Genomic DNA, 56,387 nt, shown 5'->3' on the forward strand with positions numbered 1-56,387 from the left:
TGCCGAACTCAGAAGTGAAACGCCGTAGCGCCGATGGTAGTGTGGGGTCTCCCCATGCGAGAGTAGGGAACTGCCAGGCATCAATTAAAGAACCCCTCAGCACCGCTGAGGGGTTTTTGCTTTTATAGGTAAAAAAGCCTTGAGCGAAAGCATGGGGCTTTTTTTGTGTCTATGCCTTACTGATACGCGTTCTCCTCGTGAGTACGCCTCCAGACATTGCTCTAAAAGACACGGTCCAGAGAAAAGGGGCAGATGTCCGTCATAAACGACAAGACACCGCTGCGCCACTTCTCATTACCGCTCAGCGTTTGCTTTCGCGCTGCATAACGCCTGCATGTAAGTAATCGTCTCCCTGCAGCTATGCAGAAAGCGGATAAGCATTTCAAACGCACTGCGGGCTCAAAATAGCTTCCCCGCCACATTTCAATCTCCGCTCGCGAATATACGTCTCTTGATCCCACCAGGAGCTACGGCATATCCTGCTTTATAAAAATAAAGCCCGTAAAGCCTGTCACCAGCCTGTCGTCATACTGTCGGGTAGCTGTCAGGTCCGTGTCGTGGCGCTTTTCGCCTGCAAAGCGACATACTGTCTGCCACATTTCTCCTACAGAAGGTCACAGTTATGCACACGGAAAACCGCATCCGCGCGCTTCGCCTCGCTCGAGCCTGGTCGCAGGAACAACTGGCAGAGCTCTCCGCAGTCAGCGTGCGCACTATTCAACGTATCGAAAAAGGCGAGCCACCCTCGCTCGAAACCTTAAGCGCGCTGGCCGCTGTTTTTGAAACGCGTGTTGAGGAATTGACGGGGGCGCCGCTTCAGGCTGCAGGCCCACTGGATGACGCGGTATTAATTGCCCGCAGGCGTCTGTATGAAGAGGGTCGCTTTTATCGCAGTCTTACCACCGCGCTTGTGGTTTGTTTCGGGCTTTTCCTGCTCAACCGCTTTACTGCGCCGGAAAGCCACTGGTCATTATGGGTGGTTCTTATCTGGGGCGGGTTACTGGTCGTGAAAGGGCTGCGGTTGTTTTTGCTGCGCGGGTGGATCGAGCAATGGCAGCAGCAGCGGCTGCAAAAGTTACTGCGTAAATAGCCGAAAAGGGGCTCCTCAGTCTGCCTGAGGAGCCGACGCGTTACGATTTTTTGCCCGGCAGGACAGTATTCATCACCTGGTGAGCGGTATCTGCAATGACTTTACCCGCCGATTTATCGCCTTTCGCCATAGAAGACATAAACCCTTTCGCCTGGGCGAAACTGATATGCGGCGGCAGCGGCGCCACTTCCGGGTCGGTTTTCACTTCAAGTACGACAGGGCGATCCGCCGCCAGCGCCTCTTGCCAGGCAGCCTGAAGGGCTTCCGGCGAGTCGACGTAAATCCCTTTCAGGCCGATCGATTCCGCAAATTGCGCATAGGGCACGTCCGGCACATCCTGCGTCGCGGCAAACCGCGGGTTGCCTTCCATGATGCGCTGCTCCCATGTCACCTGATTCAGATCCTGGTTATTGAATACGCAGACGATCAACCGCGGATCGGACCAGCGCTGCCAGTATTTCTGGATAGTAATCAGCTCCGCGAGATTATTCATCTGCATGGCTCCGTCACCCACCAGCGCCACCACCGGTTTTTCCGGGAAGGCGAATTTCGCGGCAATGGCATAAGGTACGGCGGCGCCCATACAGGCAAGACCGCCCGAGAGCGACGCCCGCTGGCCCTGTTTGACCCTGTAGTCCCGCGCAAACCAGTTAGCGCACGAGCCGGAATCAGATGTCACAATCGCGTTATCCGGCAGCAGCGGCGACATCTCCCATACCACGCGCTGCGGGTTAACCGGGGTCGCTTTCGCCATCGCGCGCTCTTCGATTTTTTCCCACCACGCTTTGACGGAAACGGCGATTTTCTCCTGCCAGCTGCGATCTTCTTTACGCTTCAGCAGCGGAAGCAGCGCCTGCAATGTGCTCACGGCATCGCCGTGCAGATTCACTTCTGTCGGGTAACGCAGGCCGAGCATAGAGGCGTCCAGATCTATCTGCACCGCCCGCGCCTGGCCTTCTTTCGGCAGGAATTCCGTCCACGGGAAGCCGGTGCCAATCATTAACAGCGTATCGCAGTCCTGCATCAGATCCCATGACGGCTCGGTGCCAAGCAGGCCGATACAGCCCGTCACAAACGGCGCGTCATCCGGCAGAACATCTTTGCCGAGCAGCGCTTTCGCCACGCCCGCGCCGAGCAGGTTCGCTGCCTGTACCACTTCTACTGCCGCTTCGCGCGCGCCTGCGCCTATCAGGATCGCCACTTTTTTGCCGTCGTTGAGAATATCCGCCGCGCGCTGAAGATCGTACTGATGAGGGATCACGTGCGGGCGTTGATAACCCGGCCCGGAATGCGTAAAGCCGTGGGCGTGCTGCGGCTCCTGCCAGGGTTCATCCTGAAGATCTTTTGGCAGGATCAGCACCGTTACGCCATTATTCGCTTTCGCGATCCGCACGCCGCGATCCACCAGATGACGCAACTGCGCGGGCGTTGCCGCCTCCTGAACGAAACTTGCCACATCGCTGAATACGCGATCGAGATTCAGCTCCTGCTGATAGGTCGCGCCCCGGGCGGTCGTTTCCGCCTGGCCTGCGATAGCGATAACCGGCATATGGTCCATCTGCGCGTCATACAGGCCGGTCAACAGATGCGTGGCGCCCGGCCCGCCGGTCGAGAGGCAAACCCCTGGCTCGCCCGTAAATTTCGCATGGGCGCAGGCCATAAACGCCGCCATCTCTTCGTGGCGCACCTGAATAAACTCAATGCCGTCGCCGGCTTTGTCGGCGCGCTGCAACGCGCCCAGCACGCCGTTAATGCCGTCGCCGGGGTAGCCGTAAATCCGGGTTACGCCCCACGCTTTCAGTCGTTCTACAAAAAAGTCGCTCGTTTTTTTGGTCATTATCATGCCTCGCGTCAGGTGAGTGCGCGCATAGATCCTGAGCTGCGCTCGAAAAGCTAACCTGTTGAAGGGTAGTCCACTTCATGGCGGTAAGCGAAAAGCGGGAGTTCTCTGAAGCCTGCTATGGTTATACGAACCGTATTAAAGGAGGCATGTTTGTGGCCATTAAACCTTTTGATTACCAGCAGGACTTCGACAGCATCGACTTTCGCGCGCACCCGGAACGGTATCAGGTGGGGCGGGGCGAGCAGGGCGTATTGCTGGTTGAGCCTTACAAAAGCGAAATCCTCCCGTACTGGCGTTATAAAGATGAAGAGAGCGCCAAAGCCTCGGCAGAGAAAATCTATCAGTTGTTCGAAGAGTATCGTGAAAAGGACGATTTTGTCGGTATGGATATGGCGCGCAAGTTCATTCAGATGGGATACACCCGGGCGCGTCGCTACGCCAATTACAAAGGCGGCAAAAAATATGACGCCGACCGTAACCTCAATCCGCGCGGTAATGACCCCACCAAAGCGGCGGCGGCAACGGTGTTTAAAGGGTGGTGGGATCGCATCCGGGCGGATGAAGACTATCTGCGACGTAAAAAAGCGCATCAGGAAAAGTGGGGCTAACGCCGCGTAAAATTCCCGCTCCCTCACGGAAATTTAGTTAACATATAATTAACATCATATTTTTATAGCCTGCGTATTGCCCCGACGTAAAAAGTCGCGAGGTTGAAAAGGAGAGAAAAATGACTGAAGTTACGGCCCGGACAGACAAACCGTCACTGACTTCCAGCGATACCCGCCGGCGCGTCTGGGCCATTGTCGGCGCCTCGTCAGGCAACCTGGTGGAATGGTTCGATTTCTATGTCTACTCTTTTTGCTCCCTCTATTTTGCGCATATCTTTTTCCCCTCCGACAACAGCACAACGCAGCTTCTGCAAACGGCAGGCATTTTCGCTGCGGGCTTTTTGATGCGCCCCATTGGCGGCTGGCTCTTTGGTTACATCGCCGATAAACACGGGCGTAAAACCTCGATGCTCATTTCCGTTTGTATGATGTGTTTCGGCTCGCTGGTGATTGCCTGCCTGCCGGGTTATGCGGTGATCGGCACCTGGGCGCCGCTGCTGCTGTTACTGGCGCGTCTGTTTCAGGGGCTGTCGGTCGGCGGAGAATATGGCACCAGCGCCACTTACATGAGCGAAGTGGCCATCGAAGGGCGCAAAGGCTTTTACGCCTCTTTCCAGTACGTCACGCTAATCGGCGGGCAATTAATGGCGCTGTTGGTGGTCGTGGTGCTGCAACAGATTTTGTCAGACGACGCTCTGCGCGCCTGGGGCTGGCGCATTCCCTTTGCGCTGGGCGCGGTGCTGGCGGTAGTGGCGCTGTGGCTGCGCCGCTCGCTGGATGAAACCTCGCAGCAGGAGACGCGCGCGCTCAAAGAAGCGGGCTCGCTGAAAGGGCTCTGGCGCAACCGTCGGGCATTCGTCATGGTGCTCGGGTTTACCGCCGCCGGTTCGCTGAGCTTCTATACGTTTACAACCTATATGCAGAAATATCTCGTCAATACGGCGGGAATGCATGCGAACACGGCGAGTATGGTGATGACCGCCGCGCTTTTTGCCTTCATGCTGCTGCAGCCTTTCTTTGGAGCGCTTTCTGACAAAATTGGCCGCCGCAATTCGATGCTCTGCTTCAGCGCGCTCGCCACGCTCTGTACCGTGCCGATCCTCATGGCACTGCAAAATGTCAGTTCGCCGCTCGCGGCATTCGGACTGGTGATGCTGGCGCTGCTGATTGTCAGCTTCTATACCTCGATAAGCGGCATTGTGAAGGCGGAGATGTTCCCGGCGCAGGTGCGCGCGCTGGGCGTCGGTCTCTCTTACGCGGTCGCCAATGCGCTCTTTGGCGGCTCGGCGGAGTATGTGGCGCTGTCGCTCAAATCGCTGGGCTCAGAAACAGCGTTTTTCTGGTACGTCTCGGCGATGGGCGCCGTCGCGTTTCTGGTCTCGCTAAAACTTCACCGCAAAGGAAAAGGCATGCGGCTTTAATGCTCCGCCATCTGCCAGACCGCGTAACCGGCGCTGGCGCCCGCCACGTCCCATGCCAGATCTTTCCAGCTCCAGCCGCTCCCCGCCGGGCGGCTGTCCCACAGCTCTTTCGTCGCACCGAGCGACACCGAGAACATCAGCCCGAAGGCGGCGGAACGATCGGAAGAGTGCCCCTGGCGCTGCGCATATTCGTTGCCAGCAGCGGAAAGCAGCGCCGAGCCTAAAAAGTGCTGAGCTTTGTCCTGACCTGCCCAGCTGTCCTGCGCCATATGGCTACAGCCGGTCAGGGCGACGACGAGAGGAAGCAGCAGGGCGCGCATAGCGTTCTCCATAAAAAAGCCCTGCGTGGCAGGGCTTCGTTAAGCGACAAGCGTCAGAGAATACGGCTGATCAACCGATCAATACGGATGCGGCGCAGGCGGCGGATAAGCTTGCGCACTTTCACCGGGTAATCGGCGATGCTTTGCAGGTCGCGATAGTGTTTCACCACCGTGGTATGGGTGCGGATCTCAGCAAGTTCGCGCTGGCGCACAGAGGCCAGTTGCTTTTTCGGATCGTGGATAAGGATCGCGTTTTCCAGATCGAGACGCCACGCGCGCGGGTTAAGGTTGTTGCCGGTCAGCAGCATCCATTCACTATCCACCCACATGCCTTTGAGGTGATAGCTGTTATCGCCATCTTTCCACAGGCGCACCACCAGTTGATCGGTGTTGACGTAATATTGCAGGCGGCTTAAGAAACGACGCAGGTTGATCTCGTAGAGATAAGGTAGCGCGCCGATAATCTTAAACGGCTGATCTTCCGGAATGTAAAAGTCGTTCGCCGTTTTATCGCCGACGATGATTTCCACTTTTTTGCCGTCGCGCAGAAGCGCGATGATATTACGCACCAGCACGGCGGGCAGGTTAAAGTACGGCGTACAGATGACCAGTTGCTCTTCGGCGCAGGGCATCAGATGGAAAATCGCTTTATTCAGCGGGCTCGATTTACCCAGCCCCACCAGCGGCGTGACGGCCAGCTGATCGTTATCGGCATCGCCCTGGAAGTGATACGCGGCATCGCGCAGCACATGGCGGAACTGGCGAATGTCGTTTTTGATTTCCGGGCTTTTTGGACGATTCGGATCGTCAAGACGATTCACCGCGTGGCCGTTCATTAACTGCGTGCGCACCCAGTCATACATCACATCGGCAAGTTTCGCGTTGCGGATGCAGTGGTAGCGGTCATAGCGATATTTATCGTGCTGGTGCAGATAAACATCGTTCAGGCTGGCGCCGCTGTAAAGCACGCAATCATCAATGATAAAGCCTTTGAAATGCAGCACGCCCAGCGCTTCACGGGTATTCACCGGCACGCCGTACACCGGTACATTGACGCCCGGATTCTCCTGCGCCATGCGGCAATACCAGTCGGCATTGGTGTTTGAAGCTTCGGCGCCGATGCGCCCGCGCTGCGCGCGGTGCCAGTCGACCAGGACGCTCACGTCAAGTTCAGGACGCTGGCGTTTGGCTTCATAAAGCGCCGACAACACGCCTTTACCACCATCGTCCTGCTCAAGATAGAGCGCGATGATGCAAATACGCGTGGTCGCCGTCGCTATCTTTTCCAGGAGCTGTTTGCGGAAATCGGCGGGAGCGAAACAGAACGCGACATCATCAACTGACTGAGAAAGCTTCGGTAGTTGGGCAAGGTGTTGTTGATGTTTGTTGCGTTTAAATTTTGACAACATCACAGTGCATATCTTCTCTGAAGTGGATGGTCTTCTGTGCAATGCAGACGACTGAAGCGGACGATAATACCATTACTGTCCAAAAATGTGGTCAACATTTCCAGTACCTTACTCACGAATCGGCGGGTTTAGTCAGCGCCAGACTCAGCGCAACGATGCCTTCATCCAGCTGAATATCGACGCTAAACCCAAGCTTCCGGGCCAGCGCCACCATCCCCTGGTTATGGGGCATCGTAATGCCGTTAAGCCGCGACAGACCATGATCGCGCGTATAGGCGATCAACTTTTCCAGCAGCCTGCGCCCGAGTCCCAGCCCTTTAAGATCGGATCTGACAAGAACCGCGAACTCGGCGTCGATATTATCCGGATCGGAGATCGCGCGGGTGACGCCGATGATCTCCTCACTGCCTGCCTGCTGACGAACCGCCACGAAAGCCATTTCTCGATCGTAGTCGATCTGGGTCATATTGGCTAAATCATCATGGGTAAATTCATTGATCTCGCTAAAGTAACGGTAATAAAGATCTTCTTTCGTCACCTGCGAGATAAAGCGTTGCAACTGAGGCTCGTCTTCCGGGAGGATGGGACGGAACAGGCAGCGCTCGCCATTTTTCAGCGTGACTCCTTCTTCTAAACGATGCGGGTAAGGGCGAACCGCCAGCCGTGCGTCCGCATCGCCGCTAAAGGGTTCAAGCTGCATCGTAACGTCCAGCGCCGTAAAGTCGCTGCCGGAAGCGAGCAGCGGATGAATATCCAGACGCGCGATCTCAGGACAATCCACGACCAGGTTAGACACCCGCACCAGCAACTGGCTCAGGCCCGCAATATCCAGCGGCCGTAGCGCGCTGCGCCCGCGGATTTTGCCGCTCTTGATCGCCTGAATCACCAGATAGCGCGCCAGATTCATGTTCAGGGGCGGCAGCGCCACGGCGGCTTGCGCTTCAGGGCGCCACTCCACGCCGCCTTCGCCCAGCATAATCAGCGGCCCGAAGACCGGGTCGTGCTCGACGACCACCCGCAGTTCCTGCGCGCCAGCGCGGTTCGCCATACTCTGCACCAGCAGGCCGTGGATGCGCGCCTGCGGCCAGGTCATTTTGACCCTGTCGAGCATCGCGTCCGCGGCGCGCTGTACTTCGTGGGCGGTGCGCAGATAAAGCATCACCCCCTGTACTTCAGATTTATGCGGAATATCCGGCGAGCGCAGCTTCAGCGCCACCGGATAACCAATCTGGCCTGCGATGTGCACCGCCTCGGCGCTGTCGCCCGCTATCCACGTCGGCAGCGTGTGCAGGCCATAGGCCTCGAGTATCGGGCGCACTTCATGGGTATCAAGTTGCGTCACGCCCTCAGCGCAGGCCTGCTGCAACAGCTGATGCGCCTGGGCGGTATCCGCCGGGAGCGTGGCGGGCAGCGCCGGGGTTTCGCGCAACTGCTTCTGGTTGCGTCGATACTCCACCATATGCATAAACGCGGTAACCGCGCCTTCCGGCGTGCGGTAGGTGGGAATGCCCGCCTCGCTGAACAGGTGACGCGCCTCCTGAGAAGAAAACTCGCCGCCCCAGTTGGTTATCAGCGTCACATACTTGCCGCGCGGATGACGATTAAAGAGATCGATCAGCGCGCGGGCGCTCTCGCTGCCGGGCGCGGCGGCGCTCGGGGAGTGGATAACCATCAGCGCGTCGAAATCGTGGCTGTCCAGCAGCGCTTCAATCGCTTTCAGATATCGGGCGGGTGTGGCGTCGTCGCGCAGATCGAGCGGATTGTCGGCGTGGATGCCTTCCGGCAACTGCTGTTGCAGCCGGGTCAGCATCGCGTCATCCAGCGTGGCGAGTTTCCCCTGCCGCCGCCAGAGTTCGTCGAGCGCCAGCGCGGCAGGCGCGGCGCCGTTGCTGACAATCATCAGCCGCTCGCCGCGCAGCGGGCGCATATGGCTTAAGGTTTCCACCGCCGAGAACAGTTCATGGGTATCCTGCACGCGCAGCAGACCGGCGCGCTGGATAGCCGCATCCCAGGCGGCGTCCAGCCCCGCATGCGTATTCAGCAGGCGACGCGCGCTGGGGCTGCGTCCGCTTTTAATCACCAGAATGGGTTTATTGCGCGAGGCGCTCCGCGCGGCGGAGACAAAGCGTCGCGCGTCGCTCAGGTGTTCCAGATAAAGCAGAATGGCGCTGGTTTTACTGTCGCGAGCCAGATAATCGAGCAGTTCGTCGACATCGATATCCAGGCTGTCGCCTAAGGCGATAAACCAGGAGAAGCCGAGCTGGCGCTGCTGCGCCCAGTCGAGAATGGTGTTAGAGACGGCAGCTGACTGCGAAATAAACGCGAGTTTGCCTTTGCGGATAGGTACCGGAGAGAAGCTCGCGTTCAGGCCCTGCCACGGCGCCAGCAGGCCCAGACTGTTCGGACCGAGCAGGCGCATCTGGAAGCGCGCCGCGCAGGCCAGCAGTTCGGCATGTTGTTCGGGGGGCGATGAGAGCACCAGGCAGGTTTTACAGCCTTTCTCGCCGAGCGCCTCCAGCAGCGTCAGGTTGCGCTTCGCGTTGGTGCACAGCACCGCGAGATCGGGCGTAAACGGCAGGCTTGCGACATCCGGCCAGGCCAGCACGCCGCACACCGCTTTCCAGGCGGGCGTCACTGGCAGAACCGGCCCGCTGAAACCGCCCGCCAGCAAATTGCGCATCATCAGAAAACCGGCTCTGTCGGGTTTCATCGACGCGCCGATGACGGCGATGGATTTGGGACGTAACAGCGCTTCCAGGCCACGTTGGCTCATCATTTCCTCCGGCGTCGAAGTGAGCTGATGATTTTAAACGTTTTCTGTCTGCGCTGCTGTGACGCTGCCCTGATGATGAGGTTTACCGGCGAGATAACGCGCTTTAAACAGCGCAAAGTGATCGCTTAAGCCCTGCGCCGCAGCGGTATCGCCCGCGCCATCCAGCAGCGCTATCGCCACTTCCGCCGTGCAATACTGGCCGTCGGCGTGCGCTTCGCGTAACTGATACGCCGATACCCGCGTTAAATCCACTGAGATAACCGGCAGCGCGTCGAGATAAGGGCTTTTGCGAAACATTTTGCGCGCTTCGGTCCAGGTGCCGTCGAGCATAATAAAGAGCGGCGGCTTACCGGTGCGCGGCGGGGCGCTTAACACTTCGCGCCCGGCATCGGCGTATGAGGCCGGGAACACGACCATCGGCTGGTAGTCAGGGCTGGCCACGAGTTCAAGAAGGGCGGCGGGCGGCTCGGTGCGCGACCACTGAAACGCCTCGGTAGCGGGAAGAATATCGGCGATAAGCCTGCCGGTATTGCTGGGCTTCATCGGCTCGGTGTCGAACATCACCAGACAGAAACGGCTGCGGGCCGGCTGCGGTTGCAGCGTGTCGCATAAGCAGTGGCGTAAGGGCAGCAGGCAACGCTGGCAGCGCGTGATGCGATTGCCGCGGGCGAGAAAAGGGCGGGTGGCGCGCGCCAGGCGCTCGGCGCGCAGGCGAAGGACAGCGTTTTCAGTCATGGGAAGCCAGCAAAAACGCCATTGTCGCAGAGGGAATCGCGGGGCACAAGATGCGCCCCGCGGCAGACGTTATACGGCTTCGTTTGTCGCTTCGTTGAGCCAGGTATCGAACGGCGCTTTCGGTACGGCGCCGTTGAGCATATCCACCAGTTGCCCGTTTTTGAACATCATAATGGTCGGAATGCTGCGGATGCGAAAACGCGCGCTCAGCTCCGGCTCGGCTTCGGTATTCACTTTCACAAAGCGCATTTTGCCGTTACGCTCGTCAGCGACATCTTCGAAGATCGGCGCAAAGCTACGGCACGGGCCGCACCACGGCGCCCAGAAATCAATCACTACCGGCAGGTCATCTTTAAGCAGCTGATCCAGCGTTTCGCTGGTGGCGTTAATCACGTCGCCGTCAAACAGCGCGTGGCCACAGCGGCCGCATTTCGCGCCGTCTTCAATACGCTCTTCATCCACGCGATTGACAGTCTGGCAAGCGGCACAAACGGTATTCATAGCTAACCTCTGGGTTGCAGGTGACAGAAACCGATGCGGAAACATCGGCTATGTTTCGATAATGTTATCTATTATCTGCAACATTGTTTCCAGGCTCAAACCGTTTTATCCAATGAGTACAATAGTTATTAGCTTTTGCGCGAAAGAATGGCTAAGCGTGGACACATCGGGTAATCTGCGCGCTTCGCGCAGCGCAGGTGGAGAAAGACATGAACGACGAATTTAAAGGCAAGAGCGGCAAGGTCAAAGTGATGTATGTCCGCAGTGATGAAAATACGGACAAACGCAGCTCAAACCCGCGTACCGGAAAAGGCGGCGGTCGTCCTGCTGGCAACGGTAAACCGGAAGGCGGTCGTCGTGCTGCGCGCAATGACAGACCAGCTGACCGTGAACGCAGCCGCGATCGCGACCGTGGCCGCGACGCCGACCGTGACGCGTCCCCATGGCGCACCGTTTCCCGCGCGCCGGGCGCGGAAGCCCCTGAGAAGCCGGATCACGGCGGCATCAGCGGCAAAAGTTTTATCGACCCGGAAGTGCTGCGTCGTCAGCGCGCCGAAGAAACTCGCGTCTACGGCGAAAACGCCTGTCAGGCGCTGTTCCAGAGCCGTCCGGAGTCTATCGTTCGCGCCTGGTTTATCCAGAGCGTGACGCCGCGCTTTAAAGAAGCGTTGCGCTGGATGGCGGCAAACCGCAAAGCGTACCACGTGGTGGACGACGCGGAGCTCACCAAAGCCTCCGGCACCGAGCATCACGGCGGCGTCTGCTTCCTGATTAAAAAACGCAGCGGCGCGAGCGTCGATCAGTGGCTGAGCAAAGCGGGCGATGAAGATTGCGTGCTGGCGCTGGAAGACGTGGGCAACCCGCATAACCTCGGCGCTATCGTGCGCAGCTGTGCGCACTTCGGCGTGAAAGGCGTGGTCGTGCAGGATGCTTCGCTGCTGGAATCCGGCGCGGCGGTGCGTACCGCAGAAGGCGGCGCCGAGCATGTCGAGCCGATTACCGGCGACAGCTTCAGCGACGCGCTGGCGCAGTTCCGCGCCGCAGGTTACGCCATCGTAACCACTTCCAGCCATAAAGGTACGCCGCTCTTTAAAGCGACGCTGCCGAAGAAAATGGTGCTGGTGCTGGGTCAGGAAAGCGAAGGTATTTCTGAAGCGACGCAGGCGAATGCGGATTTAAGCCTGTCTATCGACGGCACCGGCAACGTGGAAAGCCTGAACGTTTCTGTGGCGACCGGCGTTCTGCTCGCCGAGTGGTGGCGTCAGAATAAAGCGTAAAAAAACGCCAGCGTAACGCTGGCGCGATAAACGAGAAAACCTCCTGCGGGAGGTTTTTTATTGGGCGTTTTCAGGCAGAACCGGCATCCAGTCGATGGGCGCTTCGCCGCGACTTTCCAGATACTGATTAGTTTTAACGAAATGGCCGCAACCAAAGAAACCGCGATGCGCGGAGAGCGGCGACGGATGCGGGGCCTGCAACACATGGTGACGATCGCGGTCGATAATCGCGCCCTTTTTCTGCGCATGCGATCCCCACAGCAGAAACACTACGCCCTCGCGATGCTCGTTAATCAGCGCGATCACTTTATCGGTAAACGTTTCCCAGCCCAGATTCGCATGTGAGTGCGCTTTCCCGGCCTGGACGGTCAGCACGGTATTAAGCAGCATGACGCCCTGGCGCGCCCAGCTTTCTAAATAGCCGTGAGAAGGGCGGGTGAAACCCGGCACCGACTGCTCCAGCTCTTTATACATGTTCACCAGCGACGGCGGCGGCGCCACGCCCGGACGCACCGAAAAGGCGAGACCATGCGCTTGTCCTGGCCCGTGGTAGGGATCCTGGCCCAGGATCACCACCTTAACGTCGCCAAGCTCGGTAAACCGGAAGGCGTTAAACACATCTTTCTGCGGCGGATAGATAGTGACGCCCGTGTCGCGCTCAGCGGCGACCGTCGTCAGTATCTTCTGGAAATAGGGCTTTTCTTTTTCATCAGCCAGCACGTCGTGCCAGGTCAGTTTATCGGTCATCTCGCTCTCCTGCGATTTTCTGTTCCCTAAGCTTAACGCCTTATTTCCGAAGAACAAAACCCGGGCCATTCAGACGCAGGTTTACAAAAATTTTAAGAGGGTTTGCCGTGCCTAAGTTGATGTAAAGCAATTCCTTTGTATCATACCCCTACACCGAGAGGGGTTTATTTTGATTTAAATCAAAGAATGACCGCCCTTTGGTGGTATATAAAACAATAAGACAACAATGGTTTTACCAATTAGCCAGCCGCCTGTTCGGCAGCCCGCTGGCTGAACGCATCAAACAAGCCCACAGGGAGGCAACTTATGATCACAGGTATCCAGATTACTAAAGCCGCAAACGACGATCTGCTGAATTCATTCTGGCTGCTCGATAACGAAAAAGGCGAAGCGCGCTGCGTCTGCGCCAAAGGCGGTTTCAATGAAGATGACATCGTTCCGGTAAGCCAGCTCGGCCAGTTCGAATACCGTGAAATTCCGATGGAAATCAAACCGGAAGTGCGTGTAGAAGGCGGTCAGCACCTTAATGTGAACGTGCTGCGTCGCGAAACGCTGGAAGATGCTGTTAAGCACCCGGAAAAATATCCGCAGCTGACCATTCGTGTTTCTGGCTACGCGGTGCGTTTTAACTCGCTGACCCCGGAACAGCAGCGCGACGTGATTGCCCGTACCTTTACCGAAAGCCTGTAAGTTCAGGCGAAGAGGAACCGGCGGCGCGCCGTCGGTCAAAACAAAAACCGCCAGCATATGCTGGCGGTTTTTTTATCATTCGGCGTTGTCGGATGATGGTGTCGCCGTGCTGCTCGGCTTGCGGCGCTTGCCGATATTCTTGGTGTCGCGGTGACGTTTCTTCACGCGCGGCTTCTCTTTTTCTTTCTCTTTCTTCTTCTCTTCGCGTTTGGCGAGCGCTTTCTTGGACGGCTTGCCGGTGAGCTTTTCACTCGGCGCGCGCGTGGACGGGCGCAGCTCGTCAATCACGCGGGCTTTCAGCGGCTCGTTAAGGTAGCGGCCCACTTTGCCCAGCAGCAGATGGTCATGCGCTTCGACCAGCGAAATCGCGGTGCCTTTACGACCCGCGCGCGCGGTACGGCCAATGCGGTGCAGATAGGTGTCGGCGGTGCGCGGCATATCGAAGTTAATGACGTGGCTTACGTCCGGAATATCAATACCGCGCGCGGCCACATCGGTGGCGATAAGCACATTAACGCGACCATCGGTCAGACGTTTAATGGCCTCGTTACGCTTCACCTGCACCATTTCGCCTTCAAGATAGCAGTTATTGATGCCAGCCTGACGAAGCTGATTTGCCAGTTCATGCACACGCTCGCGTTTACGCACAAACACGATGGAGCGGGTGGCTTCCGGCTGCTTCAGCAGATGCACCAGCAGCGCGGTTTTGTGTTCGATGTTATCGGCGCGGTAATACCACTGGTGGATTTTTTTGCGCTCGCGGGTGGATGGCGTGGCGGAGACTTCCACCGGCTCTTCCAGCAGGCGTTCGGCGAAATCTTTGATCGCGTCGCCTTCAAGCGTGGCGGAGAACAACAGGGTCTGCTTACGCCAGCGGGTTTCGCCCGCGATGGTTTCGATATCCTGCGCGAAGCCCATATCCAGCATACGGTCGGCTTCATCGAGGATCAGGGTTTCCACCGCGCGGCAGTCGAAGTTTTCTTCTTTAATGTATTGCAGCAGGCGACCGGTCGTGGCGACCACGATATCCTGGTTTTCGCTGAAGACTTCCGCGTGGTTCATATAAGCCACACCGCCGGTGATCGTGGCGATATCCAGATGCGTATGCTTTGCCAGTTCGCGCGCATGCTCGGCAACCTGCATCGCCAGCTCGCGGGTCGGGGTCAGGATGAGAATGCGCGGCGGCCCCGATTTTTTGCGAGGGAAGTCGAGCAGATGCTGCAACGCCGGCAACAGATAAGCTGCCGTTTTACCGGTGCCTGTCGGCGCAGAACCGAGCACATCACGCCCGTCAAGCGCAGGCGGAATGGCGGCCGCCTGGATAGCGGTCGGGCGGGTGAAGCCTTTTTCCTGGAGCGCGTCCAGCAGGCTGTCATCAAGTTCAAGTTCGGAAAAAGTGGTTACAGTCATTTTCTACCTCAGTGTGGGGCGCAGATTATAGACGTTCAGCGCCCAATGTTCATCCCTTTCCCGGCTTCTCCTTTTCCCCGGCGGCGCTTTCGCCTATGCTACAGCGGTTTTGTTACCAGGTCCTTAAGATGTCGCAGCCAAAAATCCCGTTACGCCGCAATGGTTTTACCTTCAAACAATTTTTTGTCGCGCACGACCGCTGTGCAATGAAAGTCGGTACCGACGGCATTCTGCTGGGGGCCTGGGCGCCGGTTGCGAAAGCGCAGCGGGTGCTGGATATCGGCGCGGGCAGCGGCTTGCTGACGCTGATGCTGGCGCAGCGCACGGACGAAACCGTGACGCTGGACGCCGTTGAACTCGATTCACAGGCTGCAGAGCAGGCGCGCGAAAACGTCGAAGCCTCGCCGTGGGCGGCGCGGATTCAGGTACATGACGCTGACATTCAGACCTGGACGCAGCAGCAGACGCAACGCTACGAGCTTATCGTCAGCAATCCACCTTATTATGATAAAGGCGTCGCCTGCGCCACGCCCGCCCGTGAGCAGGCGCGGTATACCACCACGCTCGATCACGGCGCGCTGCTCGCCTGCGCGGCCCAGTTAATTACCGAAGAAGGGTTTTTCTGCGTGGTGCTGCCGGAAAGCAGCGGCGAAGGCTTCAGCCGTCTGGCTGGCGAGCAGGGGTGGCATTTGCGGCTGCGTACCGATGTGGCGGAAAACGAAGGAAAACTGCCGCACCGGGTGTTGCTGGCGTTCTCCCCATCGCCCGGCGAATGCTTTTGCGATGATGTGCTGATCCGTGGGCCGGATCAGCACTATTCACCGGCCTATTGCGCCCTGACGGAAGCCTTCTATCTGTTTATGTGAACCAGTGGCGCGAGCACCGATGGCCCGGATTCCGGCAGCATTTCAGGGTAATCCAGCGTGTAGTGCAGCCCGCGGCTCTCTTTACGCATCATGGCGCAGCGCACGATAAGCTCCGCCACCTGAACCAGATTGCGCAGCTCCAGGAGATTATTGGAGACGCGGAAGTTGGCGTAATACTCTTCTATCTCCTGCTGTAGCATCGTGATGCGCCGCAGCGCGCGCTCCAGCCGTTTGGTGGTGCGCACGATACCCACGTAATCCCACATAAACAGCCGCAGCTCATGCCAGTTATGCTGCAACACCACCAGCTCGTCCGGATGCTCCACGCGGCTTTCGTCCCAGGCGGGCAGGGTTTTTACCTCGCGCGCGTAGGGCAGGCGCAGCCGGATATCTTCCGCCGCCGACCAGCCGTAGACCAGACACTCCAGCAGCGAATTCGAGGCCATACGATTGGCGCCATGCAGCCCGGTATAGGTCACTTCGCCGATGGCGTAAAGCCCGTCCACATCGGTACGCCCGTGCTCATCGACCATCACGCCGCCGCAGGTGTAATGTGCGGCGGGCACGACCGGCACAGGTTCACGGGTAATATCGATGCCAAGCCCCAGCAGCTTTTCATAGATCGTCGGAAAATGCTGGCGGACAAACGTCTCCGGCTTGTGGCTGATGTCGAGATACATGCAGTCGGCGCCGAGACGTTTCATTTCATGGTCAATGGCGCGCGCCACAATATCGCGCGGCGCCAGTTCGGCGCGCGCGTCAAACTCCGGCATAAAGCGGGAGCCATCAGGGCGTCTCAGATACGCGCCTTCACCGCGCAGCGCTTCGGTCAGCAGGAAATTGCGCGCCTGCGGATGAAACAGCGCGGTCGGGTGAAACTGATTGAATTCGAGATTCGCAACGCGACAACCGGCGCGCCAGGCCATCGCAATGCCATCGCCCGAGGCGATATCAGGGTTAGTGGTGTACTGATAGACTTTTGACGCGCCGCCGGTGGCGAGCACCACGGCTTTCGCGCGGCAGGTTTCCACTTCTTCTTTATTACGGTTCCAGATCCAGGCGCCCACCACGCGCCGCGTGCCCGGCAGGCCAATTTTGTCGGAGATAATCAAATCCACGGCATTATGGCGCTCAAGGATGCGGATATTCGGGTGGCTGAGCGCTTTATCCATCAGCGTGGTGGCGACGGCTTTACCGGTGGCGTCCGCCGCATGAAGAATACGACGATGGCTGTGGCCGCCTTCGCGGGTGAGGTGATAACTTTCTTCGCCGTTAGACTGCACTTCGGTGTCAAACAGCACGCCCTGATCGATAAGCCACTGCACGCAGTGGCGCGCGTTGCTGGCGACAAACTCTACCGCGTCGCGATCGCACAGACCCGCGCCCGCAATCAGCGTGTCTTCCACATGTGAGGCAATGCTGTCGGTTTCGTCGAAAACCGCGGCAATGCCGCCCTGGGCATAAAAAGTGGAGCCTTCGCTCAACGGGCCTTTGCTCAAAACCATAACCTGGCTATGTTCCGCCAGGCGCAGCGCCAGGGAAAGGCCGGCGGCGCCGCTGCCAACAATCAGCACATCACAATGAAGTTCAGGTGTCATAGTCATCGTCGTGTTTAATTTACTAAACAATGTTGGGCCAGCATAGCACCAGAATGCGAAATCAAACACGGTTTTTTTAAACTTCGTTGTAACCACTAAACACGCGAGCGACATTCTGCCTTAATACGACATGGCATAATGAAAACGCTGCGTAACGCCGCGCATCCCGGAGATTTAAACGTGAAAAAATGGTGGTGTTGCGTTACCCTGCAAGCGGCCTGGGCAACAAAATACCGTCCTTACAGGCCGTCATTCATATTGTGAACATATAATGAGTAGAACCGGCGTTCGCTATTGCCGCACAAAAACAAAGGCGTAACGGAACTTTCCGGGCAACCGGCGCTCTAAGCTTCTGCTTGCTCACAATGCAGAGTTCGGGTGGCATTTCGATTACGCGTGGAAATTAAGGTTTGGGGAGACATTACCTCGGATGAGCGAGCAGTTAACGGATCAGGTCCTTGTCGAACGGGTCCAGAAGGGAGATCAGAAAGCCTTTAACTTACTGGTCATTCGCTACCAGCATAAAGTGGCGAATCTGGTATCCCGCTATGTCCCCTCAGGCGACGTCTCTGATGTTGTTCAGGAATCTTTTGTTAAAGCCTGGCGCGCGTTTGATTCTTTTCGCGGCGACAGCGCGTTTTATACCTGGCTCTACCGTATCGCCGTCAATACGGCAAAAAATTACTTAGTCGCTCAGGGCCGTCGCCCGCCGTCCAGTGATGTGGACGCCATTGAGGCGGAAAACTTCGAAAGCGGCGGCGCGTTGAAAGAAATTTCGAACCCAGAGAACTTAATGTTGTCTGAGGAACTGAGACAGATCGTATTCCGTACCATAGAGTCACTCCCGGAAGATTTACGCATGGCAATTACGTTGCGGGAGCTGGATGGCCTGAGCTATGAAGAGATAGCGGCTATCATGGATTGCCCGGTCGGTACGGTACGCTCCCGCATTTTCCGTGCGCGGGAAGCCATTGATAATAAAGTTCAACCGCTTATCAGGCGTTGACGATAGCGGGATACTGGAAAAGGTATTAAGCATGCAGAAAGAAAAACTTTCCGCTTTAATGGATGGGGAAGCACTGGACAGCGAATTGCTGAGCGCGGTCGAAAACGACAAAGCGCTGCAGCAAACCTGGGAAAGCTATCACCTCATTCGTGATACCCTGCGCGGCGATACCGGCGAAACGCTTCATTTCGATATCTCCGCACGCGTCATGGCGGCTATCGAAAACGAGCCCGCCCGTCAGGCAGCGCCGCTCATCCCTGAATCACAGCCCGCGCCGCATCAGTGGAGCAAAATGCCGTTCTGGCATAAAGTGCGTCCCTGGGCGAGTCAGCTCACTCAGGTCGGTATGGCCGCGTGCGTGTCGCTGGCGGTGATCGTCGGCGTTCAGCACTATAACGGCCAGCCTGACGCGACCGCACAGCCGGAAGCGCCGGTTTTCAACACGCTGCCGATGATGGGCAAAGCCAGCCCGGTCAGCCTCGGCGTGCCGACGGCGGATACTAACGCCGCGGGCGGTCAGCCGCAGGTTCAGGAACAACGTCGTCGCATTAATGCGATGTTGCAGGATTACGAACTGCAACGCCGCCTGCATGCTGAACAGCTCCAGCTGGAGCAGTCGCAGACGCAGCAGGCCGCCTTACAAGTGCCTGGTAACCAGACTTTAGGAACTCAATCGCAGTAATGAAGCAACTTTGGTGCGCCGTCTCTCTCTTGACGGGCAGCCTGTTCGTTTCCTTCAACGCCTCGGCGGATGCATCGTCCGAGGCGTTGTTGCAGCAGATGAACCTGGCGAGCCAGTCACTCAACTACGAGCTCTCATTTGTCAGCATCAACAAGCAGGGTGTGGAATCATTACGCTACCGCCACGCCAGGCTCGACAATAAGCCTCTCGCACAATTATTGCAGCTGGACGGCCCGCGTCGCGAAGTCGTGCAGCGTGGTTCGGAAATCAGCTATTTCGAGCCAGGGCTTGAGCCGTTTACCCTGAACGGCGATTTTATCGTCGATTCGCTGCCGTCGCTGGTTTATACCGATTTCCGCCGCCTCGCGCCATATTACGACTTTATCTCCGTCGGGCGCACCCGCATTGCCGACCGGCTTTGCGAAGTGATCCGCGTTGTCGCGCGTGACGGCACCCGGTATGGCTACATCGCCTGGCTCGACAGCGAGACCCGTCTGCCGATGCGCGTCGATCTGCTGGATCGCGACGGCGAAACGCTGGAGCAGTTCCGCGTCGTCTCCTTTACCGTGAACGATAAGCCCGGCACAATGATGCAGAACCTGGCGAAAGCCTCGCTGCCGCCGCTGCTCTCCGTACCCGCGGGCGATGAGGTGAAGTTTGGCTGGTCGGCCTCGTGGCTGCCGCAGGGCTTTACCGAAATATCCAGCAGTCGCCGACCGTTGCCGGGCATTGATTCGCCGGTGGAGTCGCGGCTCTATTCTGACGGGCTGTTTAGTTTTTCGATTAACGTGAACCGCGCCAGCGCCAACAGCAGCGAACAGATGCTGCGTACTGGCAGACGCACCGTCAGCACCGAAGTGCGTAATAATGCCGAAATCACGGTAGTGGGGGAGTTGCCGCCGCCGACGGCGAAGCGCATCGCGAGCAGTATCCGATTCAAGGTATCCCAATGATTAAAGAGTGGGCCACGGTAGTCTCGTGGCAAAACGGCGAAGCCGTACTTAGCTGCGACGTAAAAGCCTCCTGCAGCAGTTGCGCGTCCCGCGCCGGTTGCGGCACGCGCGTGCTGAACAAGCTGGGACCGCAGAATACGCACTATATTAACGTGCCGAGCGAACAACCCCTGGTGGCCGGTCAGAAAGTAGAGCTGGGCATCGCCGAAGGCAGCCTGCTTGGCTCCGCAATGCTGGTGTACCTGTCGCCGCTGGTAGGCCTGTTTATGATGGCCGGGATCTTCCAGGCGTTATTTGGATCCGATCTCGCCGCAATGTGCGGCGCGGCGCTTGGCGGCGTGGGCGGTTTTTTGCTGGCGCGCGGCCTGTCGCCGACGTTCGCGTCGCGTGAAAGCTGGCAGCCGGTTATTCTCAGCGTCGGCCTCCCGCCGGATGCGCTGCGCGTCGAAACCTCTCCTTCCTCAGACAGCCGGTAACCACCGGCTGCGTGGTTTTACGCATCCTTTCCCTGAGATTTTCATTCGCCGTCTATGCTTAGCTGAGACGCAGTTTCCCCGCTTTCTGGTTGTAGTGTAGAATGCAGCGTTTCAGGCATAAGACAGCCAGAGACATCATGCTCAGTACCGCGCGTTGCGCCGAGCCTCTCAGGATTTATAAGGCATAAAAATCTCGCTATATGAAGAACATACGCAACTTTTCGATCATCGCTCACATCGACCACGGTAAATCGACGCTGTCTGACCGTATTATTCAAATTTGCGGCGGCCTTTCCGATCGCGAAATGGAAGCGCAGGTGCTGGATTCCATGGATCTGGAGCGCGAGCGCGGCATTACTATTAAAGCCCAGAGCGTGACGCTTGACTACAAAGCCTCCGACGGCGAAACCTACCAGCTTAACTTTATCGACACCCCCGGCCACGTGGACTTCTCCTATGAAGTTTCCCGCTCTCTCGCCGCGTGCGAAGGCGCGCTGCTGGTGGTGGACGCAGGGCAGGGCGTGGAAGCGCAGACCCTCGCCAACTGCTATACCGCGATCGAAATGGATCTCGAAGTGGTGCCGGTACTGAACAAAATTGACCTGCCTGCGGCCGATCCTGAGCGCGTGGCGGAAGAAATCGAAGATATCGTCGGCATCGACGCCACCGATGCGGTGCGCTGCTCGGCGAAAACCGGCGTTGGCGTGCAGGATGTACTGGAGCGTCTGGTGCGCGACATCCCTGCGCCGGAAGGCGATCCGGATTCCCCGTTGCAGGCGCTGATCATCGACTCCTGGTTCGATAACTATCTGGGCGTGGTGTCGCTTATCCGCGTGAAGAACGGCACCCTGCGCAAGGGCGATAAAGTCAAAGTCATGAGCACTGGCCAGACGTACAACGCTGACCGTCTCGGGATTTTCACGCCGAAACAGATCGACCGTACCGAGCTGAAATGCGGCGAGGTAGGCTGGCTGGTGTGCGCGATTAAAGACATTCTCGGCGCGCCGGTAGGCGATACCCTGACGCTTGCGCGCAACCCGGCGGAAAAAGCGCTGCCAGGCTTTAAGAAAGTGAAGCCGCAGGTTTACGCGGGGCTCTTCCCGGTAAGCTCTGATGATTACGAGTCCTTCCGCGACGCGCTCGGCAAGCTGAGCCTCAACGACGCCTCCCTGTTCTACGAGCCGGAAAGCTCAACGGCGCTGGGCTTCGGCTTCCGCTGCGGCTTCCTCGGCCTGCTGCACATGGAGATAATCCAGGAGCGTCTGGAGCGCGAATACGATCTCGATCTCATCACCACGGCGCCGACCGTTGTGTATGAAGTGCAGATGACCAACAACGAGGTGGTCTATGTCGACAGCCCGTCCAAGCTGCCGCCGCTGAATAATATTCAGGAACTGCGCGAGCCTATCGCCGAGTGTCACATGCTGCTGCCGCAGGAATACCTCGGCAACGTCATCACGCTGTGCGTCGAAAAACGCGGCGTGCAGACTAACATGGTGTACCACGGCAATCAGGTTGCGCTGACCTATGAAATCCCGATGGCGGAAGTCGTGCTCGACTTCTTCGATCGCCTGAAGTCAACCTCGCGCGGTTACGCGTCGCTGGATTACAACTTCAAGCGCTTCCAGGCATCGAACATGGTGCGTGTTGACGTCCTGATCAACGGCGAGCGCGTCGATGCGCTCGCGCTGATCACCCACAACGACAACGCGCCGTACCGCGGCCGCGAGCTGGTGGAAAAGATGAAAGAACTGATCCCGCGCCAGCAGTTCGATATCGCCATTCAGGCGGCTATCGGCAACCACATTATTGCCCGCTCCACAGTGAAACAGCTGCGTAAAAACGTGCTGGCAAAATGCTACGGCGGCGACGTCAGCCGTAAGAAAAAGCTGTTGCAGAAACAGAAAGAGGGTAAAAAACGCATGAAGCAGGTCGGTAACGTCGAGCTGCCGCAGGAAGCGTTCCTCGCCATTCTGCACGTTGGGAAAGACGGTAAATAACCTAAGGAGTTGGCATGGCGAATATGTTTGCCCTGATCCTGGTCATCGCAACGCTGGTGACGGGCATCTTGTGGTGCGTGGATAAATTTATCTTCGCGCCGAAGCGTCGCGAGCGCGCGGCGCTTGCCGCCACGGATGCGCAGGACGCAGGCGTGTCGAAGAAAGCGGGCCCGAAACCGGGCTGGCTGGAAACCGGCGCGTCGGTCTTCCCGGTTCTGGCCGTCGTTCTGGTGGTGCGCTCGTTTATCTACGAGCCGTTCCAGATCCCGTCAGGTTCCATGATGCCGACGCTGCTTATCGGCGATTTTATCCTCGTGGAGAAATTCGCCTACGGCATCAAAGATCCGATTTACCAGAAGACGCTTATCGAAACCGGCCATCCGAAGCGCGGCGACATCGCCGTGTTTAAATATCCGGGCGATCCGCGCCTTGACTACATCAAGCGCGTGGTCGGTCTGCCGGGCGATAAAGTCAGCTACGATCCGGTGGCGAAAGAAGTGACCGTCCAGCCGAACTGCAGTTCAGGCCAGGCGTGCGCGAACGCGCTGCCGATCACCTATTCGAACGTCGAGCCGAGCGATTTCGTGCAGACCTTTGGCCGTCAGAACGGCGGCGAGGCGAGCAGCGGTTTCTTCCAGGTACCGAAAAACGAAAGCAAAGACGGCGGTATCCGCCTGACCGAGCGTAAGGAAACCTTAGGCGACGTCACGCACCGCATTCTGACGGTGCCTATCGCGCAGGATCAGGTGGGCATTTACTACCGCCAGCAGGGCCAGCAGACCGGCACCTGGATTGTGCCGCCGGGCCACTACTTCATGATGGGCGACAACCGCGATAACAGCGCCGACAGCCGTTACTGGGGCTTCGTCCCGGAGGCGAATCTGGTGGGTAAAGCGACCGCTATCTGGATGAGTTTCGAGAAACAGGAAGGTGAATGGCCGACAGGCGTGCGCCTGAATCGAATCGGCGGCATTCATTAACGAATTAAATCTGTTGGAACTAACGACATCCCCTGTCGTTGTGTATAGAATATTCCCCCGACGATTTCCGGCTGGCTCCCGCAAGGGAGCCACGGCACACGAAACAGCTTTGAACCCCTTCAGCCCTGTTCCGTGTGCTGAATTTTTGACGCATTCATTAATTGGTATCGCATGAACCCCATCGTAATTAATCGGCTTCAGCGAAAGCTGGGCTACACTTTTCATCATCAGGATCTGTTGCAGCAGGCATTAACGCATCGCAGTGCCAGCAGCAAACATAATGAGCGTCTGGAGTTTCTGGGTGACTCCATTTTAAGTTTCGTGATTGCGAACGCGCTGTATCACCGTTTCCCGCGTGTCGATGAAGGCGACATGAGCCGTATGCGCGCAACGCTTGTACGCGGCAATACGCTCGCTGAAATCGCGCGTGAATTTGAGCTGGGCGAGTGCCTGCGTCTTGGGCCAGGCGAGCTGAAAAGCGGCGGTTTTCGTCGCGAATCGATTCTTGCCGATACCGTTGAAGCCTTAATCGGCGGCGTTTTCCTCGACAGCGATATTCAGACCGTCGAGCGCTTAATTCTCACCTGGTATCAAACACGTCTGGATGAAATCAGTCCGGGCGATAAACAAAAAGATCCTAAAACGCGTCTGCAGGAATATCTGCAGGGGCGCCATCTGCCGCTACCGTCTTACCTGGTAGTGCAGGTGCGTGGGGAAGCTCACGATCAGGAATTTACTATCCACTGCCAGGTAAGTGGCCTGAGCGAACCGGTGGTCGGCACGGGTTCCAGCCGCCGCAAAGCGGAGCAGGCAGCCGCTGAGCAGGCGCTGAAAAAACTGGAGCTGGAATGAGCGAAACCAAAACATACTGCGGATTTATCGCCATCGTTGGCCGCCCGAACGTCGGGAAATCAACGCTGCTGAACAAACTGCTTGGGCAGAAAATTTCTATTACTTCCCGTAAGGCGCAAACCACGCGCCACCGTATCGTGGGCATTCACACCGAGGGCGAGTATCAGGCTATCTATGTTGATACCCCCGGCCTGCATATGGAAGAAAAACGCGCGATTAACCGTCTGATGAACAAAGCGGCCAGCAGCTCTATCGGCGACGTTGAGCTGGTGATTTTCGTGGTCGAAGGCACCCGCTGGACGCCGGACGACGAAATGGTCCTGAACAAACTGCGCGACGGTAAAGCGCCGGTCATTCTGGCGATCAACAAAGTGGATAACGTGCAGGATAAAGCGGAGCTGTTGCCGCATCTGCAGTTCCTGGGAAGCCAGATGAATTTCCTCGATATCGTGCCTCTCTCTGCGGAAACCGGCATGAATGTGGATACCATCGCGTCGATCGTGCGTAAGCACCTGCCAGAGGCGATTCACCACTTCCCGGAGGATTACATCACCGACCGCTCGCAGCGCTTTATGGCCTCCGAAATCATCCGTGAAAAACTGATGCGTTTCCTGGGCGCTGAGCTGCCGTATTCGGTGACGGTCGAAATCGAGCGTTTCGTGACGAACGAGCGCGGCGGTTACGACATCAACGGGCTGATCCTCGTTGAGCGCGAAGGGCAGAAGAAAATGGTGATTGGCAATAAAGGCGCCAAAATCAAAACCATCGGCATCGAAGCGCGTAAAGACATGCAGGACATGTTTGAAGCGCCGGTGCACCTTGAGCTGTGGGTTAAAGTGAAATCAGGCTGGGCTGACGACGAGCGCGCCCTGCGCAGTCTCGGTTACGTTGACGATCTTTAAGGCCATGTGATGGAAGGCTGGCAGCGTGCCTTTGTGCTCCACGCGCGTCCGTGGAGCGAAACCAGCCTGATTATCGATCTGTTCAGCGAAGAATCCGGTCGAGTGCGCGTTGTCGCTAAAGGCGCGCGCCGTAAACGCTCTAACCTCAAAGGCGCTCTACAGCCATTTACCCCGCTGCTGGTGCGCTGGAGCGGGCGCGGCGACGTCAAAAACCTCACCAGCGCCGAAGCCGTCTCCCTGGCGCTTCCGCTTTCCGGCATCACGCTATACAGCGGCCTGTACGTTAACGAGCTGGTCGCGCGCGTGCTGGAGCCGGAAACCCGCTTTTCCGAGCTTTTCTTCGATTACCTGCACTGCATTCAGGCGCTGGCGGGCGCGACCGGCACGCCGGAGCCCGCGCTGCGCCGCTTTGAACTCGCGCTGCTTGGGCATCTGGGTTACGGCGTCGATTTTCTGCACTGCGCAGGCACCGGCGATGAAGTCGATGACGCCATGACCTACCGCTATCGTGAAGAGAAGGGCTTTATCGCGAGCCTGGTTATCGACAACACCTCCTTTACCGGCCGCCAGCTCAAAGCGCTCGCCACCCGCGATTTCCCCGATGCCGACACGCTGCGCGCCGCCAAGCGTTTCACGCGTATGGCGCTCAAACCGTATCTTGGCGGCAAACCGTTAAAGAGCCGCGAGCTGTTTCGCCAGTTTGTGCCGAAAAAACGTCCGCTTCCGCCGGAAGGCGAAACCGCCTGACCGCGCAACCATAGCCAGCCTTTCCCGACCAGGTGTAAACTGCCTGCACTTTTTGTCGATTTACGAGGATTGTCATGGCTGAATTGCTGTTAGGGGTCAACATCGACCACATCGCCACGCTGCGTAACGCTCGCGGCACGGCTTACCCGGACCCGGTACAGGCGGCGTTCATCGCCGAACAGGCCGGCGCGGATGGCATCACCGTTCACCTGCGTGAAGATCGCCGTCATATCACCGATCGCGATGTGCGTATCCTGCGCCAGACACTCCACACCCGTATGAATCTTGAGATGGCTGTCACCGAAGAGATGCTGGCTATCGCCTGCGAGACAAAGCCGCATTTCTGCTGCCTGGTGCCGGAAAAGCGTCAGGAAGTGACCACCGAAGGCGGCCTGGATGTCGCGGGTCAGCTCGATAAAATGCGCGACGCCTGCCAGCGTCTGGCGGCGGCGGGCATTCTGGTGTCGCTGTTTATCGACGCTGATAACGCGCAGATTGACGCCGCGGTCGCGGTCGGCGCGCCATATATTGAAATCCATACCGGCTGCTATGCGGATGCCGAAGACGACGCCACCCGCGCGCGCGAACTTGAGCGTATCGCCAAAGCCGCCACCTATGCGGCGAGCAAAGGCCTGAAAGTGAATGCCGGGCACGGGCTTACCTATCACAACGTCCAGGCGATTGCCGCGCTCCCGGAAATGCATGAGCTGAATATCGGCCACGCGATTATCGGACGCGCCGTGATGAGCGGCCTGAAAGAGGCGGTTTCTGAGATGAAACGTCTGATGCTGGAAGCGCGTCGCTAATGGCGATTCTGGGTCTGGGGACCGATATCGTGGAGATTGACCGCATCGAGGCGGTCATCTCCCGCTCCGGCGACCGGCTGGCGAAGCGGGTGCTGAGCGCGAACGAATGGGCGCAGTATCAGGAGCACCAGCAGCCGGTACGCTTTCTGGCGAAACGCTTCGCGGTGAAAGAGGCGGCGGCGAAAGCCTTTGGCACCGGCATCCGTAACGGGCTGGCGTTTAATCAGTTTGAAGTGTTTAACGATGAGCTGGGAAAACCGAAGCTGCGGCTGTGGGATGAAGCAGAACGGCTGGCGGCGCGTATGGGCGTGACATCAGTACACGTCACGCTTGCTGATGAGCGGCACTATGCCTGCGCGACGGTGATTATCGAAAGCTAGATCTTATCGGCATGATGGAGCAGCACGAACTTATCCCACAGCTGCTCTTCATTTTCCGCATGGGCCGGATCCTTAATAATCGTATTCGGGATCGGGCACACTTTCTGACAGGTGGGCGTCTCGTAATGGCCCACGCACTCCGTGCAACGGCTGGTATCGATCTGATAAATGTTGTCTCCCATTGAGATAGCCTCGTTCGGGCACTCCGGCTCGCACATGTCACAGTTGATACATTTTTTAGTGATAAGCAGCGCCATCAGGAAAATCTCAGAAACAACACAAACAGGGCGGGCATTATACGCCCATTTGTTGCTCAGACCAGTTTTTTTACCAGCGCTTCGCTGTGGCGAATACGCTCCGGCGCTTTCTCCAGATCCTGCTGCACCAGCGCCATAAACAGTAAATCCGCGAGCATCATCTGGGCGGAAGTGGACGAGATAGCCGCGCTGCGCGTCGCCTGTTCTTCGGCAATGGTATAGAGACACTGCGTCGCGCGCTGTTGCAGCGCGTTCGGCGTAAAGCCGGTGATCGCGAGAATGCGCGCGCCCACGCGCAGCGCTTCGTCGGCGGCGAGGTTAATCTCGCGCCGCTCGCCGGAGTAAGACAGCGCCACCAGCAAATCTTCCGGCTCCATCGCCTGCACGGTCGCCAGCAGCGCGTGCATATCCTGTTCGGCGACGGCATTGAGGCCAATTTTCATCAGCTTCCAGGAGAAGTTTTTCGCCACCAGCCCGGAGGCGCCGATGCCGGTCAGCACGATGCGCCGCGCATTGCGCAGCAGCCCGACGCTCGCCAGCAGCTTCTCTTCCGGGTTGATATCCAGCGACGCGTGCATCGCCGCGACATTTTCTTTAATGAGCTTTTCGCCCACCAGACGCAGCGGGTCGTCGCCCAGGATCTCGTTATGTACCGCGACCGAGTGGATGTTGCTCTGGCTGGCGAGCGCTTCGCTGATGGCAAGTTTCAGGGCCGGAAACCCCTTATAGCCCAGCTTCTGGGAAAACTTCACCACGCTCGACTGACTGACGCCCGCTTCCGCCGCTAACTGCTGCGAGCTTAAATGACGGGCGTAGTCGGGAAACTGAAGCAAAAAGTCGGCAAGCTTTCGGTCGCTTTGCGCCAGCGTCGGGTATCGCTGGCGGATAAGGATCAGGGTATTCATCAACGCCTCCGGCTGGATTAAGTGTGATCGGCTTTTCATTGCCGGGAAATTGACTCGCCACTTTGAATTTTATATTCCATTATAGCGTCATCATTATGAATTAAAAATTCAGAGGTGCAATATGAATCTTGGCTCGCTGGTCTCAGAAACCCGAAACCCCGCCACGCGCGATCTCGACGCGCTCCCGACGCTTGAGATGCTGATGCGTTTTAACGAAGAAGACAAGCGTGTGGCGCACGCCGTCAGTGAAACATTGCCGGATGTGGCGAAGGCGGTGGACGCGGCGGCGGCGGCGCTAAAAAGCGGCGGACGGCTTATCTACATGGGCGCTGGCACCAGCGGACGCCTCGGCGTGCTGGACGCCTCGGAGTGCCCGCCGACATTCGGCGTGCCGCATGGCGTGGTGGTCGGGCTTATCGCAGGCGGCCCCGGCGCGCTGCTGAAAGCTGTCGAAGGCGCGGAAGATAACGCGCAGCTCGGCGAGGACGATCTCAAAGCCATCGGGCTTACCGCGCGCGATATGGTGGTGGGGCTGGCGGCGTCCGGGCGCACGCCGTATGTCATTGGCGGCCTGAAGTACGCCCGCGCGCTGGGCTGTGCGACGGCGGCCATCTCCTGCAACCCTGGCTCGCCGATAGCTGAAGCGGCGGAAATCGCCATGTCGCCCGTCGTCGGCCCGGAGGCGCTCACCGGCTCCACGCGCCTGAAATCCGGTACCGCGCAGAAGCTCATACTCAACATGATCTCCACCGGCGCGATGGTGAAGTGCGGCAAGGTGTACGAGAACCTGATGGTGGATATGAAAGCCACCAACGTCAAACTGGTGGATCGCGCCTGCCGGATGGTGATGGAAGCGACCGGCGTCACGCGTGACGAGGCCGCAGCGGTGCTCGCCCAGACCGATTATGAAGTGAAACCCGCGATTTTAATGGTGCTGACCGGGCTGGACGCGCAGGCCGCCCACGCGCGCCTTGCGGCGCATAACGGCTTTTTAAGAGCGGCGTTGCAGCCGTAAGGGGACGTAACGTATGGAAAAATCGACGACGCTCGCCACGCAGATCCTCAAGGGCGTGGGCGGTGAAGGCAATATTTTACGGCTGGAAAACTGCATGACCCGGGTGCGACTTGAACTGCGCGACGAGAGCTTGATGGATCTCCCGGCGCTGAAGGCGCTGCCCGGCATCAGCGGCTATGTGAAGCAGGGCGAGCAGCATCAACTGATTGCCGGCCCAGGACGCGCCGCGCAAGTCGTCGATGCGATGCGCGCGCAGATGCAGGGCGCGGCGTCTACCGAACCGGCGATTGATGACGCCGCACGTACAAAAGCGCAGGCGAAAGCGCGTTATAAAGCGCCGATGAGCGATGCGCTGCGCCAGCTCGCGAACGTGTTTATTCCGCTGATCCCGGCGTTCATCGCCTCGGGGCTGATTACCGGAATTATCAATATCCTCAAACGCCCGGATATCGTCGGCGGCTTCGCCACCAGCTATCCGAACCTGCTGGGACTGCTGGGCATTTTCGGCAGCGCCGTGTTCGCTATCATGAATATTCTGGTCGGCGTTAACGCCGCGCGGGTCTTTGGCGGCTCGGTGGCGATGGGCGGGGTGATGGCGGGTATTCTCTCCAGTCCGCAGCTGGCGCAGATTACGCTCTTCGGCGAGCCGTTACAGCCGGGGCGCGGCGGCGTCATCGCCGTGCTGCTGGTGGTGATGCTGATGTGCTGGCTTGAGAAAAAACTGCGCAACCTGCTGCCGGTCTCGGTCGAACTTATCCTCAACCCGCTGCTGACGACGCTTATCACCGGCGCGGTCGCCATCGTGGCGCTGCAACCGCTTGGCGGCTGGATTTCGGAAACCATCGCGCACGGCGCGTCGCTCGCTATCGATAAAGGCGGGCTGCTGGTGGGCGCGGTGCTGGCGGGCACGTTTTTACCGCTGGTGCTCACCGGCCTGCATCAGGGGCTGGTGCCCATTCACGTCGAGCTGGTGCAGGCGCACGGCTATAACGCGCTGTTCCCGATTCTGGCGATGGCGGGCGTCGGGCAGATTGGCGCGTCGCTGGCAGTGCTGCTGAAAACCCGCAACGCGCGGCTGAAAAAGGTGATCAAAGGCGCGCTGCCGGTCGGTTTGCTCGGCATCGGCGAGCCGCTCATTTTCGGCGTGACGCTGCCGCTCGGGAAACCGTTTATCGGCGCATGCCTTGGCGGGGCGGCAGGCGGCGCGATTATCAGCTACTTTAAAGTGGCGACGGTTATCACTTTCGGCATCTCCGGGCTACCGCTGGCGCTCACCATCGTGACCGGAAAAGTGATGCTCTATCTGTTAGGCTATCTGGTAGCGGTGATCGCCGGTTTTCTGTTTACGTGGTTCCTGGGCTTTAACGATCCAGAGGAGTAAGGTTTGGCCAATAACGAGCGTCGGGTAGTGTTTTTCGATCTGGATGGCACATTGCATCAACAGGATATGTTCGGCACCTTTATGCGCTATCTGCTGCGGCGTCAGCCGCTCAACCTGCTGCTGGTTATTCCTCTGCTGCCCGTTATCCTGGGCGGGCTGCTCATCAAAGGGCGCGCCGCCCGCTGGCCGATGAGCCTGCTGCTCTGGGGCTGTACCTTCGGCCACAGCGAGGCGCGTCTTAAAGCGCTTGAAAAAGCCTTTGCCGCGTGGTTTCGCACGCATGTCGTCACCTTTCCGGTGGTGCATGAGCACCTGACCGGCTACCTCACCAGCACCGACGCCGACGTCTGGCTCATCACCGGCTCGCCGCAGACGCTGGTGGAACAGGTCTATTACGATACCCCGTGGCTGCCGCGCGTGAATGTCATCGCCAGTCAGATGGAACGCCGCTTCGGCGGCTGGGTATTGACGCTGCGTTGTCTCGGCCATGAAAAAGTGGCGCAACTGGAGCGCCAGATTGGCACACCGCTGCGTCTCTACAGCGGCTACAGCGACAGCAAGCAAGATAACCCGCTACTTTACTTCTGCCAGCATCGCTGGCGCGTTACGCCACAAGGACAGCTGCAGCAGCTCGAATAAGGCGCGTTTCGCAACCCATAAACGGTGTGTATAATGCCGCCCGCCTTATACTCCCGGAGAAGCTTGTGTCACAGACTGAACTCACCCATGAATACTGGATGCGCCACGCGCTGACGCTGGCGCAGCGCGCCTGGGACGAGGGTGAAGTGCCGGTAGGCGCGGTGCTGGTGCACAATAATCAGGTCATTGGCGAAGGCTGGAATCGCCCGATTGGCCGCCACGATCCGACCGCGCACGCGGAGATCATGGCGCTGCGCCAGGGCGGGCTGGTGCTGCAAAACTACCGTCTGCTGGATACCACGCTGTATGTCACGCTTGAGCCCTGCGTCATGTGCGCAGGCGCGATGGTGCACGGGCGTATCGGCACGCTGGTGTTCGGGGCGCGCGACGCCAAAACCGGCGCGGTGGGCTCGCTGATGGACATCACCGGGCACCCCGGCATGAATCATCAGGTGCAGGTTATCGAGGGGATACTGGCGACAGAGTGTTCGGCAATGTTGAGTGCGTTTTTCCGACAGCGCCGGCTTGAGAAAAAGGCCCTAAAGGAAGCGGCGAAAAGGGCGACGGGAACAGACCCTGCGGCGTGATATTCGCAGGGTAACTTTGCACAAGCTTAGGCTGCGCCGCCGCGGCGGCCTGTTTTTCCTTCTCCAGCAGATAACCGACCAGGCTTATCTGGTATTTGCGGATATTCTCCACATACGCATAGGCCTCATGACCGCGCGCGTAGCCGTAAGTGAGCTTGCTGTAATAGGGGCGCTGGCTTAGCAGCGGCAGCCGCTGTTTTACGTCCGACCAGCTATCCGGATTGCCTTTTTGCTTCGCCGTCAGCGCTCGGGCGTCCAGCATATGCGCGTACCCCATGTTATACGCCGCCAGCGCAAACCAAATCCGTTCTTCCTCCGGCACGCCTTCCGGCACTTTACTCATCATATCTTTCAGATAGCGCGCGCCGCCGCTGATGCTCTGTTCGGCGTCAAGGCGGTCGGTCAGGCCCAGGCTCTGGGCGGTATTGCGGGTGAGCATCATTAGCCCGCGCACGCCGGTCGGGGAGGTGGCCTGGCTATCCCAGTGGGATTCCTGATACGAGATGGCCGCCAGCAGCCGCCAGTCGATATCGGTCGCATACTTCTCAAAGAGCGGCTGTAGTTCCGGCAGTACGCTGTCCACGGCGCGCAGGAAGCTGCGGGTATCTACATAATCGAAATCGTTGCCGTGGCCGAGATACTTCTCCTCCAGACGCGCCAGCGTGCCGTCTTCATTGATCTGATTAAAGAAATCAAGCAGGGCGGCGGAGAGTGAGTTATCGCTGCTACGGCGGCTGAACCAGGTTACCGGCTGTTCGTCGCTGAGGTCGAGCGCGACCGCGAGCTGAGGATGGACGCGCTGGAGCAGGCCGATGGCGACCGAATCGGCGATGGTGTAGTCCAGCGTTCCCTGCGCCACCTGCAACATCAGCTCGTTACTGCTGAGTTTCGGGTCGACATGCCAGCGTAAGTCCGGGTATTTGGTCGCTTTGAGCTGTTCAAGCTCGCTCTGCGCCACATGGCCGGGCGCAATGGTCAGTTGCCCCTCTTTTATACTGGCGAGGCTGCGCGGTCGAAGGCTGCCGACGCGGTAAACCATCTGCTGCGAGACCGAGTAGTAAATCGGGCCCGCCTGGTAGTGCTGGCTGCGCGCTTCGTTATAGACCAGGCCTGCGGCAAGCAGATCGGCCTCGTTATTGTCGAGATCGTCAAAGAGCTGATTGATGTTCTGGCGCACGGTGACTTCAAGCTTCACGCCCAGATAGTCGGCAAACGCTTGGCTTAGCTCGTAATCGAGCCCGGAGATGGTTTCATTGGCGCGGTACATGGTCAGCGGCGTGGCGATGGTACTGACGCGCAAAACCCCCCGCGCCTGAATCGCGGCGATACGGTTATCGGCTTTGCCGGACCAGGGGATGGCCGGCCATAAGGCCACTGCCAGCAGCAGGGTAACGACGCCGATGAGCAGATAATTAAGCTTTAATTTTTTCAATTAGTTAATTCTCTGCGTTGCCTCGGGGCTCAGCGAACAATCGTTAGTAAACCGTTTCGTTTGAATGGCATGGAGCGGCATTTTGCGTAACAAAGCGCCACTTGGCAACTAATTAGAGGAATCGGCCACACCAAACGTTAACGCGACGGCGGGATTTTATTTCTACGCAAACGGTTTCGTCAGCGCGCCGGATTCACTATAATGACGCCCGTTTTCCCCCTTGCGCCCACTGAGGTGCCCTCCGGCGCTTCGAAGACGAGAGATTAGATGATGGAAATTCTGCGTGGTTCGCCCGCTCTGTCGGCATTTCGTATTAATAAACTGCTGGCTCGTTTCAAAGACGCTCACCTCCCGGTGAAGACCATTTATGCCGAGTATGTCCATTTCGCTGACCTCGCCGCACCGCTGAATGCCGAAGAGCACGCGCGCCTTGAGCGCCTGCTGCAATATGGGCCGAGCCTTGCGGGCCACGCGCTGTCAGGCCGCCTGCTGCTGGTGACGCCGCGTCCCGGCACCATCTCTCCCTGGTCTTCTAAAGCGACAGATATTGCCCATAACTGCGGGCTCGGCCAGGTAAAACGCCTGGAGCGCGGCGTGGCGTACTATCTCGATGTCGATCCAACCGCGGGCGACGACGCCTGGCGTCAGATATCAGCCGTGCTGCATGACCGCATGATGGAGAGCGTCTTCGGCGCGCTGGAAGACGCCGCACAGCTTTTCTCGCATCACGAACCCACGCCGGTACAGAGCGTGGATCTGCTGGGGCAGGGCCGTCAGGCGCTGGCGGACGCCAACGTGCGTCTGGGGCTGGCGCTGGCCGATGATGAAATCGACTACCTGCAGGAGGCGTTCACCCGCCTGGGGCGCAACCCGAACGACATCGAACTCTATATGTTCGCGCAGGCTAACTCTGAGCACTGCCGCCACAAAATTTTCAACGCCGACTGGGTTATCGACGGCGAAAAACAGCCGAAGTCGCTGTTTAAGATGATCAAAAACACCTTTGAGAAGACGCCGAATTTCGTGCTCTCCGCGTATAAAGACAACGCGGCGGTCATGGAAGGTTCGTCCGTGGGCCGCTTCTATGCCGACCACGATGCAGGCCGCTACGCCTTCCATCAGGAACCCGCGCATATCCTGATGAAAGTCGAAACCCATAACCACCCGACCGCCATTTCACCGTGGCCAGGGGCGGCGACAGGCTCCGGCGGCGAAATCCGCGATGAAGGCGCGACGGGCCGCGGCGCGAAGCCGAAAGCGGGCCTGGTGGGCTTTTCTGTTTCGAACCTGCGCATTCCGGGCTTTGAGCAGCCGTGGGAAGAAGATTTCGGCAAGCCGGATCGCATCGTCACCGCGCTCGACATCATGACCGACGGCCCGCTCGGCGGCGCGGCGTTCAACAACGAATTCGGTCGTCCGGCGCTGAACGGCTATTTCCGTACCTATGAAGAGAAAGTAGCCAGCCACAATGGCGAAGAGCTGCGCGGCTACCACAAGCCCATCATGCTGGCAGGCGGCATCGGCAACATCCGCGCCGATCATGTGCAGAAAGGCGACATTCCGCCAGGCGCGAAGCTGATTGTGCTCGGCGGCCCGGCGATGAATATCGGCCTCGGCGGCGGCGCGGCGTCCTCGATGGCGTCCGGCCAGTCTGACGCCGATCTCGATTTCGCCTCGGTACAGCGCGATAACCCGGAGATGGAGCGCCGTTGTCAGGAAGTGATCGACCGCTGCTGGCAGCTTGGCGAGGCCAACCCTATCGTATTTATCCATGACGTCGGCGCGGGCGGTCTGTCCAACGCCATGCCGGAGCTGGTGAGCGACGGCGGGCGCGGCGGGCGTTTTGAACTGCGCGATATTTTAAGCGACGAGCCGGGCATGAGCCCGCTGGAAGTCTGGTGTAACGAATCCCAGGAGCGTTACGTGCTGGCCGTGGCGCCCGAACAGCTGGCGCTCTTTGACGAGCTGTGCCGCCGCGAGCGCGCGCCGTACGCCGTCATTGGCGAGGCGACCGAAGCGCAGCACCTGACGCTTAACGACAGTCACTTCGACAACCAGCCGGTGGATATGCCGCTTGACGTTCTGCTCGGCAAAACCCCGAAAATGACCCGCGACGTCACGCGCTTACAGGCCGAAGGCCAGCCGTTCGATCGTGCGGGCATCACGCTTGCCGACGCGGTGAAGCGCGTGCTGCATCTGCCGACGGTGGCGGAGAAGACGTTCCTGGTGACCATTGGCGATCGCACCGTAACCGGCATGGTGGCGCGCGATCAGATGGTCGGCCCGTGGCAGGTGCCGGTCGCGAACTGCGCGGTGACCACCGCCAGTCTCGACAGCTACTACGGCGAAGCGATGGCGATGGGCGAACGCGCGCCGGTGGCGCTGCTGGACTTCGCCGCTTCCGCCCGCCTGGCGGTGGGCGAAGCGCTCACTAACATCGCGGCGACCCAAATCGGCGATATCAAACGCCTGAAACTTTCCGCCAACTGGATGGCGGCGGCGGGGCACCCTGGCGAAGACGCCGGTCTCTATGCCGCCGTGAAGGCGGTGGGCGAGGAGCTTTGCCCGCAGCTTGGCCTGACCATTCCGGTCGGCAAAGATTCGATGTCGATGAAAACCCGCTGGCAGCAGGATGGCGAACAGCGCGAGATGACCTCGCCGTTGTCGCTGGTGATCTCCGCTTTCGCCCGTGTGGAAGATGTGCGCCGCACCGTGACGCCGGAACTCACCACCGAAGATAACGCGCTGCTGTTTATCGATCTCGGTAATGGCCATAACGCGCTGGGCGCGACGGCGCTGGCGCAGGTTTATCGTCAGCTTGGCGACAAGCCTGCCGACGTGCGCGACGCCGGTCAGCTGAAATGCTTCTACGACGCCATCCAGGCGCTGGTGGCGCAGCGTAAACTGCTGGCCTACCATGACCGTTCCGACGGCGGCCTGCTGGTGACGCTGGCGGAGATGGCCTTTGCCGGTCACTGCGGCATCGAGGCGGATATCGCCGCCCTCGGCGACGACGCGCTGGCGGCGCTGTTTAACGAAGAGCTGGGCGCGGTGATTCAGATTGCCGCCGCCGAGCGCGAGCAGGTGGAGCGCGTGCTGAAAGATCACGGTCTTGGCGAATGCACGCATTATCTTGGCAAGGCAGTCGCAGGCGATCGCTTCACCCTGACGGCGGGCGATAACGTGGTGTACAGCGAAAGCCGCACCCAGCTTCGCATGTGGTGGGCGGAAACCACCTGGCAGATGCAGCGCCTGCGTGATAACCCGGCGTGCGCGGATCAGGAACATCAGGCGAAAGCCAATGACAGCGATCCGGGCCTCAACGTGAAACTGACGTTCGATATCAAAGAGGATATCGCCGCGCCGTTTATCGCCACCGGCGCGCGTCCGAAAGTCGCGGTACTGCGCGAGCAGGGCGTTAACTCTCATGTCGAGATGGCGGCAGCGTTCCACCGCGCGGGCTTTGAGGCTATCGACGTGCATATGAGCGATCTGCTTGCCGGTCGTCGCGGCCTCGGCGATTTCCATACGCTCGTGGCCTGCGGCGGCTTCTCTTACGGCGACGTGCTGGGCGCAGGCGAAGGTTGGGCGAAATCCATCCTGTTCAACGACCGCGTGCGTGACGAGTTCACTGAATTCTTCCACCGCCCTCAGACGCTGGCGCTTGGCGTCTGTAACGGTTGCCAGATGATGTCCAATCTGCGTGAGCTGATCCCCGGCAGCGAACTGTGGCCGCGCTTTGTACGTAACCAGTCCGACCGCTTTGAAGCGCGCTTCAGCCTGGTGGAAGTGACCGCCAGCCCGTCGCTGCTGCTGGACGGCATGACCGGCTCCCATATGCCGATTGCGGTTTCCCACGGCGAAGGCCGCGTGGAAGTGCGCGACGACGCGCATCTGGCGGCGCTTGAAAGCAAAGGCCTGGTGGCGCTGCGCTATATCGATAACTTCGGCGCAGTGACGGAAACCTACCCGGCGAACCCGAACGGCTCTCCGAACGGGATCACGGCGGTGACCAGCGAAAGCGGGCGCGTCACTATTATGATGCCGCACCCGGAACGCGTGTTCCGCACCGTGGCGAACTCCTGGCACCCGGCGAACTGGGGCGAGGACAGCCCGTGGATGCGCATTTTCCGCAACGCGCGCAAGCAGCTCGGTTAATCCCGTTGGTTTTAATCCTGAAAAGGCCTCGCAAGAGGCCTTTTTTCTTTGCGCGTCTTTCTCAATCCTGTGCGATTTCGGTATGTGTCGGTAAATTGCGACAACGGCAGGAGCATGGTGTCTCTAATTTGCGACATTTAACTCATTGATTTATATAGGCCATAAAAAGCAGCGAGGGAAGTGTTGGGATTTAGCGACACTCTGGTCAAAAATAACGCGAAACTTTGAAGCGGCTCATATAATTAAATGCATTATATAACAGAGGTTTATGATTTATGTAGTAAACCTGGCACGGTTACTGCATAATAACAGTCAGTGGCTCATTCACCTTCTTATGTCAGCCCCATAGCGAGCGCTACATAAACTTCGAATGACGCACTAAAAGGTGCCTGCCGTCCAACTGCTGATCATAGCGCTGCTATTTCAGAACCCCGGGCGACACGTTGAGTAAGGCACCGCCTGATTCCATCACAAAGGCAGGGTTAATCCCCTGCCTTTGTTGTTTTTTGCGTTTGGCTTTGCACCGGCGCGCCTCTCGGTTAGCATCGGGCTTTTGCAACCACTTCGGGATAACGCTGTGAAACGCTGGCCTGCTTTTCCCCGCTCGCTTCGCCAACTGGTCATGATGGCTTTCTTACTGGTGATGGTGCCGCTGCTGTTTCTCGCCTGGCAGGCCTGGCAGAGCCTCAACACGTTAAGCGCCCAGGCGGCGCAGACCAACACGCTGACCCAGATGGACGCCCGGCGCAGCGAGGCGATGACCAATATCGCGCTCGAAATGGAACGTAGCTACCGCCAGTACTGCGTGCTGGATGACGTGACCCTGGCGAAAGTCTACGAAAGCCAGCGCCAGCGCTATTCCCGAATGCTGGAGGCGCAGGCGGGCGTGCTGCCCGATGCGAAACTCTACAAAGCCCTGCGCCAGAGTTTGGTGGATCTGGCGTCGCTGGAGTGTCATAACAGCGGCCCGAAGCCGGACGCCGCCGCGCGTCTGGAAGCGTTCGCCGATACGAATACCCGTCTGGTGCAGGCCACCCGCGCCGTCATTTACGCCCGCGGCCAGCAGCTTCAGCAAGAGATTGCCGCGCGCGGTCGGCTGTTTGGCTGGCAGGCGCTGGCGCTGTTTCTCGCAAGCCTCGCGCTGGTGCTGCTTTTTACGCGAATGATTATCGGCCCGGTCAAAGGCATTGAGCGGATGATCAACCGGCTGGGCGAGGGGAAATCGCCCGGCACCACGATAATGTTTAAAGGCCCGCGCGAACTGCGATCGGTGGGGCAGCGGATTATCTGGTTAAGCGAGCGTCTCGCCTGGCTCGAATCCCAGCGCCACCAGTTTCTGCGTCATATCTCCCATGAATTAAAAACGCCGCTCGCCAGCATGCGCGAGGGCACCGAACTGCTTGCCGATCAGGTCGTCGGGCCGCTCACTGCGGAGCAGCGCGAAGTGGTGGAAATTCTCGATACCAGCAGCCGCAACCTGCAAACGCTGATAGAGCAACTGCTTGATTACAACCGCAAACTGGCTGGCGGCGCGGTGGAGCTTGAAAAAGTGGATCTGGCGCCGCTGGTGGAGATGGTTATCACCTCACACAGTCTGCCGGCGCGGGCTAAAATGATGCATACCGACGTGTCGCTGGCTGACGCGCCTTGCCTGGCGGAGCCGATGCTGCTGATGAGCGTGCTGGATAATCTCTACTCCAATGCGGTGCACTACGGACGCGAATCCGGTACCATTTATCTGCGTAGCCGCCGCCTTAACAATACGGTATGTATTGAGGTGGCGAATACCGGCACGCCCATTCCTGAGGCGGAACGGCAAATGATTTTTGAGCCCTTTTATCAGGGAAGCCATCAACGTAAAGGGGCGGTGAAAGGCAGCGGCCTGGGCCTGAGCATCGCACAGGATTGCATCCGACGTATGCACGGCGAACTGCGTCTGGTGGAGGATGACACCGCCGACGTCTGTTTTCGTATCGAATTACCGCTCTTTGACCCGGAACGATTAAAAAAATGAATTCACGTCTGGTAAGCGCATGGCGCAGCCTGCGCTCGCGCGGCACACCGTTTTTCTCTCTTCGCACGCGGGCGTGTTCCGTGCTGTTGCCATGCCTTCTGGCAGGCTGCGTGCAAAGCCCGGTTTCGAGCCACATCAAACAAACGCACGATCCTAAAATGCCGGAACAACAGCTGGCGGATTTCCTCTTTACCGAGTGTTCAGGCATCTGGCAGCTCTCTGGCACAAACGTCGAGAATAACCCGCTGTTCTGGCTGCGCGGCATGGACTGCGCGGAACGTCTTGCGCCTGCAGAGGCGCGCGCGCAGGCGCGTCGTTTCCCGGACGACACCTGGCAGCACGCCTTCCGGCGCGGCATTTTGCTCGCCAACGCCCGTATCACGCCTGCCGAGCGCCGCGGCTATCTCACGACGCTCAGCGCCACCGCCGGCGAGATCCCCGCGCACGTGCGCCCGCTGTATGAGGCCTGGCGCGACGGCCAGGCAGCGCAGCTCGCCCTCTCGGAAGAGCGCGGCCGCTACAGCAAGCTTCAGGAAAGCACCGACAGCGAGCTTGACGCCCTGCGCGAGCAGCAGCGCCACCTGCGCAGCCAGCTTGAGCTCACCACCCGCAAGCTGGAAAACCTGACCGATATCGAACGGCAGCTCTCCACGCGCAAAAGCGCGGGCGGCTATATTCAGGACAGCAGCCACAGCCCGGAGGACGCGGAGAAAGACAACGCCGCGCCAGCTGATAAGGGCGCCGCGCCCACGCAGGAGGAGACCAAACCATGACGCAGCATAAACCCGCGCGCCTGTTGCTGGTGGATGACGATCCGGGCCTGTTGAAACTGCTGGGCCTGCGCCTGACCAGCGAAGGGTTTACGGTCGAGACCGCCGAAAGCGGCCACGAAGGGCTGCGCATTTTAGGGCGCGAGAAAATCGATCTGGTGATTAGCGATTTGCGGATGGATGAAATGGACGGCATGCAGCTTTTCGCCGAGATCCAGAAGCTCCAGCCGGGCATGCCGGTGATCATTCTGACCGCGCACGGCTCGATCCCCGATGCGGTCGCCGCGACCCAGCAGGGCGTTTTCAGCTTTCTCACCAAGCCGGTGGATAAAGACGCGCTGTATAAAGCCATCGACGACGCCCTGGCCCATGCCGCGCCTGCGGGCGACGAGCAGTGGCGGGAGACGATTGTCACCCGCAGCCCGGCGATGCTGCGCCTCCTGGAGCAGGCGCATATGGTGGCGCAGTCGGACGTCAGCGTGCTGATTAACGGCCAGAGCGGCACCGGGAAAGAGATTCTGGCGCAGGCTATCCATAACGCCAGCCCACGCGCCAAAAACGCGTTTATCGCTATTAACTGCGGCGCGTTGCCGGAGCAATTGCTGGAGTCCGAGCTGTTCGGCCACGCGCGCGGCGCGTTTACCGGCGCGGTCAGCAGCCGTGAAGGGCTGTTTCAGGCGGCGGAAGGCGGCACGCTGTTTCTGGATGAGATTGGCGATATGCCGGTGCCGTTGCAGGTCAAACTGCTGCGCGTATTGCAGGAGCGCAAAGTGCGTCCGCTCGGCAGTAACCGCGATATCGATATCAACGTGCGGATTATCTCCGCCACCCACCGCGATCTGCCGAAGGCGATGGCGCGCGGCGAGTTTCGTGAAGATCTCTTTTATCGCCTCAACGTAGTGAATTTAAAGATCCCGGCATTGCAGGAGCGCGCGGAAGATATTCCGCTGCTCGCGAACCATCTGCTGCGTCAGGCGGCGGACCGGCATAAGCCGTTCGTGCGTAGCTTCTCTACCGATGCGATGAAGCGTCTGATGGCGGCAAGCTGGCCGGGCAACGTGCGCCAGCTGGTGAACGTGATTGAGCAGTGCGTGGCGCTAACTTCCGCGCCCGTCATTAGCGAAGCGCTGGTGGAGCAGGCGCTGGAGGGCGAAAACACGGTGCTGCCGACGTTTGTCGAGGCGCGCAATCAGTTTGAGCTTAACTACCTGCGCAAGCTGCTGCAAATCACCAAAGGCAACGTGACGCACGCCGCGCGGATGGCGGGGCGCAACCGCACGGAATTCTATAAATTACTGGCCCGCCACGAGCTTGAGGCGAATGATTTTAAAGAGTAGTTTTTGGTGCCCAAACCGCCGCAAGGTATGGTAATTTGAGCAACCGATTACGCGAATTGAATCGCCGTGCAGGCGCTGGCAGGAATTAAGGATCCACCATGAAAAAGATTGATGCGATTATTAAACCCTTCAAACTCGATGACGTACGTGAAGCGCTGGCGGAAGTCGGGATCACCGGGATGACGGTGACCGAAGTGAAAGGGTTTGGTCGCCAGAAAGGGCATACCGAGCTCTATCGCGGCGCAGAGTATATGGTGGATTTCCTGCCGAAGGTGAAAATCGAGATCGTGGTGACCGACGATATCGTCGATACCTGCGTGGATACGATTATCCGTACCGCCCAGACCGGTAAAATCGGCGACGGCAAGATTTTCGTTTTCGACGTCGCGCGCGTGGTGCGTATCCGTACCGGCGAGGAAGACGACGCCGCGATTTAAGCGTGAGCGACAAACAAAAAAAGCAGGTCCGTGGACCTGCTTTTTTTATGTCCGGCGTTCATGGGCCACGCAAGTAAATGGTGGGTGCGCTGCGCTTACCCACCCTACAGGACGTTGGCGAGGGTGGTGGGTGCGCTTCGCTTACCCACCCTACAGAATGTTGGCGAGGGTGGGTGGGTGCGCTGCGCTTACCCACCCTACAGAATGTTGGCGAGGGTGGTGGGTGCGCTGCGCTTACCCACCCTACAGAATGTTGGCGAGGGTGGTGGATGCGCTGCGCTTACCCACCCTACATAAAACCGTAAATCTCTGTCGTAGGGCGGGTAAGCGAAGCGCACCCGCCGAACCGCGCACAAAACGCCGACCCCTTACAACACCTTATGCGGGCCGAAACACTCGTAATGAATGCTCTCTTTATTCACGCCCAGGCTCACTAACTGCTCCGCGGCGAACTGCATAAATTTCACCGGGCCGCAGACATAAAACTGCATGCCGGGCGTGGTCACGTGCGCCTCGTGATCGCGAAGCGCCATCAACCCTTCGCTGTTGTAACGACCCGCGCTGCGATCGGCGTCGCTCGGCACGCGATACCAGACGTGGCGGGTAAAGCGGGGCAGTTTCGCGCCAAGCTGCGCCACTTCATCGGTAAAAGCATGCACGTCGCCGCTTTCCGCCGCGTGATACCAGTTCACCTGCGCTGGATGCTGCGCGCTTGCCAGCGTATCGAGCATCGCCAGCATCGGCGTCTGACCCACGCCCGCGGAGATAAGCGTCACCGGCGTCTGCGGCTCGACATCCATAAAGAAATCACCCGCCGGGGCGGCCAGATGAATCACATCGCCCGGCTGCGCATGCTGATGCAGCCAGTTCGACACCTGGCCTTCGCCTTCGCGTTTCACCGCGATGCGATAGCTTTTGCCATTCGGCTTGCGGGTAAGCGAATACTGGCGAATCTCCTGATGCGCGAACTCCTGCGGCTTGATCCAGACGGCGGTGTACTGGCCGGGCAGGTAATCAGCGACCGGGCCGCCGTCCACCGGCTCCAGCTCAAAGCTTGTGACAATCGCGCTCTGCGGCGTTTTACTCACGATGCGGAACTCGCGTGTGCCTTCCCAGCCGCCGGTTTTCCGGGCGTTGCTCTGGTAAATCTCGGCTTCGCGATTGATAAACACGCCCGCTAACACGCCGTAGGCTTTACCCCAGGCATCCAGCACTTCCTGGCCTGGGCTGAACATCTCGTCGAGCGTCGCCAGCAGGTGCTCGCCCACGATGTTGTACTGCGCCGGTTTGATATTAAAGCTAGTGTGTTTTTGCGCGATTTTCTCCACCGCAGGCAACAGAGCCGCGAGGTTTTCAATGTTGGCGGCGTAGGCGCAAATGGCGTTGAACAGCGCTTCACGCTGATCGCCATTGCGCTGGTTGCTCATGTTGAAAATCTCTTTCAGTTCCGGGTTATGCGTAAACATCCGGTCATAAAAGTGAGCGGTGAGTTTCGGGCCGGTCTGCGCCAGCAGCGGGATGGTGGACTTCACGACGGCGATGGTTTGACTATCCAGCATGATTACTTCCTTCCGGTTTTTATAAAATGTATTTTAAATGCATCTTATAAAAAATACCTGCACGTTGTAAATGGTTTTATCAGGCTTATGAATGACGCGCATCACAGATGAAAAAAAGACCGGTTCAACGTGAAAATAAGTCGCGTAAACCGTGCGTTTGCTTAATCGTTCAAACCCTTGCGCCACGCCATGCCAATCGTTTGCGTAAAAACCTCTGTCAAGACCTATCTTCATCCTGCCAATCGGTTTACACTGTTGGCCGTCGCCCCAAAAGGGCCCCTAATTGCAGTACATTTTATTGTCAGCTGAGTCAGGAGATGCGGATGTTAAAGCGTGAAATGAACATTGCCGATTATGATGCCGAACTGTGGCAGGCTATGGAGCAGGAAAAAGTACGTCAGGAAGAGCACATCGAACTGATCGCCTCCGAAAACTACACCAGCCCGCGCGTGATGCAGGCGCAGGGCTCTCAGCTGACCAACAAATATGCCGAAGGTTACCCGGGCAAACGCTACTACGGCGGCTGTGAATATGTCGATATCGTTGAGCAACTGGCGATCGACCGCGCCAAAGAACTGTTCGGCGCTGATTACGCTAACGTGCAGCCGCACTCCGGCTCGCAGGCCAACTTCGCGGTCTACACCGCGCTGCTGCAACCAGGTGACACCGTGCTGGGTATGAACCTGGCGCAGGGCGGCCACCTGACGCACGGCTCCCCGGTTAACTTCTCCGGTAAGCTCTACAACATCATCCCTTACGGTATCGATGAGTCAGGCAAAATCGATTACGAAGACATGGCGAAGCAGGCGCAGACCCATAAACCGAAGATGATCATCGGTGGTTTCTCCGCTTACTCCGGCATCGTTGACTGGGCAAAAATGCGCGAAATCGCTGACAGCATCGGCGCTTACCTGTTCGTCGACATGGCGCACGTGGCGGGCCTGATTGCCGCTGGCGTCTACCCGAACCCGGTTCCGCACGCGCATGTGGTGACCACCACGACGCACAAAACGCTGGCAGGCCCGCGCGGCGGTCTGATCCTCGCCAAAGGCGGCAGCGAAGAGCTGTACAAAAAACTGAACTCTGCCGTGTTCCCGAGCGCGCAGGGCGGCCCGCTGATGCACGTTATCGCGGCGAAAGCGGTCGCGCTGAAAGAAGCGATGGAGCCAGAGTTCAAAACCTACCAGCAGCAGGTTGCCAAAAACGCGAAAGCGATGGTGGAAGTGTTCCTGGAGCGCGGTTACAAAGTCGTTTCCGGCGGTACGGAAAACCACCTTTTCCTGCTGGATCTGGTGGATAAAAACCTGACTGGTAAAGATGCTGACGCTGCGCTTGGCCGCGCCAACATCACTGTGAACAAAAACAGCGTGCCGAACGATCCGAAGAGCCCGTTCGTGACCTCCGGTATCCGTATCGGTTCTCCATCTGTGACTCGCCGCGGCTTTAAAGAAGCGGAAGTGAAAGAGCTGGCAGGTTGGATGTGCGACATTCTGGACAACATCCATGACGAAGCGGTTATCGAGCGCGTCAAAGGTAAAGTGCTGGATATCTGCGCACGCTTCCCGGTTTACGCGTAAGCGTTCACACACCGATAAAGGCCGCCTTGCGCGGCCTTTTTTTATGGGCGATGCCATACAGGAGACCGCCATGCGTATTCAGGAATTCGCCACGTTGACCGGCCTTGGCGTTCATACGCTGCGCTATTACGAAAAGCTGGGGCTGCTGGTGCCGGCGCGTAACGCCAGCGGCCATCGCGACTATCATCGCTCGGATCTCGACTGGGCGGCATTTATTAAACGCCTCAAAGCGACCGATATGCCGCTTGAGGAGATCCAACGCTACGCCATGCTGCGCGCGCAAGGAGAGATAACGGCGGGCGCGCGCCGTGAACTGCTGGCGCAGCACGCCCGGCGGCTCGAAGCGCGGCTGGCGGAGCAGGCGGAGCATCTGGCGCGCCTTAAAGACAAAATGGCGTACTACGACGAGACGCTGTTAAAAAACAGCGCTTGACCTGGAGTTAACTCGAAGCCTTACCGTTATCCGAACCACATAAAAGGAGAACGGTATGACCTCATCACGTTATGACACGGGCCTTGCGCGCCTGTCCGAAATCGACGGCGCAGCGGGTGAAAATGTTATCAAAGCGCTGGCCGATATCGCGCCGGATCTGGGGCGCTACGTCATTGAATTCGGCTTTGGCGATGTCTACAGCAGGCCGGGGCTGTCGCTGAAAAGCCGGGAGCTGGCGACGGTCGCGGCGCTTACCGCGCTTGGCCACGCGCAGCCGCAGCTGGCGGTGCATCTGCATGCGGCGCTGAATGTCGGCTGCACGCGCGAAGAGATCATCGAAGTCATTATTCAGATGGCGCTCTATGCCGGTTTTCCGGCGGCGCTCAATGCAATGTTCACCGCCAAAAAGGTTTTTGCCGAGGCGGGCGTGTAACAGGAGAGGCCGCTGCGGCGGCCTCATTACGTAGTAAAAGCGAATTGTTATGAACGTGTTATGCGCCGCTTGCAACCCCTGCGCTTTCCCGCCAGACTAACGCCTGCCGAAACGGGAGGGACTCATGGTGTTGCAATCCACGCGCTGGCTGGCGCTCAGCTATTTCACCTATTTTTTCAGCTACGGTATTTTTTTGCCGTTCTGGAGCGTCTGGCTGGCAGGCGTCGGCGTCGCGCCGGAAACGATCGGCCTGCTGCTCGGCTCCGGCCTGATCGCACGCTTTCTTGGCAGCCTCCTGCTGGCGCCCCGCGTCAAAGATCCTTCCCGTTTAGTGTTTGCGTTGCGCCTGCTTGCCGTGCTGACGCTCGTTTTCGCGCTCGGCTTCTGGTTCGGGCATCAGACCGCCTGGCTGTTCGTCGTGTTGGTGGGCTTTAACCTCTTTTTCTCGCCGCTGGTGCCGCTGACCGACGCGCTCGCCGCCACCTGGCAGCGCCAGATAACGATGGACTACGGGCGCGTGCGCCTGTGGGGCTCGCTGGCGTTTGTGATTGGCTCGGCGCTGACTGGCAAGCTGGTCAGTGTTTATGACTACCGCGCCATTCTGGCGCTGCTGTCGCTCGGCGTGGCCTCGATGCTTATCGGTATGCTGCTCAAACCCTCCATCATGCCGCAGGGCGAGGCGCGTCATAACGAGGCGGCGGGCTGGCCGGTGTGGCGCAGGCTGATTGCTGAAAACTGGCGTTTTCTCGCCTGCGTGAGTCTGCTCCAGGGCGCGCACGCCGCCTATTACGGCTTCAGCGCTATTTACTGGCAGAGCAAAGGCTATTCCGCCTCGGTGGTGGGGTATCTGTGGTCGCTCGGCGTGGTGGCGGAAATCATTATCTTCGCGCTCAGTAAACGGCTGTTCAGCCGGTTTGGCGCGCGCGATCTGCTGCTGCTCTCCGGCGTGCTGGGGATTATCCGTTGGGGGCTGATGGGCTGGACGACGGCGCTGCCGTGGCTCATTGTGGCGCAGATCCTCCACTGCGGCAGCTTCTCTATCTGCCACCTGGCGGCGATGCGCTATATCGCCGCGCGCGAAGGCTCGGAAGTTATCCGGCTACAGTCGGTCTACTCCGCCGTCGCGATGGGCGGCGGGATTGCGGTGATGACCGTTTTCGCCGGATTCCTCTACCAACACCTCGCAGGCGGCGTCTTCTGGGTGATGGCGCTGGTCGCGCTGCCCGCGCTTTTTCTGCGTCCCCGGGTGGCGGCGCGCGCTTAAGCTTCCAGAATTTCGCGTATCCGCTGCTGCTGCTGTTCACCCAGCGGCAGCGTGGCGTGGATAAGCGGTGGCGAGAAGAGCGGCAGCGAGGTGGTGTAGGGCGTCACAATCAGCGCCACCTCTTTCGGCGCGCCTTCCTGCTGGAAGGTGTGCAGCGTCAGGTGTTTGATATTCAGCGGCAACAGGGTGAGTTCCCGTAGCTGCTGCTCGATTTCCGCTTCGAGCTGCGCGTCATTACCCGTCAGCAGCAGCACCTGTTTTTCATGCAGATCGGCCTCCTGCATTAACCACGCGCCGAAAATTACCGCTACCAGCCCCACTTCTTCATCAGAAAACGTTACCCGGTACTCCTCTTCAAAGCGGTCAAACGCTTTGCGGGTGGTGCGCATCAGACGCGGATAGAGGCGGTTAATCTCTTCAGGCAGGGCGTTATCGATACCGATGCCGAACAGGCTGCGGTCGAGCGCCTGGCAGAGATGCGTATAGAGCTGATCTGCAAGCCCCTGTTCATCGCTGAACGCCATGCCGGATAGCTCCCGGAAGCGGGCAATGAGTGAGAGTACGGCATGACGCAGGCGGTGATCTTCCGGGTGCGCGTCACGCAGCGGATCGGGCGTACGCAGCATCATAAAGAGCAGCGCCAGGAAGCAGTGTTCATTAACGTGCGGCGACTGCGCGACGCGCCGCTGCCAGTGGCGCACGATCTCCTGCGCGGCGAGAAACTCCGCGCGGGCGCGCATCCAGAGCTGTTGCGGCTCGGTGAACTCCGGCGTCTGGCCGTAATGGTGCTGCACCAGGCAATATTGCAGGTACAGACGCAAAAACTGGACGTCGCGCGCCTCGAACTGACGGTTCAGACGGCGCGCGCAAAGGTTGACCAGCGCGTGTAAATTCGTATCGTCATACAGCGCCGTGGCGATGCCGTGCTGACGCAGTTCGCTTTTCAGCGCGGGTGTGAAATGCTGCTGGATAAACTGCGGGCACAGGCGCAGCGCCCGGCGCAGCCAGTGCAGCAGGCAGAGACGTCTGTCTAACGCCGTGCCTTCAATCCGGTAGCTGCCATCCTGCTGGGTGATAATACTCAAACGGTGATACCGCTTAATTTCGTCGCCGGTTTCTGCAATATCCTGACGGGCGATGGCGCCGTCGACGCCATTCAGCCGGCCTAACATTTCCGGCGTGATGGTTTGCCCCGGCAGATAGAGCATTAAAAGTGCCTGGCAGCGGCGCTGCGGACTGGAAAGCACAGATGGTGGAGGGCAGAGCAGAGTCATCATCCGTTTTGTCCAGTGAGTGAGAATATTGCTAAGAATAGCTAAAGGATCGTTGAATGCCGTTCAGGGTGCGCAGTTTGATCGCGGAATTCTGCTTGGCTCACAGAATTTTTCGCCAGAGGAAGATAATGGGCGCTCATCTTTACCGGTTAATGTGTGGTGCGGCTTTAGTATCGCTGGTTCCGGCGCAGGGCGTGCTGGCGCATCCGCACAGCTTTATCTCGTTGAAAACCGAAATCGTCAGCGAAGCGGGGCAGATAACTGCGCTTAAAATGCGCTGGAAAATGGATGAAATCACTTCAGCGGATCTACTGTATGACGCTGGCGACGCCGCGCCCGGCTCGCCGGTCTGGAAAAAGCTGGCGGCGGAAGTGATGACCAATGTTATCGGGCAGCACTATTTCACCGAGTTCTGGCATAACGGGCAGAAGGTGAAATTCGCCGCCACGCCCCTGGCGTATGGTCTGGCGCGCGAAGGGCATCAGGCGGTGCTGACGTTTACGCTGCCGCTCGCGCATCCGCAACCCGTCTCGGGCGAGCGTTATACCTTCGCCACCTTCGATCCCACTTATTATGTGTCGATGAGTTATGACGCGCCGGGCGATGTGACGCTCGGTGAGGCGCTGCGCGAGCGCTGCAACGTGGCGGTGAAAACGCCGCAGCCGGATGCGGCCGTGCAGGATTTCGCGCTGTCGCTCGATAAATCCGATGCGCCGCCGGAAGATATGGATTTAGGCAAACAATTCGCTCAACAGGTGACGTTGCAATGTCAGTAATTTCAACACCGTTCGCGCCGCGCCGCTGGCTGCATTTCTGGCCCCTGGCGCTGTTTGTTGTCCTGGCGTTGGGCGCAGGCGTCTGGCTGTGGCTTGAGTGGCCGCAGGTGCTGATGAAAAGCACCGTCTGGCAGCGCGGCATCAACCGCGAGATGAGCGCGCTCCTTCAGCAGGTGGCGGAAAACCCGACGCGGGCGGGCGGCTCGCTGCTGCTGTTCAGCTTTATCTATGGCGTGCTGCATGCGCTGGGGCCGGGCCACGGCAAAGTGGTTATCGCGACCTGGCTTGCCACCCATCCCTCGCGCCTGAAAACCAGCCTGCAACTGACGTTCGCGTCATCCTTGTTACAGGGGCTGGTGGCGATTGCCCTGGTGACGGTGGTGCTGACGGTACTGGCGCTGCCTGCGCGGCAATTGCACCTGAGCGGCTACTGGCTGGAAAAGGGCAGCTATCTGCTGGTGGGGGCGCTGGGGTTGCTGCTTTGCTGGCGCGCGGTGAAAACGCTGCGCGGGCTGGCGCGCCGCCCGGTCTTCACCGCCTTTAGCCCGCATCATACGCACAGCGATACCTGCGGCTGCGGACATCAGCATTTACCGTCGCAGGCGCAGCTTGAGCGCGGCGAGGACTGGCGCGCCAGGCTGATGGTGGTGCTCTCGATGGGGATGCGTCCGTGTTCCGGCGCGCTGATGGTGTTGTTGTTCAGTAAAGTGATCGGCGTGTTTGGCTGGGGGGTTGCGTCGGCGCTGGCGATGGCGGCGGGAACGTCGCTGACCATTTCAGCCATCGCGTTGTTTGTGCACAGTTTCCGGCATCTGGCGGTGCGGCTCGGCGGGAAGAAAACCCCGCCGCTGTGGCGGCGAACGGGCGGGGCGACGCTCGCGCTCGCAGGCGGCGTGGTGTTAGTGGCCGCCGCGCTGGTGATGTGGTCAGGCGCAGCCCCCGTCGCGCAGGGGTTGCGACCGTTTTAACGGCGGGGATGATGGCGGGTGCGCATTCGCTTACCCGCCCTACCAGGGTTGTGTGTTTTTGTAGGGTGGGTAAGCGCAGCGCACCCACCAGGCCAATTGGGATCTGTGCATGTAGGGTGGGTAAGCGCAGCGCACCCGCCAGGCCAATTGTGAGCTTTGCATGTAGGGTGGGTAAACGCAGCGCACCCACCAGGCCAATTGTGAGCTTTGCATGTAGGGTGGGTAAGCGCAGCGCACCCACCAACTGCCACGTTAAAACCCCACGCGCCATAAAAAACCAACAAAAAAGGCAGGCCGCTCTCGCGTACCTGCCTTTTTCTTGCCTGGAAGCGATTAACGCTTCAGCGCTTCGCTCAGCTCATCGCGCATATTGCCCAGCATCGCTTTCACGACGCGCGGGTTACCTGCCACGATGTTACCGGTCATCATGTAGTTGTGACCGCCCATGAAATCGCACACCAGACCGCCGGCTTCACGCACCAGCAGATCGCCTGCGGCGAAATCCCACGGCTTCAGGCCGATTTCAAAGTAACCATCCACGCGGCCTGCGGCCACATAGGCCAGATCCAGCGCGGCGGAACCGGTGCGGCGGAAATCAGCGCACTGGGTAAACAGTTTGGTCACGATATTCATGTACGGCGTAGCGTGCTGTTTGGCTTTGAACGGGAAGCCGGTCGCCAGAATGGTGCCGTCCAGATCGCGAGCGGTGCTGCCGCGCAGACGGTAGCCGTTAAGCTGCGCGCCCTGGCCGCGAACGGCGGTGAAGAGTTCGTTACGCATCGGATCGTAAACCACGGCGACTTCTGCGCGGCCTTTGATACGTACAGCGATAGAAACGGCGAAATGCGGGAGACGTTTAACGAAGTTGGTGGTGCCATCCAGCGGATCGATAACCCATTGAATATCCGGCTCGGTGCCTGCGTGTTCACCGCTTTCTTCGGTGATGATAGTGTGTTGCGGGTAGGACTGGCGAATGGTGTCGATAATAATGCGCTCTGCGCCTTTATCCACGTTCGTTACAAAGTCGTTGCTGCCTTTCTGGCTGGTCTCTACGGCGTCCGGGGTTTCGTAGTTTTTGGCGATAAAATTTCCGGCCTTGCGCGCAGCACGCACGGCGATGTTGAGCATCGGATGCATCAGGTTTCTCTCACTGGATGTTAAAGAACGGGAAAACGGCGCGGATTATAGCAGAGGGTTCGGAATATGTCTCAGGTTTATGATAAGATGTCCTGATATTCTTTTCGGATACTGAGTCGCTATGCTGCAAAACATTCGTATCGTGCTGGTTGAAACCTCACACACCGGCAACATGGGTTCTGTTGCCCGCGCCATGAAAACCATGGGCCTCACCAACCTGTGGCTGGTGAATCCGCTGGTGAAACCGGACTCCCAGGCCATCGCGCTCGCCGCAGGCGCCAGCGATGTGATCGGCAATGCGAGCATCGTCGATACGCTGGATGAAGCGCTGGCGGGGTGCAGCCTGGTGGTCGGCACCAGCGCGCGTTCGCGCACGTTGCCCTGGCCGATGCTCGACCCGCGCGAATGCGGTCTGAAAAGCGTCTCTGAAGCGGCGCATGCGCCGGTCGCGATTGTGTTTGGCCGCGAGCGCGTTGGGCTGACCAACGACGAACTGCAAAAGTGCCACTATCACGTCGCTATCGCGGCCAACCCGGAGTACAGCTCGCTGAACCTCGCGATGGCGGTGCAGGTGGTAGCCTATGAAGTTCGCATGGCGTGGCTCGCCACTCAGGATGCCCAGACGCCTGCGCATGCCGAAGAAGAAGCCCCCTATCCGCTGGTGGACGATCTTGAGCGTTTTTATGGCCATCTTGAGCAAGTTTTGCTCACGACCGGCTTCATCCGTGCTAATCATCCCGGCCAGGTGATGAACAAATTACGCCGTCTTTTTACCCGCGCACGCCCGGAAAGTCAGGAACTTAACATCCTGCGCGGCATGCTGGCGTCGATAGAAAGCAGCCGTAATGAGAAGCCGTAATACTTGAGTAAAATACTCGGGTAAATAGTTGACCATTTTACTCGGGAATGTCAGACTTGCGCCTGCTATGCAATACCCCCATTTTCATAAAAACCCCCGCGTCGAGGGGCGAGCTTGAGGTTAAGTAAGACATGAGACTGACATCTAAAGGGCGCTATGCCGTGACCGCAATGCTGGACGTTGCGCTCAACTCCGAATCCGGTCCGGTACCGTTGGCAGATATTTCTGAACGTCAGGGTATCTCCCTTTCTTATCTGGAGCAGCTGTTCTCTCGCCTGCGTAAAAATGGCCTGGTGTCCAGCGTACGTGGTCCGGGCGGCGGCTATCTGCTGGGTAAAGACGCGGGCCAGATTGCGGTTGGTGAAGTCATCAGCGCCGTTGATGAATCTGTCGATGCAACCCGTTGTCAGGGTAAAGGCGGCTGCCAGGGCGGCGATAAATGCCTGACCCACGCGCTGTGGCGCGATCTGAGCGACCGTCTGACCGGTTTTCTGAACAACATTACCTTAGGTGAACTGGTGAACAACCAGGAAGTGCTGGATGTCTCTGACCGTCAGCATAATGAAGCCCATCGCCCGACCCGCGCTCAGGACGCTATCGACGTCAAACTGCGCGCTTAAAAAAATAATACGCTTTTCCCGAATCAGGCCAGGGTGCTCCGGCATCCTGTAGACTGCGGCGTACATCCAGCCGGCTGCCTGATTCACCGCTTTGAGATGTACGGAGCTTAAGAGCAATGAAATTACCGATTTACCTCGATTACTCCGCGACCACGCCGGTGGACCCGCGCGTCGCCGAGAAAATGATGCAGTTTTTAACGATGGACGGAACCTTCGGTAACCCGGCCTCCCGCTCCCACCGTTTTGGCTGGCAGGCGGAAGAGGCGGTGGATATCGCCCGTAACCAGGTGGCCGATCTCATCGGCGCGGACCCGCGTGAAATCGTCTTTACCTCTGGCGCGACCGAATCCGACAACCTGGCTATCAAAGGTGCGGCCAATTTCTACCAGAAAAAAGGCAAGCACATCATTACCAGCAAAACCGAGCATAAAGCAGTGCTGGACACCTGCCGTCAGCTGGAGCGCGAAGGCTTTGAGGTCACTTACCTCGCCCCGCAGAGCAACGGCATTATCGATCTTAAAGAACTCGAAGCCGCGATGCGTGACGACACCATCCTGGTTTCCATCATGCACGTGAATAACGAAATCGGCGTGGTGCAGGATATCGCCACCATCGGCGAAATGTGCCGCGCGCGCGGCATCATCTATCACGTTGACGCCACCCAGAGCGTGGGCAAGCTGCCTATCGACCTGACCCAGCTGAAAGTGGACCTGATGTCCTTTACCGGCCACAAAATCTATGGCCCGAAAGGCATCGGCGCGCTCTACGTGCGTCGTAAACCGCGTATCCGTATCGAAGCGCAGATGCACGGCGGCGGTCACGAGCGCGGCATGCGTTCCGGTACGCTGCCGGTTCACCAGATCGTCGGCATGGGCGAAGCCTATCGTATCGCTAAAGAAGAAATGGCGAGCGAAATGGAACGCCTGCGCGGTCTGCGTAACCGTCTGTGGAACGGCATTAAAGATATCGAAGAAGTTTACCTGAACGGCGACCTGGAGCAGGGCGTTCCGACCATCCTGAACGTGAGCTTTAACTACGTGGAAGGCGAGTCGCTGATCATGGCGCTGAAAGACCTGGCGGTATCGTCTGGGTCCGCCTGTACCTCTGCAAGCCTTGAGCCGTCTTACGTGCTGCGCGCGCTGGGTATGAATGACGAGCTGGCGCACAGCTCTATCCGTTTCTCTCTGGGCCGTTTCACGACTGAAGAAGAGATCGACTACACCATCGAACTGGTACGCAAATCCATCGGCCGCCTGCGCGACCTCTCTCCGCTGTGGGAGATGTTTAAGCAGGGCGTGGATTTAACCACCATCGAATGGGCTCATCATTAATCGGTATCGGATTCAGGAGAAATAACACATGGCATACAGCGAAAAAGTCATCGATCATTACGAAAACCCGCGCAACGTCGGCTCTTTTGACAACAACGACGACAACGTCGGCAGCGGCATGGTCGGCGCGCCGGCGTGCGGCGACGTGATGAAGTTGCAGATCAAAGTCAACAATGAAGGTATCATTGAAGACGCACGTTTCAAAACCTACGGTTGCGGCTCCGCTATCGCGTCCAGCTCGCTGGTCACCGAGTGGGTCAAAGGCAAATCCCTGGACGAAGCGCAGGCAATTAAAAATACCGATATCGCAGACGAACTCGAACTGCCGCCGGTAAAAATTCACTGCTCTATCCTGGCGGAAGATGCTATCAAAGCCGCTATTGCGGACTATAAAAGCAAACGTGAAGCAAAATAATCATTGATGAGTTGAGGTTGTAGTATGTCGATTACCCTTAGCGACACCGCCGCCGCGCGCGTCAACGCTTTCCTGGCCAACCGCGGTAAAGGTTTTGGCCTGCGTCTTGGCGTGCGTACGTCCGGCTGTTCCGGCATGGCCTATGTGCTGGAATTTGTTGACGCGCCGCTGCCAGAAGACACGGTGTTCGAAGACAAGGGCGTGAAGGTGGTGGTCGATGGTAAAAGCCTGCAATTCCTTAATGGCACTCAGCTGGACTTCGTCAAAGAAGGCCTGAACGAAGGGTTTAAATTCACCAACCCGAACGTTAAAGATGAGTGCGGCTGCGGCGAAAGCTTTAACGTCTGATAATCTTTCCCGCCTCTCCCCGTCTGCGCCAGCCGCAGGCGGGGTATTTGCTTTATCACGTTGACTGACCCCGAGACTGTTATGGATTACTTCACCCTCTTTGGGCTGCAGGCCCGTTATGCGCTGGACAGTGCCCAACTGGCGGCTCGTTACCAGGATCTGCAACGTCAGTATCATCCCGATAAATACGCAAGCCATTCCCAGGCCGAACAACTGGCGGCGCTCTCGCAATCCGCCACCATCAATCAGGCATGGCAAACGCTGCGCCACCCGCTGACGCGCGCGGAATATCTGCTCTCTCTGCACGGCTTCGATCTGGCGAATGAACAGCACACCGTGCGCGACACTGCATTTCTGATGGAGCAACTGGAGCTGCGCGAAGCGCTGGATGAGATTGAGCAGGCCAAAGACGCCGACCGCCTTGAAGCCTTTGTCTGTAACGTCAAAGCAATGTATCAGGAACGCCATCAGCACATGGTGACGGAGCTGGACGCCGAAGCGTGGGCGCAGGCGGCCGATACGGTACGCAAGCTGCGTTTTCTCGACAAGCTGTTAAGCCAGTCAGAACAACTCGAAGAAAAGTGGCTCGATTTTTAATTCTGGAAGCTCAACATGGCCTTATTACAAATCAGTGAGCCCGGCATGAGTAGCGCGCCGCACCAGCGCAAGCTGGCGGCGGGCATCGATCTTGGCACCACGCATTCGCTGGTCGCGACCGTGCGCAGCGGTCAGCCGGAAACGCTGGCGGACCAGCAGGGGCGCCACCTGCTGCCGTCCGTGGTGCACTACCAGTCACAGGGCTACAACGTCGGGTATGACGCCCGCGCTCAGGCGGCGGACGATCCGGTTAACACCATCAGTTCCGTAAAGCGCCTGATGGGCCGCTCTCTCGCCGATATTCAGGCGCGCTACCCGCATCTGCCGTATCAGCTGCGCGCGAGCGAAAACGGCCTGCCGATGATCGACACCCCGGCAGGGCTGCTGAATCCGGTACGTATCTCCGCCGATATCCTTAAAACGCTGGCTGAACGCGCGCGCGAAGCGCTGGCGGGCGAGCTCGACGGCGTGGTCATTACCGTTCCGGCCTACTTTGACGATGCGCAGCGCCAGGGCACCAAAGACGCCGCGCGTCTTGCCGGGCTGCATGTGCTGCGCCTGCTGAATGAACCGACCGCGGCGGCGATCGCCTACGGCCTCGATTCCGGTCAGGAAGGCGTTATTGCCGTTTACGATTTAGGCGGCGGCACGTTTGATATCTCCGTGCTGCGCTTAAGCCGCGGCGTATTTGAAGTGCTGGCGACGGGCGGCGATTCCGCGCTTGGAGGCGACGATTTCGACCATCTGCTGGCGGATTACATTCGCGAGCAGGCGGGCATCGCCGATCGCAGC

At 58.7% G+C, this 56,387-nt stretch carries 53 protein-coding genes, 1 rRNA gene and 1 pseudogene (1 of these 55 running past the window's edge); 40 read left to right on the top strand and 15 right to left on the bottom strand.

Annotated features, from left to right (window positions below; all coding sequences use genetic code 11):
- Together rrf and AACV31_RS21500 are read left to right on the top strand one after the other, a co-directional pair.
- Positions 1-79 (top strand): 5S ribosomal RNA (gene rrf / locus AACV31_RS23255); the annotation flags it as partial.
- Between the two features lie 543 nt (positions 80-622).
- The gene (locus tag AACV31_RS21500; protein WP_165155987.1) at positions 623-1,090 is read left to right on the top strand and encodes a helix-turn-helix domain-containing protein; all 468 of its coding nucleotides are present in this window, start codon (positions 623-625) and stop codon (positions 1,088-1,090) included.
- A 40-nt stretch (positions 1,091-1,130) separates the two neighbouring features.
- On the opposite strand, the gene AACV31_RS21505 is transcribed toward AACV31_RS21500, so the two are convergent.
- A complete protein-coding gene (locus AACV31_RS21505; protein ID WP_007763352.1) occupies positions 1,131-2,927 on the bottom strand; it encodes a thiamine pyrophosphate-requiring protein in 1,797 nt (598 codons plus the stop codon).
- Between the two features lie 158 nt (positions 2,928-3,085).
- Here AACV31_RS21505 and AACV31_RS21510 point away from each other — a divergent pair, with 158 nt between their 5' ends.
- Both AACV31_RS21510 and AACV31_RS21515 read left to right on the top strand, forming a co-directional pair.
- Positions 3,086-3,541, top strand: coding sequence for a DUF4385 domain-containing protein (locus AACV31_RS21510; RefSeq protein ID WP_075199681.1), 456 nt, complete (start codon positions 3,086-3,088; stop codon positions 3,539-3,541).
- A 119-nt stretch (positions 3,542-3,660) separates the two neighbouring features.
- On the top strand, positions 3,661-4,962 hold the full coding sequence (locus AACV31_RS21515) for an MFS transporter (protein WP_075199664.1): 1,302 nt from the start codon (positions 3,661-3,663) through the stop codon (positions 4,960-4,962).
- On the opposite strand, the gene AACV31_RS21520 is transcribed toward AACV31_RS21515, so the two are convergent.
- From AACV31_RS21520 to trxC, 5 genes are all read right to left on the bottom strand, one after another.
- On the bottom strand, positions 4,959-5,282 hold the full coding sequence (locus AACV31_RS21520; protein WP_105539021.1) for a YfiM family lipoprotein: 324 nt from the start codon (positions 5,280-5,282) through the stop codon (positions 4,959-4,961). The two genes, AACV31_RS21515 and AACV31_RS21520, sit on opposite strands and share 4 nt — an antisense overlap.
- Positions 5,283-5,335: 53 nt before the next feature.
- Positions 5,336-6,691 (bottom strand): CDP-diacylglycerol--serine O-phosphatidyltransferase, encoded by a 1,356-nt coding sequence (pssA, locus tag AACV31_RS21525; RefSeq protein WP_041923836.1) that lies wholly within the window; start codon positions 6,689-6,691, stop codon positions 5,336-5,338.
- A gap of 112 nt (positions 6,692-6,803) precedes the next feature.
- Positions 6,804-9,464: a bifunctional acetate--CoA ligase family protein/GNAT family N-acetyltransferase gene (locus AACV31_RS21530; RefSeq protein ID WP_075199666.1), complete on the bottom strand. Its 2,661-nt coding sequence runs from the start codon at positions 9,462-9,464 to the stop codon at positions 6,804-6,806.
- A gap of 33 nt (positions 9,465-9,497) precedes the next feature.
- Positions 9,498-10,199, bottom strand: a complete 702-nt coding sequence (locus AACV31_RS21535) for a tRNA-uridine aminocarboxypropyltransferase (protein ID WP_165155989.1) — start codon at positions 10,197-10,199, stop codon at positions 9,498-9,500.
- A gap of 69 nt (positions 10,200-10,268) precedes the next feature.
- Complete coding sequence (gene trxC, locus AACV31_RS21540) at positions 10,269-10,700, bottom strand: thioredoxin TrxC (protein ID WP_161588372.1); 432 nt, start codon at positions 10,698-10,700, stop codon at positions 10,269-10,271.
- Between the two features lie 209 nt (positions 10,701-10,909).
- Here trxC and AACV31_RS21545 point away from each other — a divergent pair, with 209 nt between their 5' ends.
- Positions 10,910-11,977, top strand: a complete 1,068-nt coding sequence (locus AACV31_RS21545; protein ID WP_165155991.1) for a tRNA/rRNA methyltransferase — start codon at positions 10,910-10,912, stop codon at positions 11,975-11,977.
- Positions 11,978-12,034: 57 nt separating this feature from the next.
- Here the strand turns inward: AACV31_RS21545 and ung are convergent, their stop codons facing one another.
- Positions 12,035-12,724, bottom strand: coding sequence for a uracil-DNA glycosylase (gene ung / locus AACV31_RS21550; RefSeq protein ID WP_165155993.1), 690 nt, complete (start codon positions 12,722-12,724; stop codon positions 12,035-12,037).
- Between the two features lie 306 nt (positions 12,725-13,030).
- Between ung and grcA the strand changes: the two genes are divergently transcribed.
- Complete coding sequence (grcA, locus tag AACV31_RS21555; RefSeq protein ID WP_007763323.1) at positions 13,031-13,414, top strand: autonomous glycyl radical cofactor GrcA; 384 nt, start codon at positions 13,031-13,033, stop codon at positions 13,412-13,414.
- A 75-nt stretch (positions 13,415-13,489) separates the two neighbouring features.
- Here the strand turns inward: grcA and srmB are convergent, their stop codons facing one another.
- Complete coding sequence (srmB, locus tag AACV31_RS21560) at positions 13,490-14,824, bottom strand: ATP-dependent RNA helicase SrmB (protein WP_015742145.1); 1,335 nt, start codon at positions 14,822-14,824, stop codon at positions 13,490-13,492.
- A 128-nt stretch (positions 14,825-14,952) separates the two neighbouring features.
- Between srmB and trmN the strand changes: the two genes are divergently transcribed.
- Positions 14,953-15,690, top strand: a complete 738-nt coding sequence (trmN, locus tag AACV31_RS21565; RefSeq protein ID WP_165155995.1) for a tRNA(1)(Val) (adenine(37)-N(6))-methyltransferase TrmN — start codon at positions 14,953-14,955, stop codon at positions 15,688-15,690.
- Here the strand turns inward: trmN and nadB are convergent.
- Positions 15,675-17,294, bottom strand: coding sequence for an L-aspartate oxidase (gene nadB, locus AACV31_RS21570; RefSeq protein ID WP_075199672.1), 1,620 nt, complete (start codon positions 17,292-17,294; stop codon positions 15,675-15,677). The two genes, trmN and nadB, sit on opposite strands and share 16 nt — an antisense overlap.
- 424 nt (positions 17,295-17,718) lie before the next feature.
- On the opposite strand from nadB, the gene rpoE reads away from it, so the two are divergent.
- The 11 genes from rpoE (at position 17,719) to acpS (ending at position 27,072) form a co-directional block, all read left to right on the top strand.
- Entirely contained in the window at positions 17,719-18,294 is a 576-nt protein-coding gene (gene rpoE / locus AACV31_RS21575; protein WP_007763311.1) for an RNA polymerase sigma factor RpoE, read from the top strand.
- A 31-nt stretch (positions 18,295-18,325) separates the two neighbouring features.
- On the top strand, positions 18,326-18,976 hold the full coding sequence (rseA, locus tag AACV31_RS21580; RefSeq protein WP_007763309.1) for an anti-sigma-E factor RseA: 651 nt from the start codon (positions 18,326-18,328) through the stop codon (positions 18,974-18,976).
- Positions 18,976-19,929 (top strand): sigma-E factor regulatory protein RseB, encoded by a 954-nt coding sequence (gene rseB, locus AACV31_RS21585; RefSeq protein WP_032806704.1) that lies wholly within the window; start codon positions 18,976-18,978, stop codon positions 19,927-19,929. Before rseA ends, rseB begins: the two co-directional genes overlap by 1 nt.
- Positions 19,926-20,405, top strand: a complete 480-nt coding sequence (gene rseC, locus AACV31_RS21590) for a SoxR-reducing system protein RseC (RefSeq protein ID WP_075199674.1) — start codon at positions 19,926-19,928, stop codon at positions 20,403-20,405. Before rseB ends, rseC begins: the two co-directional genes overlap by 4 nt.
- A gap of 200 nt (positions 20,406-20,605) precedes the next feature.
- Complete coding sequence (lepA, locus tag AACV31_RS21595; RefSeq protein WP_165155997.1) at positions 20,606-22,405, top strand: translation elongation factor 4; 1,800 nt, start codon at positions 20,606-20,608, stop codon at positions 22,403-22,405.
- A gap of 14 nt (positions 22,406-22,419) precedes the next feature.
- A complete protein-coding gene (lepB, locus tag AACV31_RS21600) occupies positions 22,420-23,385 on the top strand; it encodes a signal peptidase I (RefSeq protein ID WP_075199675.1) in 966 nt (321 codons plus the stop codon).
- Positions 23,386-23,556: 171 nt separating this feature from the next.
- Positions 23,557-24,237, top strand: a complete 681-nt coding sequence (gene rnc / locus AACV31_RS21605) for a ribonuclease III (RefSeq protein ID WP_004387379.1) — start codon at positions 23,557-23,559, stop codon at positions 24,235-24,237.
- Positions 24,234-25,139 carry a GTPase Era gene (era, locus tag AACV31_RS21610; RefSeq protein WP_165155999.1) on the top strand — a complete coding sequence of 302 codons (906 nt, stop codon included), beginning with the start codon at positions 24,234-24,236 and terminating at the stop codon, positions 25,137-25,139. Before rnc ends, era begins: the two co-directional genes overlap by 4 nt.
- Positions 25,140-25,148: 9 nt before the next feature.
- Positions 25,149-25,886 carry a DNA repair protein RecO gene (gene recO / locus AACV31_RS21615; protein ID WP_007763293.1) on the top strand — a complete coding sequence of 246 codons (738 nt, stop codon included), beginning with the start codon at positions 25,149-25,151 and terminating at the stop codon, positions 25,884-25,886.
- A gap of 74 nt (positions 25,887-25,960) precedes the next feature.
- Complete coding sequence (gene pdxJ / locus AACV31_RS21620) at positions 25,961-26,692, top strand: pyridoxine 5'-phosphate synthase (protein ID WP_004387383.1); 732 nt, start codon at positions 25,961-25,963, stop codon at positions 26,690-26,692.
- Entirely contained in the window at positions 26,692-27,072 is a 381-nt protein-coding gene (acpS, locus tag AACV31_RS21625; protein ID WP_015742136.1) for a holo-ACP synthase, read from the top strand. The genes pdxJ and acpS overlap by 1 nt, the downstream gene beginning before the upstream one ends.
- Here acpS and AACV31_RS21630 read toward each other — a convergent pair.
- Both AACV31_RS21630 and AACV31_RS21635 read right to left on the bottom strand, forming a co-directional pair.
- Positions 27,069-27,329 (bottom strand): YfhL family 4Fe-4S dicluster ferredoxin, encoded by a 261-nt coding sequence (locus tag AACV31_RS21630; RefSeq protein WP_004387385.1) that lies wholly within the window; start codon positions 27,327-27,329, stop codon positions 27,069-27,071. The genes acpS and AACV31_RS21630 overlap by 4 nt on opposite strands.
- Positions 27,330-27,385: 56 nt before the next feature.
- Positions 27,386-28,234 carry a MurR/RpiR family transcriptional regulator gene (locus tag AACV31_RS21635; RefSeq protein ID WP_004387386.1) on the bottom strand — a complete coding sequence of 283 codons (849 nt, stop codon included), beginning with the start codon at positions 28,232-28,234 and terminating at the stop codon, positions 27,386-27,388.
- A 121-nt stretch (positions 28,235-28,355) separates the two neighbouring features.
- On the opposite strand from AACV31_RS21635, the gene murQ reads away from it, so the two are divergent.
- From murQ to tadA, 4 genes and pseudogenes are all read left to right on the top strand, one after another.
- A complete protein-coding gene (gene murQ, locus AACV31_RS21640) occupies positions 28,356-29,249 on the top strand; it encodes an N-acetylmuramic acid 6-phosphate etherase (protein ID WP_165156001.1) in 894 nt (297 codons plus the stop codon).
- A gap of 13 nt (positions 29,250-29,262) precedes the next feature.
- On the top strand, positions 29,263-30,630 hold the full coding sequence (locus tag AACV31_RS21645) for a PTS transporter subunit EIIC (protein ID WP_165156003.1): 1,368 nt from the start codon (positions 29,263-29,265) through the stop codon (positions 30,628-30,630).
- A 3-nt stretch (positions 30,631-30,633) separates the two neighbouring features.
- Positions 30,634-31,269: a phosphatidylglycerophosphatase C gene (gene yfhb / locus AACV31_RS21650; RefSeq protein ID WP_165156005.1), complete on the top strand. Its 636-nt coding sequence runs from the start codon at positions 30,634-30,636 to the stop codon at positions 31,267-31,269.
- Between the two features lie 98 nt (positions 31,270-31,367).
- Positions 31,368-31,766, top strand: a pseudogene (gene tadA, locus AACV31_RS21655) (tRNA adenosine(34) deaminase TadA); the annotation flags it as partial.
- On the opposite strand, the gene mltF reads toward tadA, so the two are convergent.
- Positions 31,729-33,288 (bottom strand): membrane-bound lytic murein transglycosylase MltF, encoded by a 1,560-nt coding sequence (mltF, locus tag AACV31_RS21660; RefSeq protein ID WP_234005034.1) that lies wholly within the window; start codon positions 33,286-33,288, stop codon positions 31,729-31,731. The pseudogene tadA and the gene mltF sit on opposite strands and share 38 nt — an antisense overlap.
- 267 nt (positions 33,289-33,555) lie before the next feature.
- Between mltF and purL the strand changes: the two genes are divergently transcribed.
- The 5 genes from purL (at position 33,556) to glnB (ending at position 42,004) form a co-directional block, all read left to right on the top strand.
- Positions 33,556-37,446 carry a phosphoribosylformylglycinamidine synthase gene (gene purL, locus AACV31_RS21665; protein ID WP_165156007.1) on the top strand — a complete coding sequence of 1,297 codons (3,891 nt, stop codon included), beginning with the start codon at positions 33,556-33,558 and terminating at the stop codon, positions 37,444-37,446.
- Positions 37,447-38,023: 577 nt separating this feature from the next.
- Entirely contained in the window at positions 38,024-39,460 is a 1,437-nt protein-coding gene (locus AACV31_RS21670; RefSeq protein WP_105537820.1) for a sensor histidine kinase, read from the top strand.
- Positions 39,457-40,233 carry a two-component system QseEF-associated lipoprotein QseG gene (gene qseG, locus AACV31_RS21675; RefSeq protein ID WP_015742128.1) on the top strand — a complete coding sequence of 259 codons (777 nt, stop codon included), beginning with the start codon at positions 39,457-39,459 and terminating at the stop codon, positions 40,231-40,233. Before AACV31_RS21670 ends, qseG begins: the two co-directional genes overlap by 4 nt.
- Positions 40,230-41,567, top strand: coding sequence for a two-component system response regulator GlrR (gene glrR, locus AACV31_RS21680; RefSeq protein ID WP_007763270.1), 1,338 nt, complete (start codon positions 40,230-40,232; stop codon positions 41,565-41,567). Before qseG ends, glrR begins: the two co-directional genes overlap by 4 nt.
- A 98-nt stretch (positions 41,568-41,665) precedes the next feature.
- Positions 41,666-42,004, top strand: a complete 339-nt coding sequence (gene glnB, locus AACV31_RS21685) for a nitrogen regulatory protein P-II (protein WP_002438074.1) — start codon at positions 41,666-41,668, stop codon at positions 42,002-42,004.
- 368 nt (positions 42,005-42,372) lie between these two features.
- On the opposite strand, the gene hmpA is transcribed toward glnB, so the two are convergent.
- The gene (hmpA, locus tag AACV31_RS21690) at positions 42,373-43,563 is read right to left on the bottom strand and encodes an NO-inducible flavohemoprotein (RefSeq protein WP_075199699.1); all 1,191 of its coding nucleotides are present in this window, start codon (positions 43,561-43,563) and stop codon (positions 42,373-42,375) included.
- A gap of 323 nt (positions 43,564-43,886) precedes the next feature.
- On the opposite strand from hmpA, the gene glyA reads away from it, so the two are divergent.
- From glyA to AACV31_RS21710, 4 genes are all read left to right on the top strand, one after another.
- Positions 43,887-45,140, top strand: coding sequence for a serine hydroxymethyltransferase (glyA, locus tag AACV31_RS21695; RefSeq protein WP_007763259.1), 1,254 nt, complete (start codon positions 43,887-43,889; stop codon positions 45,138-45,140).
- 70 nt (positions 45,141-45,210) lie between these two features.
- Positions 45,211-45,573, top strand: coding sequence for a MerR family transcriptional regulator (locus tag AACV31_RS21700; protein WP_105539300.1), 363 nt, complete (start codon positions 45,211-45,213; stop codon positions 45,571-45,573).
- A gap of 55 nt (positions 45,574-45,628) precedes the next feature.
- Positions 45,629-46,006 carry a carboxymuconolactone decarboxylase family protein gene (locus AACV31_RS21705; protein WP_007795631.1) on the top strand — a complete coding sequence of 126 codons (378 nt, stop codon included), beginning with the start codon at positions 45,629-45,631 and terminating at the stop codon, positions 46,004-46,006.
- Positions 46,007-46,130: 124 nt separating this feature from the next.
- Positions 46,131-47,270 (top strand): 3-phenylpropionate MFS transporter, encoded by a 1,140-nt coding sequence (locus tag AACV31_RS21710; protein WP_007763248.1) that lies wholly within the window; start codon positions 46,131-46,133, stop codon positions 47,268-47,270.
- Here AACV31_RS21710 and csiE read toward each other — a convergent pair.
- Positions 47,267-48,547 carry a stationary phase inducible protein CsiE gene (csiE, locus tag AACV31_RS21715; protein ID WP_032806696.1) on the bottom strand — a complete coding sequence of 427 codons (1,281 nt, stop codon included), beginning with the start codon at positions 48,545-48,547 and terminating at the stop codon, positions 47,267-47,269. The two genes, AACV31_RS21710 and csiE, sit on opposite strands and share 4 nt — an antisense overlap.
- A gap of 125 nt (positions 48,548-48,672) precedes the next feature.
- On the opposite strand from csiE, the gene AACV31_RS21720 reads away from it, so the two are divergent.
- Both AACV31_RS21720 and AACV31_RS21725 read left to right on the top strand, forming a co-directional pair.
- Positions 48,673-49,320 (top strand): DUF1007 family protein, encoded by a 648-nt coding sequence (locus tag AACV31_RS21720; protein WP_165156009.1) that lies wholly within the window; start codon positions 48,673-48,675, stop codon positions 49,318-49,320.
- Positions 49,311-50,288 (top strand): nickel/cobalt transporter, encoded by a 978-nt coding sequence (locus AACV31_RS21725; protein WP_165156011.1) that lies wholly within the window; start codon positions 49,311-49,313, stop codon positions 50,286-50,288. The genes AACV31_RS21720 and AACV31_RS21725 overlap by 10 nt, the downstream gene beginning before the upstream one ends.
- Positions 50,289-50,621: 333 nt before the next feature.
- Here AACV31_RS21725 and suhB read toward each other — a convergent pair whose 3' ends face one another.
- Complete coding sequence (gene suhB / locus AACV31_RS21730; RefSeq protein ID WP_165156013.1) at positions 50,622-51,425, bottom strand: inositol-1-monophosphatase; 804 nt, start codon at positions 51,423-51,425, stop codon at positions 50,622-50,624.
- A gap of 121 nt (positions 51,426-51,546) precedes the next feature.
- Between suhB and trmJ the strand changes: the two genes are divergently transcribed.
- The 7 genes from trmJ to hscA all read left to right on the top strand — a co-directional run.
- The gene (trmJ, locus tag AACV31_RS21735) at positions 51,547-52,284 is read left to right on the top strand and encodes a tRNA (cytosine(32)/uridine(32)-2'-O)-methyltransferase TrmJ (RefSeq protein WP_165156015.1); all 738 of its coding nucleotides are present in this window, start codon (positions 51,547-51,549) and stop codon (positions 52,282-52,284) included.
- A gap of 131 nt (positions 52,285-52,415) precedes the next feature.
- A complete protein-coding gene (iscR, locus tag AACV31_RS21740; protein ID WP_007700622.1) occupies positions 52,416-52,904 on the top strand; it encodes a Fe-S cluster assembly transcriptional regulator IscR in 489 nt (162 codons plus the stop codon).
- A 116-nt stretch (positions 52,905-53,020) separates the two neighbouring features.
- Positions 53,021-54,235, top strand: coding sequence for a cysteine desulfurase (gene iscS, locus AACV31_RS21745; RefSeq protein WP_007777299.1), 1,215 nt, complete (start codon positions 53,021-53,023; stop codon positions 54,233-54,235).
- A 28-nt stretch (positions 54,236-54,263) separates the two neighbouring features.
- Complete coding sequence (gene iscU, locus AACV31_RS21750) at positions 54,264-54,650, top strand: Fe-S cluster assembly scaffold IscU (RefSeq protein ID WP_004385925.1); 387 nt, start codon at positions 54,264-54,266, stop codon at positions 54,648-54,650.
- A 24-nt stretch (positions 54,651-54,674) separates the two neighbouring features.
- The gene (gene iscA, locus AACV31_RS21755) at positions 54,675-54,998 is read left to right on the top strand and encodes an iron-sulfur cluster assembly protein IscA (protein WP_007763241.1); all 324 of its coding nucleotides are present in this window, start codon (positions 54,675-54,677) and stop codon (positions 54,996-54,998) included.
- An 81-nt stretch (positions 54,999-55,079) separates the two neighbouring features.
- A complete protein-coding gene (gene hscB, locus AACV31_RS21760; protein ID WP_165156017.1) occupies positions 55,080-55,595 on the top strand; it encodes a co-chaperone HscB in 516 nt (171 codons plus the stop codon).
- A gap of 15 nt (positions 55,596-55,610) precedes the next feature.
- A protein-coding gene (gene hscA / locus AACV31_RS21765; RefSeq protein WP_165156019.1) for a Fe-S protein assembly chaperone HscA crosses the window boundary here: on the top strand, positions 55,611-56,387 show its beginning. Its footprint extends 1,074 nt past the window's final position; 777 of the gene's 1,851 nt are visible here — the first part of the coding sequence; it begins with the start codon at positions 55,611-55,613; its stop codon lies beyond the right edge, outside the window.

It is taken from the genome of Cronobacter sp. EKM101R, assembly GCF_963888145.1.
GTDB classification, from domain to species: Bacteria; Pseudomonadota; Gammaproteobacteria; order Enterobacterales; family Enterobacteriaceae; genus Cronobacter; species Cronobacter turicensis.

Excerpts from the sequence above, each read along its gene's own strand:
- AACV31_RS21500 (WP_165155987.1), top strand. The coding sequence starts at position 623 with ATGCACACGGAAAACCGCATCCGCGCGCTTCGCCTCGCTCGAGCCTGG.
- AACV31_RS21505 (WP_007763352.1), bottom strand. The coding sequence starts at position 2,927 with ATGACCAAAAAAACGAGCGACTTTTTTGTAGAACGACTGAAAGCGTGG.
- AACV31_RS21515 (WP_075199664.1), top strand. The coding sequence starts at position 3,661 with ATGACTGAAGTTACGGCCCGGACAGACAAACCGTCACTGACTTCCAGC.
- AACV31_RS21520 (WP_105539021.1), bottom strand. The coding sequence starts at position 5,282 with ATGCGCGCCCTGCTGCTTCCTCTCGTCGTCGCCCTGACCGGCTGTAGC.
- pssA (WP_041923836.1), bottom strand. The coding sequence starts at position 6,691 with ATGTTGTCAAAATTTAAACGCAACAAACATCAACAACACCTTGCCCAA.
- AACV31_RS21530 (WP_075199666.1), bottom strand. The coding sequence starts at position 9,464 with ATGAGCCAACGTGGCCTGGAAGCGCTGTTACGTCCCAAATCCATCGCC.
- AACV31_RS21535 (WP_165155989.1), bottom strand. The coding sequence starts at position 10,199 with ATGACTGAAAACGCTGTCCTTCGCCTGCGCGCCGAGCGCCTGGCGCGC.
- trxC (WP_161588372.1), bottom strand. The coding sequence starts at position 10,700 with ATGAATACCGTTTGTGCCGCTTGCCAGACTGTCAATCGCGTGGATGAA.
- AACV31_RS21545 (WP_165155991.1), top strand. The coding sequence starts at position 10,910 with ATGAACGACGAATTTAAAGGCAAGAGCGGCAAGGTCAAAGTGATGTAT.
- ung (WP_165155993.1), bottom strand. The coding sequence starts at position 12,724 with ATGACCGATAAACTGACCTGGCACGACGTGCTGGCTGATGAAAAAGAA.
- grcA (WP_007763323.1), top strand. The coding sequence starts at position 13,031 with ATGATCACAGGTATCCAGATTACTAAAGCCGCAAACGACGATCTGCTG.
- srmB (WP_015742145.1), bottom strand. The coding sequence starts at position 14,824 with ATGACTGTAACCACTTTTTCCGAACTTGAACTTGATGACAGCCTGCTG.
- trmN (WP_165155995.1), top strand. The coding sequence starts at position 14,953 with ATGTCGCAGCCAAAAATCCCGTTACGCCGCAATGGTTTTACCTTCAAA.
- nadB (WP_075199672.1), bottom strand. The coding sequence starts at position 17,294 with ATGACTATGACACCTGAACTTCATTGTGATGTGCTGATTGTTGGCAGC.
- rpoE (WP_007763311.1), top strand. The coding sequence starts at position 17,719 with ATGAGCGAGCAGTTAACGGATCAGGTCCTTGTCGAACGGGTCCAGAAG.
- rseA (WP_007763309.1), top strand. The coding sequence starts at position 18,326 with ATGCAGAAAGAAAAACTTTCCGCTTTAATGGATGGGGAAGCACTGGAC.
- rseB (WP_032806704.1), top strand. The coding sequence starts at position 18,976 with ATGAAGCAACTTTGGTGCGCCGTCTCTCTCTTGACGGGCAGCCTGTTC.
- rseC (WP_075199674.1), top strand. The coding sequence starts at position 19,926 with ATGATTAAAGAGTGGGCCACGGTAGTCTCGTGGCAAAACGGCGAAGCC.
- lepA (WP_165155997.1), top strand. The coding sequence starts at position 20,606 with ATGAAGAACATACGCAACTTTTCGATCATCGCTCACATCGACCACGGT.
- lepB (WP_075199675.1), top strand. The coding sequence starts at position 22,420 with ATGGCGAATATGTTTGCCCTGATCCTGGTCATCGCAACGCTGGTGACG.
- rnc (WP_004387379.1), top strand. The coding sequence starts at position 23,557 with ATGAACCCCATCGTAATTAATCGGCTTCAGCGAAAGCTGGGCTACACT.
- era (WP_165155999.1), top strand. The coding sequence starts at position 24,234 with ATGAGCGAAACCAAAACATACTGCGGATTTATCGCCATCGTTGGCCGC.
- recO (WP_007763293.1), top strand. The coding sequence starts at position 25,149 with ATGGAAGGCTGGCAGCGTGCCTTTGTGCTCCACGCGCGTCCGTGGAGC.
- pdxJ (WP_004387383.1), top strand. The coding sequence starts at position 25,961 with ATGGCTGAATTGCTGTTAGGGGTCAACATCGACCACATCGCCACGCTG.
- acpS (WP_015742136.1), top strand. The coding sequence starts at position 26,692 with ATGGCGATTCTGGGTCTGGGGACCGATATCGTGGAGATTGACCGCATC.
- AACV31_RS21630 (WP_004387385.1), bottom strand. The coding sequence starts at position 27,329 with ATGGCGCTGCTTATCACTAAAAAATGTATCAACTGTGACATGTGCGAG.
- AACV31_RS21635 (WP_004387386.1), bottom strand. The coding sequence starts at position 28,234 with ATGAATACCCTGATCCTTATCCGCCAGCGATACCCGACGCTGGCGCAA.
- murQ (WP_165156001.1), top strand. The coding sequence starts at position 28,356 with ATGAATCTTGGCTCGCTGGTCTCAGAAACCCGAAACCCCGCCACGCGC.
- AACV31_RS21645 (WP_165156003.1), top strand. The coding sequence starts at position 29,263 with ATGGAAAAATCGACGACGCTCGCCACGCAGATCCTCAAGGGCGTGGGC.
- purL (WP_165156007.1), top strand. The coding sequence starts at position 33,556 with ATGATGGAAATTCTGCGTGGTTCGCCCGCTCTGTCGGCATTTCGTATT.
- qseG (WP_015742128.1), top strand. The coding sequence starts at position 39,457 with ATGAATTCACGTCTGGTAAGCGCATGGCGCAGCCTGCGCTCGCGCGGC.
- glrR (WP_007763270.1), top strand. The coding sequence starts at position 40,230 with ATGACGCAGCATAAACCCGCGCGCCTGTTGCTGGTGGATGACGATCCG.
- glnB (WP_002438074.1), top strand. The coding sequence starts at position 41,666 with ATGAAAAAGATTGATGCGATTATTAAACCCTTCAAACTCGATGACGTA.
- hmpA (WP_075199699.1), bottom strand. The coding sequence starts at position 43,563 with ATGCTGGATAGTCAAACCATCGCCGTCGTGAAGTCCACCATCCCGCTG.
- glyA (WP_007763259.1), top strand. The coding sequence starts at position 43,887 with ATGTTAAAGCGTGAAATGAACATTGCCGATTATGATGCCGAACTGTGG.
- AACV31_RS21700 (WP_105539300.1), top strand. The coding sequence starts at position 45,211 with ATGCGTATTCAGGAATTCGCCACGTTGACCGGCCTTGGCGTTCATACG.
- AACV31_RS21705 (WP_007795631.1), top strand. The coding sequence starts at position 45,629 with ATGACCTCATCACGTTATGACACGGGCCTTGCGCGCCTGTCCGAAATC.
- AACV31_RS21710 (WP_007763248.1), top strand. The coding sequence starts at position 46,131 with ATGGTGTTGCAATCCACGCGCTGGCTGGCGCTCAGCTATTTCACCTAT.
- csiE (WP_032806696.1), bottom strand. The coding sequence starts at position 48,547 with ATGATGACTCTGCTCTGCCCTCCACCATCTGTGCTTTCCAGTCCGCAG.
- AACV31_RS21720 (WP_165156009.1), top strand. The coding sequence starts at position 48,673 with ATGGGCGCTCATCTTTACCGGTTAATGTGTGGTGCGGCTTTAGTATCG.
- AACV31_RS21725 (WP_165156011.1), top strand. The coding sequence starts at position 49,311 with ATGTCAGTAATTTCAACACCGTTCGCGCCGCGCCGCTGGCTGCATTTC.
- suhB (WP_165156013.1), bottom strand. The coding sequence starts at position 51,425 with ATGCATCCGATGCTCAACATCGCCGTGCGTGCTGCGCGCAAGGCCGGA.
- trmJ (WP_165156015.1), top strand. The coding sequence starts at position 51,547 with ATGCTGCAAAACATTCGTATCGTGCTGGTTGAAACCTCACACACCGGC.
- iscR (WP_007700622.1), top strand. The coding sequence starts at position 52,416 with ATGAGACTGACATCTAAAGGGCGCTATGCCGTGACCGCAATGCTGGAC.
- iscS (WP_007777299.1), top strand. The coding sequence starts at position 53,021 with ATGAAATTACCGATTTACCTCGATTACTCCGCGACCACGCCGGTGGAC.
- iscU (WP_004385925.1), top strand. The coding sequence starts at position 54,264 with ATGGCATACAGCGAAAAAGTCATCGATCATTACGAAAACCCGCGCAAC.
- iscA (WP_007763241.1), top strand. The coding sequence starts at position 54,675 with ATGTCGATTACCCTTAGCGACACCGCCGCCGCGCGCGTCAACGCTTTC.
- hscB (WP_165156017.1), top strand. The coding sequence starts at position 55,080 with ATGGATTACTTCACCCTCTTTGGGCTGCAGGCCCGTTATGCGCTGGAC.